Below are 57671 nucleotides of genomic sequence, written 5' to 3'. Positions count from 1 at the left end.
CCTCTCCCTCATCCTCGAACAGATCAGTCGCAGTAGCCACGCCGATCAGCGCTACCTTCGAATTGTTCTTAATATCCGGAGAAGCAATATATCTCCCGTCCTGCACAGGGAAATCCTTAACCTCCTCATATGCCGCAGTAATGCCCTCTACGGTCACGGACACTTGCGTTTTCCCATACTTTGCGTAGCCAGTCGCGCTGGTTACAGGAGCAACGCCCGCTATATTCGAAACGTCGCCCAGCTCATTTGCCTCATCGACAGACAGTGTCGTAACCGTACCGCGGCCAAGAATCGTAACGGAAAGCGAATTCGGGCTGCCCAGAGAAGATACTTGTTTGGCTACTTCATTGGAGGATGCCTTCCCCATTGCCACCAAAGCGATAACCGTCGCAACGCCAATTAGTATGCCCAGCATGGACAAGATCGTTCTAAGCTTGTTGGACAATACGCTCTTGACTGCCATCTTGAAGCCTTGCGTAAGTTTCATCGCTGCTCCTCCTCTCTTGCGCCTGCTCGCTCAACACCCCGTCTCTTATAATAACCGTACGGCTAGCCAGCTTTGCCACTTCCATATCATGCGTAATCAGCACAATGGTCTGTCCCGCCCGGTTCAGCTCCTCCATCATGCCAAGCACTTCCATGCCTGTCTTCGAATCCAGTGCACCTGTCGGCTCGTCTGCCAGCAGCATAGGCGGATTGGTAGCCAGCGCTCGTGCGATGGCAACCCTTTGCTGCTGACCTCCGGATAATTCGCTCTGGCGATGGTGCATGCGCTGACCAAGCCCTACACGCTCCAGTGCATCCATCGCCCGCAGCCTGCGCTCTTTGCCCGAAAGCCCTCTATAGATTAACGGAAGCTCGCAATTTTCAAGCGCCGTAAGCTTGGGAAGCAAATGATAGCCTTGAAAAATAAAGCCAATCTTCTTATTGCGCATTTCCGTCAGCTTATTATCGCTTTGCCCAGTTACTTCAAGCCCTTCCAGCTTGTAGCTGCCCTCTGTCGGCAGATCCAAACAGCCGATAATATTCATTAATGTCGACTTGCCCGACCCCGACGGCCCCACGATAGCCAAAAAATCACCATGGTCAACCTTGAGCGATACCTTATGCAGCACCGTCGTCTTCTCGCGTGCCATGACATAGGATTTCGTTATATTGGACATTTCAATTAATGGAATGTTTGCAGCTGCATTCATCGCGTACCACCGCCAGTTGTACTTCGAATGCCGCCTCCGCCGCTCATTCCTCCACCGCCCATGCCCATTCCGCCTCCGCTCGGGAAAGCCATGCCACCGCCCGGAAAGCCGCCTTGCTGCATCGTTTCCTCTGCATCAGAGCCCATACCCGCTGTGCCTTGCGCGATTGGAACGAGTACGTTATCGCCTTCCTCTAGTCCTTTGACAATTTCGACAAAGCTTTCATCACTTAACCCCGTGGTCACCTCAACCAGTTGGCCTTCAAGGCCACCTATCATTCTCCCTCCGCCTGTACGCCCTCCAGCTGCTCCGCCTGCTTGACCAGACGATGCAGTCCCTTGCTGCCCGCCTGCTGCTCCGCCTGATTGGCGAGTCGGTGCAGTTCCTTGCCGGCCGCCTGCTGCTCCGCCTGCTTGACCAGACGGTGCAGTCCCTTGCTGCCCGCCTGCTGCATCACCCGTTTCTTGGCCTGCTTGCGTACGCCCTCCCGGCGCACTGCCCGCTTGGCCAGATGGAGCTGTCCCCTGCTGCACGCCAGTAGTTGCAGATGCTTCGCCATTCTCGCTTGGTACGCGAACGAACGATTTGGTACCCATCTCCACAACAGCATTCACGGGAACGAGTACAACATTTTCCTTCGCCGCAATCGTAATCGCTGCTTCGCCCGACATCCCCGCCTTCACGCCTTCAATATCTTTAAGGAGAATACTCACATCAAAGGCGGAAGAACCATTGCTTGAGGTTCCCTCCATCGCAATTTTGGATACCGTTGCAGCAACGGTATGATCCGTAATCGCACTCAATGACAGATCGACGGCTTGACCCACCTCAACGAGCGAAATATCAAGCTCATCTACAGAGGTAACAAACTCCAGCTTCGTATAATCTACAATTGTCGCTACTGTCGTATTTGCGTTAACCTCGTCGCCTACTTCGATCGTCATTTCGGTAACCTCCCCATCGATCGAGGCCGATACAACCTTTTCTTCTTTCGCCTGCTCTTCGTAAATCTCTTGCAATTCATCCTCGTAATCTTCGATCTCCGTATTCGCAGCCTCCATGTTCTTTTGAAGGGATTGTTTTGTCGCCTCTTCGTTTTCCGTTCCTGTCGCTTCTTTATAGCTTTCCTGATAGCCCTCTATGGATTCCTTAAGCTTTGTTATGCTTTTTTCAATCGACGATATTTTATCTTCATTATCTTCAGCCGCTTCGAACGTTACGAGCGCTTGGCCGGCTTTGATCTTATCCCCTACCTTCACACTGACCGTTGCGATCGTCCCGCTTTTTCCTGCCGTGACCGTTTCACGCGAATTCGCTGCAACGGAGCCCGTTCCGCTGATCTGCTTTAGAATCGAACCTTTTGTTGCAGCCACCGTTTGCGAAGTTGGCGTAACGCTCGCAGTTGCTTTTTCTTGTGCAAAATAAAAATAATAGGCCCCTGCGCCTGCAGCCGCCAAAATTAATACGATGCTAATTCCTATCGTCCATTTCTTCATTCGCTTGCATCCACCCTCCATTGGTCTAAGTCAGTTAGAATATAGCATCCTAAAATGAACGGAAGATGAACAAGCCAACGCAAAAAACACAGCTCCCTCTTCTTAACAGAGAAGAAACCATGCTGAACCGTTCCTTATAATCGAACAGCTAATCTGATCATTCGCCATTCAAGCACGATATATTAAAGAAGCTGTTTCAGATAGGCCTGTTAAGGCTTATTTGAAACAGCTTCTTTAATTGCTTTGCACCGATGCGGGCTGTTACGCCCAGGTAGGCTGAATCTTGAGGACAGCTACCTCTTTCTCACGTTTAAATGGCACTGCCGCTTCAACCTCTGATACGACTGCCGAGACCGCGACTGCCGGTGCAGCCTCGCGAGCGAACGATGCTTCAGGAGCGTGTTCCTCTTCCATCTCGACACGATAAATATCCGCACCTAGAGAAGCCAGCTTGCCGGTAATGTCGACATACCCGCGGTCTACGTGGTGCAGGCCTGTTACTTCCGTTTCGCCATCTGCGCGCAATGCCGCACAAATCAGCGCCGCGCCTGCACGCAAGTCAGTCGCGCATACTTTCGCTCCTGTAAGCGGCAAACCACCGCTGACAATAGCTGTTCGTCCATCGACCTTTATTTGTGCGTTCATTTTCTGAAATTCATCCACATGCATGAAACGATTCTCAAATACCGTTTCTGTCACTACGCTTGTGCCTTCCGACACGAGCAGAAGCGCCATCATTTGCGATTGCATATCTGTTGGAAAACCAGGATGCGGCAGCGTTTTAACATCGACCGATTTCAATACTGGGCCTGCTTGCACACGGATGCCGTTATCGCTCTCCGTAATCTCTACGCCCATTTCTTGAAGCTTGGAGATCACTGGGGTCAAATGGTCCGCAATGGCACCTTCAACGAATACGTCACCGCCTGTAATAGCAGCAGCTATCATGTAGGTTCCCGCCTCAACGCGGTCAGGAATGACATTATGAACGGCTCCATACATATGATCCACGCCTTCAATACGAATAACACCCGTACCTGCGCCGCGTACCTTGCCGCCCATAGCATTAATATAATTGGCGAGATCAACGATTTCCGGCTCTTTAGCAGCATTCTCAAGAATGGTTGTGCCATCAGCCAGAGCAGCCGCCATCATAATATTTTCGGTTGCGCCTACACTGGCCACATCCAAATAAATTTTGGCGCCTTTTAGACGGTTTTTCGCACTGGCTTCAATAAATCCATGGCCAAGCGTAATCTCCGCGCCCATCGCCTCAAAGCCCTTCAAATGCTGGTCGATCGGACGAGTCCCGATTGCGCAGCCTCCAGGCAGAGAAATTCTAACCTTCCCGATACGGCCAAGAAGCGGGCCCATGACGAGAAAGGATGCGCGCATTTTGCGAATAAGCTCGTAAGGAGCTTCAAAAGACGTAATAGCCTGCGCGGTAATGCGCATTGTTTCATTATTATAGGATAATTGTGCGCCTAAAGAGGCCAGCACTTTCTGAATCGTCATAACGTCGTCGAGGAGGGGTACGTCATGGATGACGCTGTCTCCTTCTGTCGCCAATAATGAGGCCGCTAAAATGGGGAGTACTGCATTTTTTGCTCCGCTGACACGGACCGTTCCCTTCAAACGCTGGCCTCCGCGGACGATAATTTTGGTCATCTTATGGTTCCCTCCGCGAACTGCAATTTCTATTACATATTCGTGTATTTTCTAAAATAGCTCATTTTACCCAAACTTCATCTTATCACTCAACTACATAAAACGACAAGGTCTAAATTTTTAACATTTTTTGTACGCGCTTCCCTCGGCAATTAACGATCTTTTTCAACAGAAAAGGCTTAATTGGGAGCAGGAAATTACGTCTTTTGTTTCATATAGGCCCTAATTCATATTTATTCGTGCGCTCTTCGTTTTTTGAGTCCGTCATGTATTACCCATTGTTGACATATTTCGCATTTGTTATTCGACAAAGCTTTTGAGCAGCACAGTGTAGCCCCAATATTCCAAAATGAATTTCGCTAATAAATGACCCATTATAATCGCTACAAGCACTTGAAACATTCGGGCCTTCGGACTGCGCGGAAACCGAAAAAAGGTTTCCCACTTAATCTCCTGCACGACAAACCAAACAAATACGATGCTAAGAATGACGATGACGATGGAAAACAACCCCGTCATGCCCGTGTAGGTTTGTACGTTTCTATACAGCTCATTGTCTACGTTCATACTGCCTCCCCGGCTTCCCTTCTTAAAGGTTAAGGCAACCTCCGCTTACAACTGAAAATAAAAAGAAATGATTTTTCCGATGTTTGCCGCCTATCTTTCAAACGAATAGAGAAGCCCAATTGTTTTATGAAAATTTTAGGTCATCACACGATGCAGGAGGACAGTGAAGTCCGCACGGCTTGCTTGCTGCTTTGGCTTGAAGCCGCCTGAATTCACACCTTCGAGCTGGCCGTTCACCTTCATCGCAAACAGCATAGGAGCCGACCAATGCGTTCTAGATACGTCAATAAACGGATCCGCTATCGGCAGCCGAGGCTTCACGCCTTCGGCATAGCCGATAATTAGCGCCATCTCTGCCCGGGTAATGGGCTGGTCCGGCTTGAACGAGCCGCCTGGGAAGCCTTTTACCCAGCCTTGGCCGACAGCGCTCGTAATGGCGGCATATGCCCAATGATTAGCCGGTACATCTGTAAACCGATTTGTATTCACCGAACCTTTAGGGATGGGCTTGTAAGCTTTCACGACCATGGCGACAGCTTCGGCCCGCGTTATCGCCCGTTTTGGCTCAAAACGATTGTTGCCCGTTCCGTTAATGATGCCTTGTTTGTTCAACGCCACGATTTCATTTTGCGCCCAATGCCCTCTGATATCCTTAAAGCCAGCTATCAGCTCTTGAGCCTGAAGCTTCAGCTGGTAATACTGCTTGTCGAAAGGGGCATCCGCTTGAAGCTTTGCGTAGTAAACGCCGGGCTGCAGCAGCTGCTCTTTCGTCTGAAGCTTGCCAAGTTTGCCTGTGCTTGCCGTCGCTATTTGTTTCATACGTTTGTCAAACAGCTGCAGCTTCAAATGAATATCCATAGGAACCCCTGATACGGCTAAACCAATCATACTGGATGCCGCAACGCGGAACTGAAACCAATCCACATCAGAGCTGCTGCTTATAACACCCAAATATTCCGTGCCTGGATTAATCATAAACGCTTCATAGGACTTATCATTTGGTTCATTCGGATCGTCGTATTTGGGCGTATAATCCATTCGAAGCGTGTAAGTGCCGAGTGTCGGGCTCGCTTCAGAAGAGATCGCATTATGAACACGAATATAATATTTGCCAGGAGTCACCGTTATGACTGGAGACTTCTCCGTCTCGCCTTCAGATTCATCATCGTACACCATGAGCTGCTGACCGGCCTTCTGCAGGGCAAGACCCGGATCTATTCTTGCCGTATTCGTGCTGAGCGAGAGGCTCAGCTTGCCGCTCTGCGAGAAGGTTACGGCATACCAATCCCGATCCGCCAGCTGATGAAAGTTGCCCGTAATCGTCTGGGATCGAGGCTGCAGCGTCGAAGCTTCGTACGATTTATCGTTTTGCTCATAGTAGTCCTGCTTCATGGTAAAGGTCGACGTGAGCAGGTAAGGCAGCTTTTCGCTGCTGTTTTGGTTAATAAGCTCCAGATGAATAAGATGCTGGCCTTTTTTCACATCAATCTCAATGGAACGATTAGCCAGCTTCGTGTCATTCGTGCTCTGCCGCGCGCCGTTCGTATATTGACTGATCCGAACCGGCGGCACGATTTTGCCGCTGGCTACCAAACCCTCGTACTGAAGCGTAAGCTTCCCGTCAAAAGGCGTATCGATCCGGTACCAATCATGATCCGCCGTTCCGCTCAGCAAACCAGAAATCTGCGTGCCAAGCGGAAATCTCGCAGCCGTCTTTTGGCTTTCGTTCGGCTCGAACCGATCGGTCTCCAGCGCGGCGCTGACAGCTTGATCAATCTGCAATATACCATAGCCTGAGGAGCTGTCTGCTCCGGCCGTGCCGATATCCTTGGCCGTTTGCCGCAGCAGCTCGCGAACCTGATAAGGCTTTAACGTCTTGTAGCGCGCCCATATAAGCGCTGCAGCAGCGGCTGCTTGCGGAGCCGCCATCGACGTTCCTTCCTCTTTCTTATACGAGCCGCCTACTGCCGTGGTATATACATGCCAAGGAGCAACCAGATCGAGCTCAGTACCGCGATTGGATCTGGCATCAACAGCATTGTTCGTCTTTACGCCGCCTACCGCGAGCACGGTGGGATAAGCAGCCGGGTACTTCACCGCGGCTTTCTCGCCCATCGCAACGCCGTCATTGCCCGCCGCTGCCACAAGCAGCACACTTTTGCTCTCCGCATACTGCACAATATCGAGCATGTATGGCGAATAGCGATGCAATCCTACCGATAGCACGACAATTTTAGCGCCGGCGCGAACCGCATACAATATCGCCTCGCCCAGCTCCTGCTCCGTACCGTCTCCACGGTGATCTAATGCTTTAATCGGCATAATTTTGGCTCTCCATAAGATGCCCGATACACCGATTCCGTTATTTCCTTGAGCTGCAATAACGCCGGCGACGCTTGTGCCATGCCCATTATCGTCCTCCGGCGGCTTTCCCGGCTCAACTAGATTTGCGCCCGGAACGAGATTATCGACTAGATCAGGATGGTTAAGATCTACGCCGGTATCCACGATCGCTATCGTCAGCTCACGCTGCTCACGCACCGTTTCCCATGCCTTCTTCGCTCCGATCTGGCCCAAATACAGCTGTTTAGGCAGCTCAGGGTCATTCGCAGTCAACGATGCAGCAGTTGATGCAGCAGTTGATGCAGCTGCCGCTGCGACCCTCGCCGCTGAATCGGCTGCCGCATCCGCTGGCTGCTCCGCTTCAGGGGAGGGAGAGCCGGCGTCAGCCTCATCAGCCGGCAAGGAGAGCATGTGCACCAAGCCATTCGGGTGCACATATTCCACGCCCGGCAGGCTCTGCAGCCGGCGGAGCCATTCCTGTACGTCCGCGTCCTTGTCGGCCGGACGTATCAGCATGACCGCCGCCTCATTCTGGCGGCGGAGCACCTGTGTCCCGCGCAGCTCATGTTCGAGCGCGGGGCTGCGCCATTTGAGCAGCCAGCTTTGCGGCTGCTCGGTGTCCTTGCCAGCCGTGCTAGCAGCGGCGGCGAGCGCCGCAGGCGCCGCTCCGGGAGCGAGCCCTGCGGGGGCTATGCCCCCGAGGGTGACGCTCCCGAGCAGCAGCGCGAGCAGCGCCTGGCGGAGCAGGCTGCGCGCGGCGAGCGTGCCCTTTAGGGCGCCTGCAAGCTTGCGCAGGCGTTTGGCTTCGGCAGGGGCCGCTAGTGCCCGTGCCTGCAGTCCCGCAGACCCAGCTGCGCTCAGTCCCGCTTCTTCTACTTCCTTCAGCTCCACAGTCCCAGCTGTCCTCGGTCCCGCTTCTTCTGCTTCCTTCAAGCTTGAAGCATCATTATGTTCTATTCGTTTAATCATCACATTCTGCCTTTGCATATCGGATCCGTTATAGGTAGTGCCTACTTTCAATTAAAAACTGCCACTCTTTACAATTCTCTTTCAGGCTAACGAATCCCTTGTTGCCCATGGACAAAAGGACGAAAGACCTACAATCCCATTGCTGCCACATATCCTATAGGGCGATATCTGGCTCTTTCTATTATTTCCCGGTAAATATGTACTAGAATAATGATCAGTTATGAATGTTCCTCACGTCTCAAAGACTACTGAAATGAACCATTCCTCCCCTGCTGCTCATTACCCATATCAATTATGAATGAAACAATCACAATTTCTATTGGCTAAGCCTACAAATGATCTATCCTTACAGCCGGTTAGCCAAACAAACTGTACAGTTTATGCGATGGGCTATCAAATATACTTCCTGTTTACCATGCACACTTTGCTCATCCCGTGGTACAACTGCCAGAAGCTGACCTAGCCCCATCGATTTCTTCCAAAAAGGGATTGCCCGCGGCACCGAATGCATGACCGCTTGAGCAACCCCCTAAACATAACAGCGATGCAGCAGCAAGCTGCTTAGCTTGCCCTATCGCTAATTGTTGATCATCAGATCACTTTGCAGCGAGAAGATCGCGTTGATCCATTCCATAACGGGACCAGGAAACAAGCCGAGCGCCAGCGTCGCCGCCGCGCATGCCCAAATGACGATCCCCGTTTCGGCCTTGACCCGGATCTCCCCTTGCTCGCTGCCGCTCCGCATGAACATCTGCCGCACAAAGCCGAAGTAAAAATAATAAGAGATTACGCTGCTAAGGACGATAACCCCGACCAGCCAATATGCCTTTGCATTCGCAGCTCCCAGTAGAATAAACAGCTTGCCGAAAAACCCGCCCGAAACGGGTAAGCCCGAGAGCGACAAAACAAACACAACCATAGCCGCCGCAGTCCAAGGAGCACGGTAATACATCCCCGCGAAGCTTTTAAGCTCCTCGTTTCCGGAAGAACGACTTACTGTACTGACGACAGCAAATGCTCCTATCGTCATAAATAAGTAAGCGATTAAATAATAGATAAATTCGGAAAAATTACTGCTATGGACGACCGACAGTGAAATACCGATAGGAACGAGCATATATCCCGCATTGGCTACACCCGAGAGTGCAAGCAGACGTTTTGTATTTTTCTGTCTAAGCGCAGCCGTCGCGCCGACTAGCATAGCTGCAGCAGCCAGCACTAGAAGCGCAAGCCAGATGTCCTTGGACACAATGGCATTCTCGTCTTGCAGCATTAATAGCGTACTGTAAAAGATTCTAAACACAGCCGCGAGCGCTGCGCCTTTGGCAATAACAGCTAGAAAGGCAGATATCGGAGTCGGCGCACCTTGATATACATCAGGCGCCCAGGCATGAAACGGAGCAGCCGCAATTTTAATGCCGAAGCCAGCGATCATGAAGAAAAAACCGACATAGGCTAGTGCCTTGAAGTCAACAAGGGCGTCCGGCAATGCCGCTGCAATGCTTCCGAGATCGACAGAGCCTGTTATTCCGTATAAATACGACATGCCGAACAATATCATAGCGGAGGATATCCCTCCTGTTACTACGTACTTGAAGGCAGCTTCTGCCGATAAGCCGGATTTCCTCCTCATGCCCACCAGCACGTAGCTCGTCAAGCTAAGAAGCTCCAATCCGATATACAGCGTCACCAAATTTCCTGACGAAGTCATCATCATAGCCCCAATGAGCGCAGGCAGCAGCATATAGTAATATTCTGCACGATCCGTAATGGCTTCATCATCCCGGATAGAACCAAGCGCAAGCAGTACGATGAGCCCCGTTCCGGTTAAAAACACAATCTTCAGCAAGCTGGCGAAATCATCGATCCGATAGCTGTTCGCAAGCAGCCTGATCGCCTCGCTCGAAACGCCGCCCTCGTTCATGTCCAGCATTCGCAGCAGCACAAGCAGCAGCGAAGCAGCAATCCCGGCAAGCGTCAACCAACCTATTGTCTGCCGCGTTATCCGTTTTGGCAGCAGCAAATCCAGGAGAACAAGAACAATGAACACCGCCGCCAGCAAAAACTCCGGGGCAAGATAGAGCATATCCGTCCATGTCAGCGGCACGAATGAAACGCCTTCGTACATGATCTAACCCCCCGCCCTAGTTGCAAGTAATTGATCGAGCAGGCCATCCATGCCAAGCTGCACCGTATCTGTCAGCACCGATGGGAAGCAGCCGAGCAGCAGAATGAACGCCAGCAGTACAATCATCGGAACCGCTTCGATGAGCCTCGCGTCCTTAAGTGCGGCATAGTCGTCCCGCTGCGGTCCAAATGTGATTTTCAAAACCGCTCGAAGCATATAAACTGCGGTCAAAATAATACCGAGCACCGCTGCCGCAGTCAGCCAGCGCTGAGTCTCGAACAGACCCAGCAAGGAGAGAAACTCGCCTACAAAGCCGGACAAGCCCGGCAAGCCGAGAGACGCGAGTCCTGCCGTAAGCAAAACCCCGCTAATGAACGGCATTGAGCGGGCCAAGCCGCCCAGCTCGCCCAGCTCGGTCGTTCCAGTTCGCTCGTAGATGCTGCCTACGATCAAGAACAGCAGCGCGGACACAAGGCCGTGCGAGACGAGCTGAAAGACTGCTCCCTGCAAGCCAAGCTCGTTCATCGCAGCCAAGCCTATCAGGACAATTCCCATATGGCTGATCGAGGAATAAGCGAGGACAAGCTTTAACTCCTGCTGCCGCAAGGCAAGCAATGCCCCGTACAACAGGTTAATGACTCCGAACACCGCAAGCGGAATCGCAAATGCGCGCGCCTGCTCAGGGAAAAGCAGCAGGCCAAATCGCAGCAGGCCGTATGCCCCCATCTTAAGCAGCAAGCCGGAATGGATCATAACGATAGAGGTTGGTGCTTCTGTATGCACCTTAAGCATCCACGTATGGAAAGGAAAAATCGGCAGCTTGATGCCAAACGCTACGAGCAGCATAATGAACAGCGTCCATTGCATCGTATCTGACATCAGAAAAGGATTGATTGTGCCGATCTGCTCGGGAGCAAGGTTCACCCATGCCTCTGGATTCGACAAGTTGCTGAATATGTCCATATAGCTTCCGCTGTATATAAAGCTAACCTGGTCTCCGATCTGGTCGATACGGAAGCCGGCGGTATTCACGAGAATAACAAATGCCGTCAGCATAATAGCCGAGCCGATTCCATTGTAAATCAAAAATTGGTTGGCCGCCCGTTCGCGATTAAAGTAGCCCCAAATTCCGATTAGGAAATACATCGCAATAAGCGTAACCTCGAATAAAATAAAAAACAAAAAGAGGTCGCGGGCCAGGAACACGCCGAGTATGCCCATCTCCAGCAATAGAAACCATATAAAAAATGACTTCCATCTTTTTTTAACTTGAATCGCCGCAAGTGACGCCATGGCCGAGACAAGTGTTGTCAGCAGCAGCAGCGGAATGGACAACCCATCCACGCCCAGCTCGTATTGGAACGCAAACTTGAATTCAGAAAGCCCTGCCGCCTGGGTCTCCTTGTTCAGCGGAATCTCCGCCCAGCTCTGCCGCTCATCGAATGCCGCTCCGCCCTGCTGCTTGTCATACTCCGCGTAAAGCCAGAACGATAGAATAAGAGGGATCAGCGTAGCGATAACGACCGTCTTCTTCAACCAGTTGCTTCGATGCTGCGGAAGCGCCAGCAGCACAATTACGCCTAATAGCGGCGAGAATAAAATAAACGACAAGATTGGAATATCGTTCAGGATGCTCATGGCAGGAACCTCCTTCCAACGATGGCAACCACAATAATAACAAATCCGATAATGGCTGCTAAACCATAGGTTTGCGCTTGGCCGTTCTGCAGCCTCGCTGCCGTACGGCCAGCTGTGCTGACGGCAGCTCCCGCAAAGCGGACGACTCCGCCTACAACGTGAGTATCGAATGCCAGCAGCATAGAGCTAAGCAGCTTTAAAGGTTTTACAAATAGGGCAATATACAGCTCATCGATATACCAGCCTCTTTCCAGCATATTAACAAACCACGGTTTTTTTTCTTGCCGCGCTGCTAGGCTGAGCCTTTTTTTTCCATAAACTAGCCAGCCAATGTACAGGCCGAGCAGGCCTACAGCTACAGAGCCAACGATAGCAACGCCGCTGGCATGCACTTCTTCCGGTCCGTCCGTAAGCCACTTGCCGAACCAGCCGTTCCACGGCGTCTCAATAAACCCGGAAGCAGCTGCAAAAACGGCAAGCACGATCAAAGGAAGCGTCATCACAGCCGGTGATTCATTAGCGCCGGCTGAAGCCGCGCTTGGCCTCCCTCTAAATACAAGAATGAATAGACGGGACATATAAAGGGCTGTGATGAAAGCAGTCGCCAACCCGATAACGAATAGCAGCGGATTGGTATCCCAAGCAACCGCAAGAATTACATCCTTTGACCAGAAGCCGGAAAACGGCGGGATGCCGGACAGCGCTAAAGCGCCAATCGCAAAGGTCCATGTCGTCACACGCATTTTCGAGCTTAATCCGCCCATTTCGTTGATGTTCTGAGTATGTACGGCATGAATAACGCTTCCCGCTCCCAGAAACAACAAGGCTTTGAAGAAGGCGTGAGTGATTAAATGAAAGATGCCGCCAGTTAGAGAGCCGAGACCAAGCGCCATCATCATATAGCCAAGCTGACTCACGGTCGAATAGGCAAGGATGCGCTTCAGATCATTTTGAGCCAAGGCAACCGTCGCGGCAAATATAGCGGTGAATCCGCCTACATAAGCGATTGTTTCCATCGCCGCAGCTGAATCCTGGAAAATATCAAACGTCCGGGCAATAAGAAATACGCCTGCGGCGACCATTGTTGCCGCATGGATCAGCGCACTGATCGGCGTCGGTCCTTCCATCGCGTCAGGGAGCCAGACATGGAGCGGAAATTGACCTGATTTGCCGATGGCGCCTACAAATATAAGCAAAGCGATAAGCGTCGTAATCCCGTTCGTAATGGCGCCCGACTGCCCGTCGAAAACACTCTGAATCGTTGTGAAATCGAGTGCATGCTCCGGCATATACCAGAACAGCAGCAGAATAGCGAGCAGCAGGCCGACATCACCGATCCGCGTTACGATGAAAGCCTTTTTGGCCGCTGCGCGTGCCTTGGGCAGTGTAAACCAAAAGCCGATGAGCAGGAACGAGCATACACCGACCAGCTCCCAGAAAATATAAAGCGACAACAGGTTATCAGACAGCACAAGACCCAGCATCGAGAAGGTAAATAAAGAAACATAACCATAAAACACCGTAATTCGTTCATCATTCTTCATATAGCCTGCCGAATACAGCTGAACGAGGAAGCTGATAAACGCAACGACTGACAGCATCAATGAAGTAAGATTCGTGATCTCGAATCCAATCCGAAGAGAGTAACTCCCGATGGCAAGCCACTCAAAGGATTTATTGTAATCCAATGGACTATTCGCTAGTCTATCTACCAATATGAATAAGGAATACGCAAAGGCTCCAAGCGAGCCTAAAGAGCCGATTATTACGCCGGCACGCCGATAACTGCGGCCGAGCGCCGTCAAAATGAGGAAAGCTGTCAGCGGAAACAGCGGGATGAGCCATGCCGTTTGTGTCCATTTATCCATACGCTGCGCTACCTCCTCATTTTGTCAAATTCGTCGACATTAACCGTTCCCCGCATGCGGAACAATGCAATTAATATGGCTACGCCTATAGCCGCTTCGGCTGCTGCAACCGTGATCGTGAACAACGAGAATATTTGGCCCGTCAAGGAAGGAACAACGCCATACTTCGAGAAGGCAATTAAATTCAAGTTCACCGCGTTCAGCATAAGCTCGAGCGAGAGAAGGACCACCACAGCGTTTCGCTTCACTAAAGCCCCATAAAGCCCAATACAAAATAAAATTGCCGCCATTGTTAAATAGGAGGGTAGCATGCTTTCAATCCGCCTCCTTTTTGGCAAGTACGATCGCTCCAATGAATGCAACCGTCAAGAGCACTGATAGAAGCTCGAAAGGGATAACATAACCTGTATATAACAGCTCCCCAATTGCCATCGTATTGTCTTCGCTTTGCTGAAACACTGCCGGCTCAGGAAATGTAGTCGTACGTATCGCATAAAACAAAACGCCGAATAAGCTGAGCGCGGCAATCGCCGCTAGCGATTGATGAATCGGTTTTGCAGGCTCAGTCTCGCCTGCGTGGTGCTTCGTCATCATGATGCCGAATATCATGAGGATCGACACTGCCCCTGCATAAATCAGCACCTGCACGAAAGCAACGAATTCCGCTTCGAGCAGCACGAACATTCCCGCCAGCCCTAGAAACACCGCTGCCATAGAAATAACCATATGGACTACCTTATCCAAGCTGATCATCAGCACGGCTCCGCAAATCATGATCGCCGAGAAGACAAAAAAAGCAGTGAATTCGCCTGTAAAAGCTATGTTGAACAACTATTTCGCGCCCCCTTTGGCCGGCGCTCCAATATTGTTGTTATCCTGCCGGGTTAGCGTATTATTATCGGTGAGCCACTGCGCATCCTTAAACAAGTCATCGCGGCTGAATGTCGCCAGCTCAAAGTGGTTGGACATGACAATGGCTTCCGTCGGACATACCTCTGTGCAAAGATCGCATAAAATGCAAATCTCAAAATTGATATCGAACGTATCGATGACCTTGCCTTTTTTGTCCGGATCGGGATTCGGCTTGCCTGTCAGCGATATGCAATCCGTTGGGCAAATACGTGCACATTGATTGCACACGATGCATAGCTCCGGTATAAAATGCTGGATGCCGCGAAAGCGATCCGGCATGACAAACGGCACGTCAGGATAGGAAGTGGTCACTTTTGGAGCCGTCATCGATTTGAGCGTTACGCCCAGTCCTTGCAGCATTCCTTTCATTTCCTTCTCCCCTTTGCTAGTTCTTAATAAACAATTCCAAATAGATGGCTGTCAAGAATACATTGAGCAAAGATAAAGGCAGTAATACCTTCCAACCAAGCCCCATCAATTGATCTACGCGAATTCTCGGCAGCGTGGCACGAATCCAGAACAGAAAAAACACGATAAACGCAAACTTGAGCAGAAACCAAATGATGCCCGGCACAAACGCAAGGAAAGGAGCAGGCGCATGCCAGCCACCTAAGAAAAGTACAGTAGTCAACGCCGCAATCGCATACACGTATACATACTCGGAAAGCATGAAAAACGCGAAGCGAAAACCGCTGTATTCAACATGATAGCCTGCCACAAGCTCTGACTCCGCTTCAGGAAGATCGAAGGGTGTGCGATTCAGCTCCGATACCGCTGCAATGATAAAGATAATGAAGCCGATAATCTGGGGAATGAAATTCCAATCCCAGAACCAGCCTCCGCTTTGCGCCGCTACGATATCACGCAGATTCAAGCTGCCGCTCAGCAGAATAACGCCGACAACCGAAATGACGAGCGGTACTTCATAGCTTATCATTTGCGCAGCCGAACGCATACCCCCAAGCAGTGCGTACTTGTTATTGGACGCCCATCCGCCGAGCACGATTGCCAACGTCGAGATGCCTGACAACGCGACGTAGTAGAGCAGCCCCACATTCAAGTCCGCGAAGTATAGATTTTGCGTATAAGGCAATACGGCAAGCACGGAAAAGGCGGGAATGTACGCCAGTACAGGCGCAAGAATGAACAGCGCGCGGTCAGCTTTGCGCGGAATGGTATCTTCCTTAATAAGCAGCTTAAAGATATCCGCAACTGTCTGCAGCATTCCGAACGGCCCAACGCGATTGGGTCCGATTCGCAGCTGCATCCAGCCGATCACTTTTCGCTCGAAATAAATGGCATAGGTGACAAACCCCAGTACGATGAACAGGAACACGAGTGCCCATAGGAACAGTACAAGCGCGCTCCCCCACGTCAGCGGCTGGTTAAGCCAAGACTGCATCAGCAATCGACCTCCCCGACGACAATATCAATGCCGCCTAATATCGTGATGAGGTTCGTCATGGTCTCTCCTACAAGCAGCTTCGGCAATATTTGCAAATTCACGAAGGAAGGCCGCCTGAATTTGAGCCGGTAAGGCTCTGCTTTGCCTTTGGAAACGATATGGCACCCGATTTCGCCGCGCGGCGACTCGATTCTCACATACACCTCGCCGGCAGGCGGACGAAGCACGCGGGGAACCTTCCCCATCGTATCCCCGCCTTCTGGGAACTGCTCCATAGCCTGTTTTAGAATGCGCAAGCTCTGACGTATCTCCTCCAGCCGTATACGGTAACGGTCATGGCAGTCGCCTGTTTTGCCGAGCGGTACGTCAAAGTCGAATTTGGAGTAGAGGCTGTACGGCTCAGCTTTGCGAATATCGAAATCAACGCCGGTGCAACGCAGATTCGCACCTGTAAGTCCATAATCTATGGCGGTCTTGGCATCGTATGCCCCGACTCCTTTGATACGGGCAAGAAAAATTTCGTTTCCGCTTACAAGCTTGTCGTACTCCATAAGCTTATTCTCCATGTACGGAATAAAGGCGCGTACTTTATCCAGCCAGCCTGGAGGCGCATCCCACTTGACCCCGCCGACCCTCATATAGTTATACGTCAGCCTAGCACCGCATAGCTCGTTGAATAAATCAATAATCATTTCCCGATCGCGGAAGGCATATAGAAATGGGCTCATTGCTCCAATATCAAGCAAATAAGTCCCCCACCATACCAAATGACTCGCTACACGCTGTAGCTCCATGACGACTAGCCTAAGATATTCAGCGCGCTGAGGCACTTCGAGTCCCATCATCGTCTCAACCGCATGTACGAGTACATAGTTATTGGTCATGGCGGAGACGTAATCCATTCGGTCCGTATAAGGAATTATTTGCGTGAAATTCAGGCTTTCTGCAATCTTCTCTGTACCCCGGTGCAAATAGCCCATTACGGGTGTTGCCTCCGTAATGACTTCACCGTCAAGCTTGACGATAATACGGAATACCCCATGCGTGCTTGGATGCTGGGGTCCTACGTTTAGAAGCAGTTCTTCTGTTCGGATCAAGGCTGCCTACACCTCCGGGTCTATCGGTTCGTAATCTTTGCGCAGCGGATGCCCTACCCAATCGTCAGGCATCATGATCCGCCGCATATCCGGATGGCCTGGGAAATCGATCCCAAGCAGATCATAGATTTCACGCTCGTTCCAATTGGCCGTTGCCCATACCGGCGTCGCGGAGAACACGGCTGCCGCATCCCGTTCAGTCTTGACTTTGAACGCTGCCTCTCGCTTGGTGCTCAGAGAATACAGATGATAGACAACCTCCATATGCGTCTCATAGTCGACCCCGGATACATTGCGCAGGTAATTGAACTGCAGCTCGCCATGCTCCTTCAACAGCCTCGATACTTCACGCCAATAGCTATTATTTATAATTATGACAGGCATATCGCCGTTCAATTCATTCAAATATGCGTCCTCAACCGCGGATTCCGAAACCTCGCTCTTTATCAAGGCAGCCAGCCTATCCAGCTCAGGCTGCCTTGGAGAAGGCGGCTTCGCAACCTCTGGCGCCGCTTCCCCAGCCTCAGACTCTGTCTTTTCCTTCGCGGCTGCTCTTGCAGCGCGCGCTTCGGCTGCGGCCTTCAGCTTCGCTTCCCGCTCTGCATCGGCAGGAGCCTCCCGGACGACGGGCTTTTCCCCGTCCTTGCCTTGCTCCTCGCTCATCGTCCGGTCACCCGCTTCCCGGTTTTCGCCTCGTATCGGATTTTTTCTTGAAGCTTATTGATCCCGTAAATAAGCGCTGCAGGGTTCGGCGGGCAGCCCGGTATATACACGTCCACCGGAACGATTTGATCAACGCCTTTTATGACCGAATAGGATTTAATATAGGGTCCGCCGGCCGTCGCACATGAGCCCATCGCAATCACCCATTTGGGTTCAGGCATTTGATCGTATAATCTTCTAAGCAGAGGACCCATCTTTTTGGTCACCGTGCCTGCCACGATCATGACGTCCGACTGCCTAGGCGAAGTGCGGAACATGACGCCGAAGCGATCCAAATCGTAATGCGACGCGCCCGTACCCATCATTTCAATTGCGCAGCAAGCCAGCCCGAAGGTAAGGGGCCATAGCGAATTGCTTCTTGCCCATGCTTTCAACTGCTCCAAGGTTCCCATGAACACATTGCGTTCCAGTTCTTTGCGTTCTTCTATTGAAATTGACTCTAAACTGAATTCCATTTCAGCACCTTCTTTTTCCAGGCATATAGAAGACCAATCAGAAGCATTCCAGCAAAAATCAGCATTTCGACTAGCACAAATAAGCCGAGCTTATTATATGCAACGGCCCACGGGTATAAGAAAACGGTTTCCACATCAAAAATGACAAACATTAAAGCGAATAAGTAATAGCGGATGTTGAAACGGACCTGTCCCTCACCTACAGGCTCATTGCCGCTTTCATAGGTGGTTTGCTTAAGCGCATTCGGCTTATTCGGTCGAAGCAGCCTTCCCACAGTCAATGCAACAACTGGCAGCAAGATGCCAAGCACGATAAAAACAGCCACGACGACATAGTTATTGGCGTAGTTTTCCACACAATCGCCTCCGTCAATTCGTTAGGTACGGACCGTTGCCGCTTGGTCAATTTTCCTCACAATTATAACAAATGCTTCCACTGACGTCTATGACGGAGTTAAGCTTTCGCCGGCTCCTGGTCAGGCGTCCCAATCTTCTCATTCGTCATGTCGGTCTGCTGAGCATCCTGGGATTTCTGCGGTTTTATTTCCGGAAAGCCTCCGTCGCTGCTGTCCCTTTGTTTCCTTATCATCGCTATCATCAGAAGCAAGAAAGGCAAGAGGAAGCCGTGAAAGAGACTGTATACCGTCCACACTCCCATGGCAAAAACTCTGGAATGCGCGACGTTGCGGTACGCGATTAGGGAAAGCGGAACGATAATAAACGCGTACGGAACGATCAGCGTGCGGTAGGTAGATAAATTCAGCATTTGAGCCGTTAGCACCGCCAATACGTATACGCATAAGGCGAGCTTCATAAAAACGGTTCCGATCCATACCATAGCAACCAATATTTCGACACGAACCAATATTTCTTCAATATTGATGTTTTTGGCCATATCGTAGACAGCGAACGGACTGCGGCTCGTCTCGTCCACTCCCATTACCCCAACCAGAAACACCGTAATCAAAACGCTCAAAAACGTGATGAGCAAAACTGATGTTTTCAACGATTTTCTTAGCTTTTTACGGTCCTGCTTCCGTACTAACGGAAGAATAGCCGTTATGAACACAAACTCGCCGATCGGAAAGCCTAAAATCGGATATACCCCTTTAAGCGGCCTAAGGACTCCCTCATATAATACCGGTTCGAAGTTTTGGAAACTGAACTGATTGAACAGCGAAAAGATGATAATGACGATAACCAGCATTCCCCAGCCAAACAAAATCTCCCCCGTTCGCGCGATCGTCTCAATGCCGAGGAATACGCCATAAATGACGACCAGCATGAACGTACTGTCGATGAACCATTCCGGCGTCAACGGCAAGACGGACAGACTCATAAAGTCTGAAATATTGCGAAGCACTAGCGCGCTTAATAGGAGAAAAAATAGTATGTAAATAAACGTGAGCGCTTTACCGGCCCATTTCCCTACAATTTTTTCGGCATACTGCGCGAGAGACATGTTCGGAAAACGGTCGGCCAATGCCAGATATACAAGTAAGATGAAATAATTAAACGGGCCTGCTATCAGCATAGACAACCACCCGTCTTGCTTCGCGATTGCCGTAACAGCCGACGGCAATATTAACGCAGCGCTGCCCTGGGCAAACATTATCAATATTTTCGCAGCCTGCCCTGAAGAAATTTCTGCATTGTTTATCCCTGCAAATTTACTCATATATGCATTACATTCCTTCCTCAATCCATGCTAAGATCGGTTTATAGATAGGCGCAAGTACAGCTGAGATCCAATCTGTCGGGTTGGGAATGGGCATATTCAACAGTATAGCCAAGCTATATAATGCGCCAATGACCAATATAAACAAGGACCAGCCTCTTTCTCGAAAACGCCCAACTCCACCATTATGCCTCCAGATAACAATGCCCGTAGCAATGGCGAACAACACTAGAATGATTGGCCCCAGCATGCTGATCACTCACTTCACAATAGATTCTCCACGAATTCCTGAGCCAACTATGTTCGTTTTGCACTCGATTTCACTTTTGACAGAAGGAAATTCGGCCTCCCAATTTTTTCCCATTTTTCTCCAGACGTATGGCTCCTGCAAATAGATTTCTTTCCCCCAGCCAAGCGCATCGATACGAAGCTTCTTCTGCAGCTTATTAATTGTTTCTTCAATTTCGTCCTTTACTGCCAGACTCGTCATCGTGCCAATCTGATTCAAAACTTTCTCATCGCTCACATCGACATTCGGACACATGATTTCTTGGATGCTTCCCGTTATCCGGACGTTCACCTTTATGATTGGTTTCCCTTCTTCATCGCGTTTGACCTTATATTTAATCGCTGAATCCTGAACCTCAACGATCAGCTTACCCTCGGAGTCAGGACAGGACAGCTTAACCACCGTGCTTTTAATTTTGTGATGAAGCCATGACAATCCTCTTGACTCTTTAGGCTTTAAAAAATCAACCAGTTTGCCTTCGCGAAACACAGCCATCGTTGACAGCACAGGAATCGCAGCAGGCGGGATGCTATTCACATTCTCATTCGAATGGCCCAATGCTTTATCTCCCTCAATCCGAATGGATGGGAGAACAGATTGTTGTTTCCCTTCGCCTCTCATTCTTGTCAGCTCCTTGACCTTAACACTGAAATTGGTCCCGTAGGCAGCCTGATTAACCTGTATGATTTCATGGATTTGATTGATAGGAATGGGTTCCAGCTGGGTCGTCAACTGCAGGAGCTGCTCAGCTTTCATTCCCCGGGTAATGATAACGGAGATATCGGTTCGTATATCTGGATTTCGTTCGATCAAGTCTACTAACGGAAATATGCCTGTTCTAGCCATTGATTCTCCGATAACAAGCATTTGCGTATGCGAGAAAAAGAGCCTCCTCGATGTTTTTGACGTCATTTTTCGAATCGCTTCAAATAGTGTATCACCCGTTTCCGTAAAGCTGGTTACTGCCGTACCGCCGATGCCGCTCTTGCTTTCAGCGGCGACGTTTTGGGGGAGCACCACCTGCACAGTCAGCTGGAGCTTCTGTTTGCCGCTTGGATCTTCATCTACTCCAAGCGCGAGCACCACGCCCAGCTTGTCCAAGTACCGAAGGTCCCAGCAGCCGCTTATTACAATGAGCATACAGGCAGACCACACAAGAAAACCTTTGCGCCATAATAAACGCAGCTTGTTTTGACGCTTGCGCTCTAGGTTGCGGCTCATTGTTCTGGCTCCTTCCTAACCTCCGGCTCAATATCCTGCCTTACCATATTCTGATTGCCCAGCTTTTGCGGCCTTTTCCGCATCAGCCACAATGGCGCACGGACTAGCGTATCCTTCATATCATTGAGATAGAATGGAGCAAAAGGTTTAATATACGGCATTCCGAACGATCTTATATTGCTTAGATGCAACAGGAGCAGCAGCACAACAAGGCCTATACCATAAAAGCCTAATGTGGAAGCTGCAAGCAGGAGAATAAAACGCAATAGCCTCGCTGCAATGCCCAAGCTATAAGTAGGCGAGACGAAGCTGGCGATCGCGGTGAACGAAACGACGATGACGACTGCAGGCGAGACGATGCCAGCCTCTACTACGGATTGCCCGATAACCAAACCGCCTACGATTGAGATCGTATTCCCGGCGGCGCTAGGCATTCGAACAACCGCTTCCCGCAGAATTTCAAATACAAATTCCATGATGAAAGCTTCCAGATACGCCGGAAATGGTACGCCCTCCCTTTGTGCGGCCAGCTTCAACAGCAGCTGTGTCGGGATCATTTCCTGATGATAGCTTACGATAGCGACATAAACCGACGGCATTAGCAGCGCAATCAAAAACGATACAAAGCGCAGCATCCTTAAGAAAGTCGCAATATCGAACCGCTGATAGTAATCCTCGGATGCTTGAAAAAACATATTTAGGATAGCCGGTACAACAAGAACAAACGGTGTGCCATCGACCAGAATCGCAACTCTGCCCTCAAGCAAATTTCCGGCAACTGCATCTGGACGTTCATTGCTCAATATAGTCGGGAAAGGTGACCATTTCTGATCCGCAATCAATTCTTCAATATATCCGGATTCCAAAATACCGTCGATGCGAATCGACTCCAGCCGCTCACGCAAATCTTTGAGCACATTCTCGTCAGCTAGTCCTTTCACATACATAATGCTAACCGGCGTTTGCGAAATCTCCCCGATCGTCCACTGCTCCATCCACAGCTTTGGGCTCCGTATTTTCCGCCGAAGCAAGGACGTATTCGTACGAATAGATTCCGTGAACCCCTCCCTTGGACCGCGAATTGCCATCTCGGTTTTTGGTTCCTCTATGCCTCTTCTAGCTCCGCCTATGACATTGGCGCCAACGGCTTGATCCGAGCCCTCGACGAATAAAATGCCATAGCCCATGAACAGCTTCTGGAATAAAAGCTTCCAATCGCAAATATCCGTTACGATGCCAGTGGATAAAATATTAGCCTTGATCACTGCCAGCAGCTCTTTAGGCTCTACCGGCTCATCGAGCGGAAACCGTTCTCTATGCAACGGCTGAATAATGAATTCATCCAATCGCTCATCGTCAACCATGCCTTGCACATACACGATGAGTGCTTTCGTTTGGTTTCGATCCACAAGGGTCAGCTCTCGGAAAATAATATCCTGGCTTTCTCCCAGCTCCTTTTTTATGCTTTCCATATTTTCTGATATCGTTAGCGAGAGAGGCTTGTTCTCATAAGGATCAAGCTGCTCCTTCTCATGCTTCTCTGCACGAGGCGAGCTTTTCATTGCCTTTTTCCCTGCTTTGCTATTACCTTGTGAGCCTGGTCCGAACATATGCCCCTCTCCTTCCGTCATTCATAGCATGCCGTCTTAGGATAACTATTCCATGGCATAATTATGTATGGGGCATTTAAATCCTTTGAGCGTATCCCTTTATCTGACTGCACGCCAAAAAGCTGCATACACCCGTATCTAAACGGTTGCATGCAGCTCTCCTTGAAATATAGGAAAGTATATCTTTTCGCCAACTTTCTCTATATTTCTACGCGAAACGTAAGCTTAGCCGCCAGAGGACGGCTTCAGCCGTTTACGCTTGATTCCAAACTATCGAATTCTTGATTCCGTCAGTTTAAATTGACCGACCAATTGCTGTAGGAGCGTCGTAATCGACTCTACGCTTTGTGAGGTTTGCCGAACGTTTGTCATTTCGCAAATAAGCTCCTGCACCTTGCTCTCCACATCGGAGGAAACCTTGCGATTTTCTCTGCTGACGAGTGCGATCTTCTCCATCAGCTGGACTACCTCGTCAACGACTTGCGTTTTCCGCAAATCCTCAGCGTGCGCATTCGACAATGTATTCGCTGCTGCGGCAACGAGCTGATTGCCTTCCTCGACCACTCTTGTTCCCTCATCCATAGAAGCATAGGCCTGCTTGGCCTCATCATAAATATGGCGGGTAATGACATGTACTTCTTCCGTCGATTTCTTGGTCATATCGGCAAGCTTGCGGATTTCTGAAGCCACCACAGCAAAGCCGCGTCCTTGTTCGCCAACTCTTGCTGCTTCAATAGAAGCGTTGAGTGCCAACAGATTCGTCTGCGCCGATATTTCTTCGATAACGTGCAGCACGCCTTGAATCTCCTGAACGGTGTCCATAAATTTATGAATCGTTTGGTTCGATTCCCCCACCTTGAGGGAGATATGATGCATCTTCTCCCCAATACGATCAACCTCGGATTTAGCAACGGCTATCTGCTCCGCAGCTTGTTCTTCGAGCTGGTTCAACGTTGTACGCATATCGCCTGCTGCATCCTTAGCCATGTCGATATCCTTAAGCTGCAGCCTGATACTGCCGATCATGTCCGTTACCTTCCCGCTCACACGTTCGGTTGACGCCGAGGTTACTGCTGCCGATTCATTCAGCACATGCTGACTGGATAAAACGTCGGAGGAAGCAAGTCTAACTTGCAGCATGATGCCCTCTAACGAGTCGATCATATTATTGATCCATTTCGCTAATTCCTTCGACTCGTCATTATCGAATTCATTCAGCGTCAACCGCTGAGTCAAGTCGCCTTTTCCTTCTGCATTGATGCGGATAAAACGATTGATTCGGCGCAAATGCGATACGACCCGCTCAGATTCTTTCTTCTGGAACACTCCGCTGTAGATTAAACCGAAAAGAAGATTAAAGATGCCTGCTGCTGTTGCCGTCACCCACACAGGGGCGCTTGCTGCAATGAATACAATTAACAGCGCAGTCATTATGCTTAAGCTCGCAATCGAGATGAGCTGAAGCTTTCTTTGTCTCCAACCGACGCTTCGGATCCGGTAGACCTCTTCCAAATCACCTTCGCACATCATTCCCCATTGATCCGGACAATATGGAAGCTGGAAAGTAACGCCTTTGCCAATAACAGATATATGTCTATAGTCCGAATATCCCGGAAACTCCACGAATAAATTATTGCCGTTGCGAATCGTATTCGCTACGCCCGGATGCAGCTGACCGGTTGCCGGATCAGTAAATACAATTTCGAGCTCGGTGTGCTCTTTAATGGAGACCACGCCCCAGTCAGTCGTTACTCCGTCCTTCAGATTCTCTCCGTGGGTAAAGGTACGATCCTCGAAGCGGCTCCGCGAAAGGGCGGTACCCGGTGCAATCTGCGTATTCAAACCAGCCTTCGCCATAAATAAGTAGTTGTCTCCGGAATCGGGATACACATGCCCAGATTCCCTTTGAATCAAGTCGCCCAGCACATCATTGGGAACGCGTCCGCATAAGGTACCTATAACTTTTTCGTTCAATACAATCGGCACCATAAACATTAATGTCATCTGGTCATGAAACGATGACGAGCGCGCTCCCAACTTCAACGTAATCGGATCACTAAAGGGTCCGAACAAGCATTTCCGCGGAGTGCTGGTTTCTTTGGTGTAGGCAAGCCCTTGCTGCAAATGGCTTTCTAATGGATAGGCAACACCGACATGTGCGTTGTAGGTCGAACTGACTACCGTTTGTTTTTCATCTAGGAAGAATAGCTCAGTGAAGTCGATTGCTCTAGCATATGTTCGTTCAAATAATCTTTCTATTTGTGACTGTACTGTAGAAGTAGTAGAATCCTCAGATTGACTGAGCACCGCTGTCATTTGCCCGCTTAATCGGTCTAAATGCGTCCAATAATCCGCCGCCCATGTAGTGAGCAGCTCTTTTCGCGTCTCGGCAATGCCTTCGAAGCTTTGTTCGACGTCCATTTTCAGCTGTTTGTTCAATTGCCAAGATACCCAGAGCGGAAATCCTACCTTCATACCTAACCAGTCAAACATATGACTCTCCCCCTGCTAGCTCTATATCATTTCTAATGTTAACTATATTAACATATAATATAGGGAATTTCATACAAAATATTAGAGTTTTTGTCGAAATAACTAATTTTCTTGTATATATTATATCATTTCAACTCGAAAACACGAATATTAGAGAGAATCTACTTTCAAGTTTGGACTATGTAAGATTTCCTACCCCAATAACAAAAGCATCATCCACACCCGTGAGGGAGTGAATGATGCTTTTGTCTTGCACGACTATTTATGCTTAATGTTCAGACGGTTCATTGCACGCTGCAAAGCAAGCTCCGCACGACGGAAATCAACCTGATCCTGTTTAGCAGATAGACGCTGCTGGGCACGCTGCTTTGCGGCTTCAGCACGTTCGATGTTAATATCGGTCGCAAGCTCAGCGCTTTCGGCAAGAATAACGATCTTATCCCTGCGTACCTCGATAAAGCCTCCATTAACCGCTATAACATCAACCTTATTGTTGTCACGTTTGATGGTAACAGGAGCGATACGAAGTGGCGTTACTAGTGGAATGTGGTTTGGCAGTATGCCAAGCTCGCCTTCAACACCTGTTACGCTAACCATATTCGCTGTCTCTGCATACACCTTACGCTCTGGTGTTACGATCTCTACCAAAAAAGAACTCATGTGGATTCCTCCCGCCTTTCGCTATACTAGCGTTTTGGCTTTCTCCACGGCTTCTTCAATCACACCAACATATCGGAAAGCTTCTTCCGGAAGGTCGTCATGTTTGCCCTCGAGAATTTCTTTAAAGCTGCGAACGGACTCTTTAACAGGAACGTATTTACCTTTCGTACCTGTGAACGGCTCCGCAACGTGGAACGGCTGAGATAGGAAAAGCTGAATTTTACGTGCGCGTGACACGGTCAATTTATCTTCCTCGCTAAGCTCATCCATACCAAGGATTGCGATGATATCTTGAAGCTCTTTGTAGCGTTGAAGAATTTTCTTAACGCCTTGAGCAACGTTGTAATGCTCTTCGCCCAGAACAGAAGGGCTAAGGATACGTGAAGACGATGCAAGTGGATCAACCGCAGGGAAGATACCCATCTCGGAGATTTTACGCTCCAAGTTTGTCGTTGCGTCCAAGTGGGCAAACGTAGTAGCAGGAGCCGGATCCGTATAGTCATCGGCAGGAACATAGATCGCTTGGATCGAAGTAACCGAACCTTTTTTCGTAGACGTGATACGCTCTTGCAGTTGACCCATTTCAGTTGCCAGCGTTGGCTGGTAACCTACCGCGGAAGGCATACGGCCTAGAAGGGCCGATACCTCGGAGCCTGCTTGCGTGAAACGGAAGATGTTATCGACGAACAATAGTACGTCTTTTCCTTCTTCGTCACGGAAGTACTCAGCCATTGTCAAACCAGTCAAAGCAACGCGTTGACGCGCGCCTGGCGGCTCATTCATTTGACCGAATACCATTGCTGTTTTGCTTAGTACGCCGGAATCCTTCATCTCGTGGTAAAGGTCATTACCTTCACGAGTACGCTCACCTACACCTGCGAATACGGAGATACCGCCGTGCTCTTGCGCGATGTTGTTGATAAGCTCTTGAATCGTAACCGTTTTACCAACGCCCGCGCCGCCGAATAGGCCGATTTTTCCGCCTTTTGCGTATGGTGCAAGCAGATCGATTACTTTAATTCCTGTTTCAAGAATTTCCGCTTGCGTGGACAATTCGTCGAAAGCAGGTGCCGGACGGTGAATCGGAAGATTGATGCTTGAAGTCACATCGCCAGCTTCATCGATTGGTTGGCCAAGTACGTTAAATACGCGGCCAAGCGTTGGCGCGCCAACGGGAATCGTAATAGCTGCGCCAGTATCCACAGCGATCATACCGCGTACAAGACCGTCTGTCGTACTCATAGCTACGGCACGTACCTTATTGTCACCGAGGTGAACGGCAACTTCAAGCGTCAAGTTAATATCAATGCCGCCTGCTTCGCCCTTTTGCTCGATTTTGACAGCGTTCAAAATTTCCGGCAAATTGCCGCGTTCGAACTCTAAGTCTACGACCGGACCCATGACGGATACAACATGTCCTTTTTTCATGGTTTTCCCTCCTGGTTCCTTCTTGTTACTGCATGCCGGTCAGCTTATCGCAAGCGACTGGCCCATGCAGAGCATATATTAAGATTGGGCGTTTGCCCCTGCAACGATTTCAGAAATTTCCTGCGTAATCGCAGCTTGACGCGCTCTATTGTAAGTGAGCGTCAGTTGGTTAATGATTTTCGATGCATTTTTCGTTGCGCTTCCCATGGCTGTCATACGCGCGCCGAACTCACTCGCTTTGCCGTCAAGAACTGCGCTGTAAATGAGCGTTTCCGCATATTTAGGCAGCAGCACTTCAAGCACGCCTTCCGGTGATGGCTCGTACTCATACGATGTTACAGCTGTGTTCCCGCCTACTTCTTCAAGCGGCAGCAAACGAACGGCTGTTGGGATTTGCGTTATCGCATTGACGAATTCGTTGTAATAGAGATATAGCTCATCGTAAGAGCCCTCTGAAAAGTTTTTCACTGCGGAATAAGCAACCGACTTAATATCAGCGAAAGTCGGAGCGTCTGGCAAGCCGATAACTTCCTCAACGATCGGCATGTTGCGGCGACGGAAATAATCACGGCCTTTCCGTCCAATCACGAACAGCACGTATTCATCGCTTGATTTATGGTTCTCACGAATGGTTTGCGTTACTTTACGAAGAATATTCGCATTGTAACCGCCTGCTAGACCACGATCGGACGTAATAACGAGATAACCCGTTTTCTTAACCGGTCGGTTCTCCAGCATCGGATGTTTTACATCCTTGGTGCCGGCAGCGATGCTTGCTACAACTTCCTTAAGCTTCTCAGCATAAGGACGAGCTGCCTGCGCAGCCTCCTGAGCTCTTCTCAGCCTGGAAGCGGCAACCATCTCCATCGCTTTGGTGATCTGCTTCGTGTTTTGTTTACTCTTGATTTCGCGTTTAATATCGCGCATACCTTTTGCCATTTGGTTTCACCCGCCTTTGTTGCTTTGGACCTGCTCCAAAGCCTGGTGTTGGTGGAGTAAGAGCAGCCTTAGCCCGGACTAAAGCGAACGGGCATCGGCTATATATTTGTTATGCCGTTACGGCAAAGCTTTTCTTAAATTTATTGAGTGCGTCAACAAGAGCTTTCTCGTTGTCAGCAACGATGTCCTTCGTGTCACGGATCGATTGGCCGATTTCTGGGCTGTTCGAATCCAGGTACGCGTGGAACTCTTTCTCGAAGCGTAGGATATCGCCTACTGGAATTTCATCCAAGTGGCCTTTAACCGCGGAGAAGATAGAGATAACTTGCTTCTCGACCGGCATCGGCTTGTTAACGTCTTGTTTGAGGATTTCCATTGTGCGAGCACCGCGGTTAAGGCGGGCAAGCGTTGATTTATCAAGGTCGGAACCGAATTGTGAGAACGCTTGAAGCTCACGGTAAGCCGCAAGGTCAAGACGGAGCGTACCGGCAACCTTTTTCATCGCTTTAATTTGAGCGGATCCGCCTACACGGGATACGGAAATACCAACGTTAACCGCTGGACGTTGACCGGAGTAGAATAGATCTGCTTCTAGGAATATTTGACCGTCCGTAATCGAGATTACGTTCGTAGGAATGTAAGCCGATACGTCGGATGCTTGCGTCTCAATGAATGGCAATGCCGTCATAGAACCTCCGCCTCTAGCGTCGCTAAGCTTAGCTGCACGCTCTAGCAAACGGGAGTGCAAGTAGAATACGTCACCAGGGTATGCTTCACGACCTGGTGGACGGCGAAGCAAGAGTGAAAGCTCACGGTAAGCTGCTGCTTGTTTCGATAGATCATCATAAATAACGAGAACGTGCTCGCCTTTGTACATGAAGTACTCACCCATTGTGCATCCCGCGTAAGGAGCTAGGAAAAGCAATGGAGCTGGCTCGGAAGCACCCGCTGTTACAACGATTGTGTACTCAAGCGCGCCGTGGCGGCGAAGCGTTTCAACAACGTTAGCAACAGTCGATTGTTTTTGGCCTACAGCAACGTAAATACATTTCACGCCGTTGCCTTTTTGGTTGATGATTGCATCGATCGCAATCGCCGTTTTACCAGTTTGACGGTCACCGATGATAAGCTCACGTTGTCCGCGGCCTACGGGTACCATCGCGTCGATTGCTTTAATTCCCGTTTGCATAGGCTCATGAACCGATTTACGGTCGATAACGCCTGGCGCCGGAGATTCAATCGCGCGGAATTGAGTCGTGTTGATTGGTCCTTTGCCGTCAAGCGGCTGACCAAGTGGATTGACGACGCGGCCAAGCAGCTCATCGCCGACAGGTACTTCCATAATGCGTCCCGTACGTTTTACTTGATCGCCTTCACGGATATCCGTGTATGGTCCAAGGATAACGACACCGACGTTGCTTTCTTCCAAGTTCAAAGCCATACCGACAACACCGTTGGAGAATTCGAGCAATTCGCCCTGCATCGCATTTTCCAAACCGTGTACGCGGGCGATACCGTCACCGACATTGATTACGGTGCCGACGTCTACGACTTGAATTTCGGATTTATATTGTTCGATCTGTTGTTTAATCAGCGTGCTGATTTCATCAGGTCTGATACTCAATTCGTTCACCCCTATCTACAGTGCATTAGATTTTAAACGATTTTTGTAAACGTTCCAGCTTGCCGGACAAGCTTCCGTCATAAAGACGGTCACCGATGCGTACTTGTACGCCTCCGAGCAAGGATGGCTCAACGACTTGCTGTGCAATAATCGTTTTGCCGGTTATTTGTCCGAACTGTGCCGCTACGCCTGCAAGCTCTGCATCAGACAGCGCTTGAGCGGAATATACGGTCGCATGGGCTTGGCCAAGTGCATCGCCTGCAACTTTGGTATATGCTGCATATACCTCAGCGATAGCATCCTGACGGCGGCGAGAAATCAAGATTTGCACCGTGTTAAGCACGAGTGCGGATATACGGTCACCGAATGCCGCTTTCAGCACGGCAATCTTTTTATCTGGATCGATGCTAGGAAGAGAAAGGAATTTTTGAATGTCTGCGTCTTGCTCAAGTGCCTGAACGATCAGCTTAAGCTGCTCTTCTACCTCAGAAACAACCTTCTGGTTCTCGGCAACCTCGAACAATGCTTTAGCGTAGCGCTTCGCTACGACCGCATCGCGGCTCATTTATTTCCAACTTCTTTCAAGTATTGACCTACCAATTGCTCTTGCGATTTCTCATCCACTTGCTTCTCAATAATTTTCGACGCGATTTTCACGGAAATGCCGCCAACTTCTGTGCGAAGCGCTGCAATTGCCTTGTTTTTCTCGCTTTCGATATCTTTGAGAGCATCGTCCTTCAGACGGGATGCTTCCGATTTCGCTGTTTGAACGATCTCTTCCGCTTGCTTCGAGCTCGTCGTTCTGGATTGCTCAATAATTTCGTATGCTTCCTTGCGAGCTTGCTGGAGTGCGGCTTTCTGCTCTTCCATCTGCTGTTCAGCTGCCTTACGGCTGCTTTCAGCTGTGTTCATTTGTTCAAGCACAAGCTGTCTGCGCTTCTCCATTACTTCGAACAATGGACCAAAAGCATACTTGCTTAGCAACCAGTACAAAAGACCAAACGCGACCATCGCGATTACTGTCGATTCCCAATGCCATCCCATAGATGCCACTCCTTTCTCACCACAATATTGTCTTAATCATAACGAAGGCGAAGAGGGCTAAGGCCTTCCCCGCCAATTTCAGTTATTATGCTTGGAAGAAAGCCAAGAAACCGATAACTACGCCGATAATAGGCACAACTTCGACGATACCTACACCGATAAACATAGTTGTTTGCAATTTACCTTGAAGTTCAGGCTGACGAGCGATACCTTCAACTGTTTTACTAACGATCATACCGTTACCTACGCCTGCGCCAACTGCGCCCAAACCTACTGCTAAAGCTGCTGCTAATAATTCCATTTTTAAAATCCTCCTCGAAAATTGTTGTTTTTTGTTTGTATAGCCAACCTCAGTACTTAGAAACAAGCCGAGGCATAAAGCGATGATTAATGCTCTTCATCGTGGATAGCCGCCTGCGAGATATACACCATCGTGAGAATCGTGAACAAGAAGGCTTGAATACCGCCGACGAAAAGACTGAATGCTTGCCATGCCGCAAGGAATGGCGTACCATACCAGCCAAGCATCAGGATGGTTGCGATTAGCACCTCACCCGCAAAGATGTTGGCGAACAACCGAAGCGCGAGTGTAACCGGCTTCGAAATCGTCTCAATGATGTTGACCGGGAAGAAAACCGGAAAAGGATGGAAATAATGCTTCAAGTAGTGCTTACGATTCAGCTTCAGACCAAGGAAATGGACGATTACGAAAACGATAAGCGCTAAACCAGCAGTTACAGAAATGTCGGCAGTTGGCGATTTCCACCATGCAAGCTCAACATGTCCACCTTTTTCATCCAGCAGTTCCTGAGTAATTCCCAGGTTCTCATGAGCATGGTGGGTTTCAGTAACGATACCGAAAGGCAAGCCTAACAGGTTGGAGATGAAGATGAACATAATGAGCGTCATCCCTAAAGATATAAAGGGCTTGACTCGGTTTGCCGGCATCGTGCTTGAAATAAAGTTTTGTACGAAATCGACAACCCATTCCAAAAAGTTCTGCATCTTCGACGGGTTGTCCACCGAAAGATTGCGAACAGCCAGCTTCGCGATCAAGAACGTCACAATGACGGAAACCAAAATTGCTACAGTGGTCGAAATATCAATATTAAACGGCCCCAGTGGCATCACCGGAAATTCATGCATCTAAAATTTTCACCCCTTTCCGCTAAGATTGTCGTTTATTGTGGATATAAGCTGCTACCAATAGAACAAACGGCATGACCATACAGCCAGCTAAAGCGGCCGGCATGTTCAGATCCTCCGGAAAACGATAAGCGATCATGGCAACCAGCAGCACTGTTGCGATACGGTTTCCAAGACCAAGACCTCTCTTGCGCGGGCCAGCCCCTGCTGCTCCTAGGGTGACCATTTCGACTCTGCGTCTCAGTAAAAACGCATTCATGGAACTTGCTGCCAATCCCACAAGAAGGCCGAGAGACACCGTACGCCATTCCGGAAGGAAAGCCCATACAATTAGGCATACCGCCATTGCATAAACAAGCGTACGTAATGCTGTCTTCATTATTTTATCCATCGGCGTCCTCCATAACCTTCTTAACGAGCAGAATGGCTGAGAGTAGTCCGACAGCCAGACCGACCAGTATGCCACCTAGCGTCCATCCCTTCGGATCGCCAAAGCGGCTCCCGAGCGATGAGCCGATCCAATAGCCTAAAAAGATACATACAGCGACTTGCACTCCGAGTGCGCCGACAAGTCCAGCCGCGTACAGCGGATTGTCCCTTCTGCTCTTTTTATTCATGGTTCATACCCCTGTCAATCCTCATTTATTTTATCCAAGCGGCAACATGTTTGTCAATTGAATTAACTACAAACTTTTGGTGAACAGATCGACCAAAACCCTTGATACATATGGTATTGTGACCACCGAAAACCGTACAGTACTACTGTATGCTGTACATTCGGCGTTCAGCCTGCTGCCCAAGTCGAATCTATGAACGTTGTGTGAACGAAACCGGACGTTCCTTCAGCCTTCCAAAATGATGCAAAATCGCATCTACAATCCGCTCTGAAGCGTGTCCATCGCCATATGGATTCGCTGACTGGCTCATGCGCGCATATAGCTGAGAATCGGTTAAAAGCGCCTTGGCGCGTCCATACACGAGCTCTTCATCCGTACCGACGAGCTCTAGCGTTCCTGCCTCGATGCCCTCTGGACGCTCTGTCGTATCGCGGAGCACAAGGGTAGGTACGCCAAAGGACGGAGCCTCCTCCTGCAAACCGCCCGAATCCGTCATAATCATATGCGCATGCGGATAAAAGTTATGGAATTCAAAAACATCAAGCGGATCAATCAAGCGAATGCGCGGATGGTCGCCAAGAATTTCATTGGCCGGCTCGCGAACTGCTGGGTTCGGATGCACGGCATACACAACTACGACGTCCTCATGCTCGTCCGCAATCCGTTTGACCGCACGGAATATGTTCCGGTGTGGCTCGCCCAGCGCTTCCCGGCGATGGGCCGTCATGAGAATCATCCGTTTTCCCTTCGCCCAGTCAATGACCGGATGGGAGAAAGATTCATCCACCGTATACTGGAACACATCTGTAGCGGTATTGCCAGTCACATAAATGGCAGCATCCGACTTGTTCTCCTTGCGCAGATTGTTCGCCGACCATTCCGTCGGGGCAAAATGCACATCAGAAAGCACGCCGGCAAGCTGCCGATTCATTTCCTCCGGGTATGGAGACAATTTGTTCCAAGTACGAAGCCCCGCCTCAACGTGACCGACTTGAATTTGCTTTAGGAACGCTGCATAGCTCGCAAGAAACGTCGTCTGCGTATCGCCATGCACGAGTACGATATCCGGTTTTGCCTGCGTAAGCACAGGATCAAGGCCTTCCAGTACGCGTACGGTGGTCTCTGTCAGCGTCTGGCGATCCTTCATGACATTCAAATCATAGTTCGGATGAATTTCAAAAAAATCGAGAACTTGATCCAGCATTTGACGATGCTGGGCCGTCACGCAGACGATCGATTCGATTTCATCCTCGCGCTTCTGCAGCTCGAGTACAAGCGGAGCCATCTTAACGGCCTCCGGACGTGTTCCGAATATGGTCATTACCTTCAGTTTGGACAAAATCTTTCACTCCTATTATCAATTCATGGCATCTGGAACTAATTTGTTCCAAACATGCGATCCCCGGCATCTCCAAGACCAGGAACAATATAGCCTTTTTCATTGAGATGATCATCCAGCGCAGCGATGTAGATATCAACATCCGGATGTGCTTCCTGCACAGCCTTCACGCCTTCTGGCGCAGCAATGAGACACATAAGTTTGATTTGATCGCATTTATGGTTTTTTAGCGAATTAATCGCCGCAATCGCGGAGCCGCCCGTTGCGAGCATCGGATCGATCACAATGAGCAAACGGTTAGGTGCGTCGGTCGGCAGATTAATGTAGTATTCCTTCGGCTGCAGCGTCTCGTGGTCGCGGGCAAGTCCGATATGGCCTACCTTCGCGGACGGAATAAGCTTCAATATGCCGTCTACCATGCCGAGTCCGGCACGCAGAATAGGAACGAGTCCCAGCATTCTTCCCGAAACGACCTTGGCATCCGTCTCAGCAACCGGCGTCTGTACCTTGATCGTATCAAGCGGAATTTCTCTCGTAATTTCGTATGACATTAATGTGGCTACTTCATCAACCAATTCCCGAAAATCTTTTGTATTCGTCTCTTTATTCCGAATAAAAGTCAGCTTGTGCTGAATTAACGGATGGTCGCAAATGATTAATTTGCTCATGGAGCGGTATTCCTCCCGTACATTGTTGTTATTGTTCTAGTCGATGCAAGCCCTGACACAATCCCGTATATTATAGCATTGTAAACAAGTCGTTGCATCTTGTGTTTTGCAGACGCACAAATAGAGGCCGGCGCCTCTGCATGAGCTAGGCCCGGCCTCTTAAGTTCAGATGCTGCTTCGCAATTAGCTGCTGCACCCGCCGCCACCGCAGGACGAGCCACCGCCGTCTCCGCCGCTGCCGCAGGAGGAATCCCCTCCGGAGCCGCCGTCATCTCCGCCGGAATGGTCCCTGCCGTCGTCCGAGGAGCCGCTGCAGGCGTAAGTCGAATCGCCGCTACCGTTTGCCTTGCGCTGCTCCTCGTTCTGGGCCTGATCCATCTGCTGCGCAAAGTCATTCGGATTCGCCATCGAATGATAGATGAGCATGCCCGAAAGCAAGCCAGTCGCGCCGAGGACAGGGTCGTAGCCATAACTGCTTTCGTTTTTCGGCTCCTTACGGCCGTTGCCGGCGTCATTCAAACCCGATTTGGCCCGATCGATTAAATAATCCATAGTGCTGCTCAAGTCCGCAAATCGCGAACCCGTCTTCGCATTAAACCACTGCGAGCGGAGCGTGTCCTTGCTAAATTCCTTTATCTCATCGAGCTTTTCTTCCGGCATCCGGGTCCGATAGAAAGCCCCCCAAAGCCTGCCGCTAGCAGGCGCCTGCGCAAACAGCTCGCCATACAGCCAATCGAACATCGCCCGCTCTCCCGGCTGCGGCAATGCTCCCGGCGCATGCGGAGCGTGATGAATCATCTCGCCGCAGAAGCCTGTGCAGAACTCCTCGTACTCTCTCGTGAACATAAGCATTTCATGCCACACCGCGTCTACTTGCCGGCTGTACATCGGCACATTTCGCATGATCCCGCACATCAAGAAGTAGCGCTTAAGCTCGAACCAAGTCCACGCCCACTCTTTATCTGACATTCTCGGAAATTCCTTTAACACACGATCCTTTACGCGACTCTCGAAAAACAAGGTCAGCGATGCTTCCAGACGCTCTGCAGCCGTTCTCGCAGGATGGCCGTAAGGCACGCCTAGAGCGTCAGGCGGCTCGGCGCTTGGCCAAGGTGCGAAGACGTTCGTTCTACCGATGGAGGCTCTGCCTCCGCGGGGCGATTGGCCTTGCCTCATCGAAATATTCGCTCTCACGATTACTCGTATAAGAAGGAATAGGGCTATTGCAATAAATACGATCACGGCAAATTGAGCCATTTCAGCCTCCTAAGCATTTTGTCGTACCCATATATTAACACATTCGATCCCTCTTGAGCTTATAACGCTCACGTGTAAGCCAAAAAACGTTACAGCCTGCAGCAAGTCCGTCAATAAACCCATCAACGCGAAGCGAGTAATAGCCATAAATAACCATTTTATCCCCGAAATTAGCCGCAAAATTCCGATAGAATATGTAATATCTTAATTCGCTTCTTGTTGAAAAACTATGCACAAATATATCCCCAACTTGTCCACATTTATCCACAGACTGTTGACACAACTGTGCATAACTCAAAAAAGAGGCCAAAACAGCACAATCGCGCTGCTTTAACCTCTATATTTTGCAATCCAATATTCAAAAAGCCACTATTAACATGTGCACATCTTATACCGATGCATAATGGCAAGCGGCAAAATGTCCTTTTCTTATTTCAAGCAAAGCCGGCTCGTCCACCTTGCACTTGCTTGTCGCAATCGGACAGCGCGTGTGAAATTGGCAGCCGCTAGGCGGATTGATTGGACTTGGCAGGTCGCCGGTCAAAACGATACGCTCGCGATTTGCTTCCACTTCCGGGTCCGGAATAGGAATAGCAGACAAAAGCGCCCTAGTATAAGGATGCGCAGGCTTATCGTAAAGCTCGCTGCTCTCGGCGAGTTCTACGATTTTACCGAGGTACATCACCGCAACGCGGTCGCTGATATGCTTAACCATCGACAGGTCATGCGCGATGAACAAATAGGTGAGACCCATTTTGCGCTGCAAATCCTGCATAAGGTTAACCACCTGCGCTTGAATCGATACGTCCAAGGCAGAGATGGGCTCATCGGCAATGATGAACTTCGGATCTACAGCCAGTGCACGCGCTATGCCGATACGCTGACGTTGGCCGCCAGAGAACTCATGCGGATAACGCGTTGCATGCTCAGGATTCAAGTTGACCAAGTCAAGCAGGCCTTCTACCTTGCGCTTCCGCTCAGCTCGGCTGCCCGCCAAATTATGAATGTCAAGCGCTTCCCCGATAATATCAGTAACCGTCATACGAGGATTAAGAGACGCATACGGATCCTGGAAGATCATTTGCATGTTGCGGCGAAGCGCCTTCAGCTCCGAGCCGCGGAGTTTATAAATATCTTTTCCGTCAAACGTCACGCCACCGCTTGTCGGTTCATACAAACGCATGATCGTGCGTCCTGCAGTAGACTTGCCGCAGCCAGATTCGCCTACAACTCCAACAGTCTCACCGCGTCCAATGCTAAAGCTGATCCCATTAACCGCTTTTAAAATATTGCCCTTGCCCAAGTTAAAAAACTTGCGCAGATCATTCACTTGAACTAGTGGAGAGCTCATACCGGCACCTCCCTTTTCGCGTACGGATGCAGCATCCAGCAGGCAGACGCATGAGAATCGCTACCTTTAATGGCATGCAGTTCAGGATCGTTGTCTACGCATACCTTCATAGCTTCGTCGCACCGTGCACAGAAACTGCAGCCGACAGGCGGTTTTATCAAATCTGGCGGCGTACCCGGAATCGGTATAAGAGGTTCATCCTTCCTCTGGTCCAAACGCGGCAAGGAACGTAGAAGTCCTCTCGTATAAGGATGTTGAGGGTTATGGAATATCTCCCATTTCGTGCCTGTTTCTACAACTCGTCCAGCGTACATAACAATGACGCGGTCGCAGACGTCGGCCACAACGCCCAGATCATGCGTTATCAAAACGATGGATGTGCCCATCTTCTCCTGCAGGTCCTTCATAACACGCATGATTTGTGCTTGAATCGTCACGTCCAGCGCTGTCGTAGGCTCATCCGCTATCAGCAAGGATGGATTACATGCCAGCGCAATCGCGATCATTACCCGTTGTCTCATACCGCCTGAGAATTGATGGGGGTACTGTTTAATTCGCGATTCCGGATTTGGAATACCAACTAGTTGAAGCATTTCAATCGCGCGCATTCTTGCTTTTTCCTTATTTAGATTCTGGTGCTTGATTAGACCCTCCATGATTTGATCCCCGACCATCATCGTAGGATTCAAGGATGTCATAGGATCTTGAAAAATCATTCCGATTTTATTTCCGCGCACTTTTTGCATTTCGTTCTCCGAGAGAGACAGCAGCTCCTCCCCTTCGAACAGGACAGAGCCGCTCTTAATTCTGCTTGGAGGAGAAGGGATTAGTCTCATGATCGATTGAGCGGTTACACTCTTCCCGGAGCCGGACTCGCCGACAATCGCGACCGCTTCGCCTTTCTTCACATTGAAACTTACGTTGCGGACGGCTTGAACTTCACCACCATATACGTCGAAGGATACACTTAAATCTTTCACTTCCAGCAAGGACTTCATCTGGCCGTGACCTCCTCTCCGTTAAACGGGATTTATTTTTTCAACTTCGGATCGAACGCATCCCGCAGGCCGTCGCCGAATACATTAAAGGCAAATATCGTTAAGCTAAGCAAGAATGCTGGGAACAGCAATCTCCAAGGATAAATCGTCATAGCGCTGATTCCATCATCTATCATCGTTCCCCATGATGCAACCGGCGATTGCACGCCTAGACCAAGGAAGCTGAGGAACGCTTCTGTGAAAATCGCGCTTGGCACAGTTAACGTCAATGTGACAAGAATTGGACCCATCGCATTCGGGATCAAATGACGGAAAATAATACGCATTGCATTAGCGCCAAGCGATTTGGAAGCTAACGCATACTCTTGATTCTTGAGCTGCATTATTTGACCGCGTACGATCCAAGCCATATTAATCCAGCCCGTAATCGACATCGCGACGATAATGGTCGTTAAGCTTGGCTCCATAATAACCAGTAGCAGGATAACAACTAGAAGATAAGGAATCGAATATAATATTTCGGCAAATCGGTTCATAACTTCATCTACTTTGCCTCCGTAGTAACCCATGATGCCGCCGTAGATGATCCCGATTATCAAGTCAATAAGCGCCGCCATCAATCCTACGAACAAGGAAATTTGAGCGCCCTTCCATGTTCTCTCCAACAGATCGCGTCCTAGATCATCGGTACCGAACCAATGTGCCGCAGATGGCGGCTGGTTCGTATTCGCCAGGTCATTTGTAAAATGATCGTTAGGCGAAATAATGGGCACAAAAATAGCGCACAGCATTATGCCAATAATGATCCAAAAGCCCGTCATAGCCAACTTACTACCTAACATTCTTATCTTAATGTCCTGCCACGCAGTCAAGCTCTTGCGTCCAACCTCATCCGCCATGCCCTTGTTCTGCTTAATCTTCTCGAACTGTTCCGGAGCCAGATTAGCAACGGAATCGATGTCTACTCGTTTCGACATGAACTATTTCGCCACCTTTCCTCCGGACACCCGCATGCGCGGATCAACAAACACATATGCGATATCAGCTAAGAATCGCGTAACCATTAAAAGTACTGCATAAAAAATCGTAATCCCCATAATGAGAGGATAATCTCTATCCGTTACACTTTGAACAAAGTACTTTCCGATTCCCGGAATTCCGAAAATTTTCTCAATTACCACAGATCCGGTAATAATCCCGGCTGTGAGGTAACCCAAATACGTAACGACTGGCAGCATGGAGTTACGCAGCGCATGCCTCATCACGATCACGTATCCGGAAAGTCCTTTGGATTTGGCAGTTTTAATAAAATCCGCACTCAACACTTCAATCATCGTAGATCTTAGCAATCTTGCGATAAATGCAATAGGACCAGCTGCCAAAGCAATGGTCGGTAAAACATAATCCATCGGGCCATTCAGCCCGGCTACTTCAAATATCCTTATCTTCACTGCAAACAAATATTGCAGCAGCGGCGCCATAATCAAACTTGGGATCGCGAGACCGATTACAGCAAGGATCATTGCAAAATTGTCCATAAACTTGCGATGATACATAGCAGCTAAAATACCCAGCAAGCTGCCAACAACTAATGACGTAACAATCGCAGCAATACCCAACCTTAGCGAGTATCCGAATGATTGTGCAATCATCTTGTCGACGGATTGAAACTTCTTCTTCATGGAAATACCCAAATCGCCTTTAACAAGGTTTTTCAAATAAGTTCCATACTGGACGATTAGCGGTTTATCCAATCCATAATACGCTTCCAAGTTTTTCTGAACTTGTTCGCTTGTCGCCTTCTCAGACTGTAATGGACTACCAGGAACGGCGTTCATTAAGACAAAAGTGGCGGTAATAAGCAAAAAAAGCGACAATAACATAAATATAAATTTGCTTAAAATGTAGCGGACCAAGCGATCACCCACTCTCTCGATCATTAATTAATTTCAAAAGGGCATATATAGAGTGACTATATATACCCTTTTAAAATAGGTTGCTCTAGTTAGTTGCGTATGAAATTGACAATCAGGAGTGATCTACTCTTTGCCGCCAAATACCCAGCTAATATTTCCTGAGTAGTCAGGTACTACGTTTTTAAATCCGTCTTTCAACATAGTTACAGTTGTGTAGTAATACAATGGCAATACGGCCATATCTTCTGCCATTGCAATTTTTTCAGCTTCAGCCATCATCTCTACACTTTTCTCAGGTGTTTCAGCAACCAGAGAGTTGTCCAGTAGTTCTCCAACCTTAGGGTTGTTGTATTTGCCATCGTTGTTACCGGAATTCGGATGAATCAGATCGTAAGTGTAATTAACCGGATGGTTGATGTCCGCGCCCCATCCAGCACGAGCGATATCGAACTGTCCTGCATCTCTCGTCTCCAGGAATGTAGCCCATTCTTGGTTGGCCAGTTTAACTTCTACGCCAAGACTATTACGCCACATGTCAACGATAGCCTCAGCGATAGCTTTGTGACCCTCACTTGTATTGTAGAGGAGCGTAATTTCAGGCATTGCCTTCAGACCGCTTTCAGCAAGGCCTTCTTCAAGGAGCTTCTTCGCTTCTGTTGCGTCTTCTTTAAAGAAATCCGTATCTGGATACATTTCACGGAAAGACTTACCGTCCACCGTAATACTTGGCGGTACCAAGCCGTATGCCGGTTGTTGGTTCGCTTTAGCAACATTGTCAATCAACGATTGACGATCTACAGTCATAGCGAATGCTTTACGGACTTTTACGTTGTTAAAAGGTGCTTTCGTCGTATTGAACAAGTAATAGTAAGACGAGGCAATCGATGTGATTTCCGCTTTGCCATCTTTAACCAGCTGCTGCGTCCTGTCAAGAGGAACGGAACCCGCTTGTGCGCCGATCCAGTCGATTTTTCCTGTATCAAACAGGTTGTATACTGTGTTCTCATCATTAATCAAAGTAACCGTTACTTTATCAAAGTTAATAGCGGACGCGTTGTAGTAATCCGGGTTCTTCGTCAATACGAGCTTGTCCTCATGCTTCCATTCCTTCAAAAGGAAAGGACCGTTCGATACAATTGTTTCTTGTTCTGAAGCCCACTCAGGTTTGCCGTCAACTGCACTTTTGTTAACTGGCAGGTAAGTATAGTGAGCAAGCAGACTTGGGAAATATGGTGCAGGCGTGTACAATTTCACTTCCAACGTGTAATCATCAGTAGCTTTAACGCCTACTTCGTCAACTGTACCTTTACCTGTGTTGTATTTTTCACCGTTCTCAAGGTAATAAAGCATGTATGCATATTCAGAAGCTGTTTCTGGAGCCAAAGCGCGTTTCCAAGAATATTCGAAGTCATGCGCAGTAACAGCTTCGCCATTGCTCCACTTCACATCGTCGCGTAGTTTGATGGTGTAAGTTTTACCGTCTTCGGAAGCCGTAATTTCTTTAGCGATTGCGTTCTCGGGCTCACCACTTGTGTTTAAACGAGTAAGACCTTCATACAATCCTGCCGCAACGATACTTGATTGGGCATCCGTCATTAAAGCGGGATCCAAGCTTGGCGGTTCACTTCCAAGAGTAAAACGAAACTCTTGCGGAGTTTTTGTTTCTCCTCCGTTGTTGGTACCGCCATTGTTTGACGATTCCGGTTTGTTGTTACTTGTACAAGCAGACAACAGCATACTGAATGCTACCACTAGCACCAGCATGAGCTGTGCCGGCTTTTTGAAATTCCCTTTCACTTACATCAACTCCCATTTATACAATTTTTGTTAAAACCATCCTTAAAAGGTTGAAGATGACTAAAATTGATTCGTGTCATATTAACTAACATTAAAATAATATTAATCAACGATATAAAATATACAACTTAAATTTAATAATTGTCAATACGAATATTGAACTCAAAACTTTCCAACGGCCGTTTCTATTATACCCTAACTGAATTATTTTATCACTAAAGCAAGCCTTTTTTTAAATTTACTTCATTACATTAATGTGTTCTTGCATTAATGCTCCTTCGTGCTAATACACGTATGCATTAATACGATTAAGCATTAACACGCGTTTACATTACAGCAAAGTAGCTTTAACGCAGCAATATTTCGCTTCTTTCTCCGCTCCGTAATGATTGCCCTATTTCTGGAAATAGCGTCTTGGAAACAAGGTGCTAATTGTACTTGAATACTCAAAAAGCCATTTCACACAATCCATAATTGGTATATTTAGTTAATAACTATTATCATAATATTTCATATTTCAGTCACAAATCAGTATGTCAGCAAGACTATAATGCTAATAAACGCAGTGCTGTTATACTCGATCACAATAAGAAACGGCTACGCAGTCCTTATAAGAGGAGGGTAGCCGTTTCTTATTGATATAGAAGAATACTTTATCGCGTGAATATATCGCGTCTAATTTTTTCAAAAAACAAGCGCCGTTTACGGTTTCCCGAAACGGCGCTTGTTTTTGATCATATAATACGATTTGTTTTAGTAAGTCATACCAGGATAGAGCGGATATTGAGCAGTCAGGTCACGGACCAAGCCGCGGGCTTTGGCTAGAACCTCTTGATCTTCCGGGCTGTTAAGCACAAGAGCAATAACTTCTGCGATCACTTTCATGGCATTCTCTTCCATACCGCGAGCCGTAGCTGCCGGCGTACCGATGCGAATGCCTGAAGTAACGAATGGGCTTGTAGGATCAAATGGGATCGCGTTTTTGTTTACCGTAATGCCCACCTCGTCAAGTACATGCTCAGCAACTTTACCTGTAATATTCAGGCTGCGAGTGTCAAGCAGCATCAAGTGGTTGTCTGTTCCGCCAGAAACAATGTTGAAGCCTTTTGCAACAAGCTCCTCAGAAAGCACTTTTGCGTTTTTAACAACTTGTGTTGCATATTGCTTGAATTCAGGCTTAAGCGCCTCGCCGAACGCAACCGCTTTGGCAGCGATGATATGCATCAATGGACCACCTTGCGAACCAGGGAAAACAGCTTTGTCGATAGCCGCTGCCCAAGGCTGACGGCAAAGAATCATACCGCCGCGCGGTCCGCGAAGCGTTTTGTGTGTAGTCGTTGTTACGAAATGCGCATGAGGTACTGGGCTCGGGTGAAGACCCGCAGCAACCAAACCGGCAATATGTGCCATATCGACCATGAACAATGCGCCAACATCGTTAGCGATTTTACCTAGTTTTTCGAAATCAATCGTACGCGGGTAAGCACTTGCGCCTGCTACGATCAAGCGGGGACGATGTTTGAAAGCAAGCTTGCGCACTTCTTCATAATCAATTGTGAAGGAATCTTCCTGCACGCCATATGCCACGAAGTTGTAAAGCAAGCCGGATGCGTTAACCGGGCTGCCATGCGTCAAATGTCCGCCGTGAGCCAGGTTCATCCCGAGAACCGTATCGCCAGGCTGCAAGGCCGCAAGGTAAACCGCCATGTTTGCTTGAGCGCCGGAGTGAGGCTGAACGTTCGCATGCTCAGCACCGAACAATTCTTTGGCGCGGTTGCGCGCAATATCTTCCACGATATCCACATGCTCGCAGCCGCCATAGAAACGCTTGCTTGGGTAGCCTTCCGCATATTTATTCGTTAGTACGCTTCCCATTGCTTCCAATACAGCTTCACTGACAATGTTCTCAGAAGCGATAAGTTCGATGTTATCACGTTGACGAGTAAGCTCAAGGCCTAGTGCTTTCAATACTTCCGGGTCTTGTTTGCGCAAATTTTCCATTTCGATAATCCTCCTCATATTAGACAGCTCTATTTAAAATGGTTTATTCAATAAGTTCACGCTCGGCACATGCCCGTTAATCACATGTGCCGGCAGATTGCTCAGCCGTTATGGCATCAGCATGCTCATACACAGCTCGCGCGCCCCCGATCAGCTTTGGCCGCGTCACCGCCATCGTCACATGGGCTTCCCCGATGCTCCGAATGGACGGACGGACCGGAACGGCTACCCGCTTCAAATGCATCCCGATGAATGTATCTCCAATATCGATGCCCGCATGTGCTTGTACGGTTTCGACAAGGCACGGATCCTGTAAGCGGCGGTAGGCGTATGCCGCCATAGATCCGCCGGCTTTGGGCACCGGCACCGCCCCGACAATCTCCAAGCCAAAACGCTCAGCAGCAGCACGGTCGATCACGAGCGCACGGTTCAAGTGCTCGCAGCACTGATATACCGGAATAAAACCAAGCTCGGCTCTTGCAGCTTCCACGCCCGCAAATATTTGCGCAGCTGTCCGGGCCGTGCCTGCCGTGCCAATCTTCTCGCCAAGCACTTCACTAGTACTTACACCGATAACCAGCAGCTGACTCATTGCTAGATTTCCTGCAGCCGCCAGCTCGCGCACAATCGTTTCTACCTGCTTAGCAATGACTTCAAGCCGTGCATTCCCTTGTATGCTCATCGCGATGGCCCCCAATTAGGACTGGCTGATAATCTGTTTTTCGATTTCCATCACTTTGTTCACTCTTCCGACATGGCGCTCACCGTTCGAGAACGGTGTATCCAGCCATATCCGGATAATCTCGAGCGCAACGCCAGGGCCGATAACGCGTTCGCCAAGCGCCAATACGTTCGTATCGTTATGCTCCCGGGTTGCTTTGGCCGAGAACATGTCATTGACAAGCGCGCAGCGGATGCCCCGTACTTTGTTGGCCGCAATGGACATGCCAATTCCTGTTCCGCAAATCAGTATACCGCGCTCCGCTTTGCCGCTCGTAACTAGGTCACATACGGGCAATGCATAGTCCGGATAATCAACCGATTGGTCGCAGCTGCAACCGACATCTTCAATTTCATGGCCAAGCGACTGAAGAAAAGGGACAACCTCATCCTTCAAGCGATAGCCCGCATGATCGGCACCAATAGCAATTTTCAACGTAAAAGACCTCCTTCGGAATGAAACATTACAGTGCTAGTATACCTATTTTTGCAGAAAAAGACGAAAAAAGAGCAAGACATGCTGATTAGCATGCTGCTCTTTGCCCAGGCGACCGGCCGTATATTCCGATGCTCCACCGTGGTTAGCCCACTTCCGTCGCCAGTTACATCGGAAACCGTATATTGTCTTTTCATAATAGCCGATACGGCTGCAAAAATCAATCTATAATACGGGTTGCATCCGCGGAATTATCTTTTGGAAAGCTTGTCCAGAAGCTTCACGAGCGCATCTTCGATTTCGCTTGCACTGCTGTTATAGATGGATAACGAGCCGCCAAACGGATCGACGATATCGAAGCTTGGAATTTTGCGCTCAAGCTCAAGCAGCCGGTTTCTCTCCTGCGAGGTAAGCTGCTGGCCTAAGGCCTGCTTCATCTGCATTTCCGAATACAGCCGCTCCAGCTCTTCGATATCGGCAAGCACCTGCGCATCGCGATTCGCATACTCCTTAAGCGTATAGGTCTTATCAACCGCTTCGGGATACCATTGAAGCAAGCCCCGCTTGTGGTTGGACGTCATGGTCAAAATAATGTCGGCCCAGCCGACTGCCTCGCCGGTTAGTGCGAGCGATGTACTTTTATGGTCGATATCCCGCTGTCTTAACGTTTCTACCGCATGCGCCGACACGGGCAAGCCGTCTATCGTCGATATGCCTGCTGAGCGAACCGCCACCGTAATGCCTCTCAGAGCAGCCATTCGGCGCAGCATAGCCTCCGCCATCGGAGAGCGGCACGTATTGCCGGTACAAACAAATAATATACGTTTCACACTGCCAACTCCTTTTCACCCTCAATTCAAGCTGCCTTGCCATTAGAATATAAATAAAATGCCGAAAACAAACAAGATGCCGCCGCCTATCGCCTCGCCATATTCCCCAAGGTTCCCGCTGACCTTGCGGCCGAGCAATAGTCCACATACGGACATTAGCCCGCCAAGCACGCCGATCATCAGTACGGTCGTCCACATATTGGCCGCGAACATGCCCAGCGTAATGCCGACAGAGAACGAATCGATGCTGACGCTCAGCGAAAGCACCAGCAATCCCCACAGCGATTTGTGATCGAAGGATTGCACCGCATCTCCCCGCAGTGAGCTGTATATCATATGCCCGCCGAGCAGCACCAGCAATATGCCAGCTGCGGTAGTGGCTACAGATCCAAGCAGAACACCTACATATTGTCCCGTATATATGCCGGCAAGCGGCATTATAACATGGAACAGCGCAATAACGACGCCCAGCTTCACGATATCACGCAGCCGAATCCCCTTCAGACCAATTCCCAGTCCGAGCGAAAAAGCGTCCAGCCCAAGCGCTAATGCAATAATGAGCAATGTCAGCAGCTGACCAGCTTGCAATTGTGCCTCAACCAAAGTCGATCTCCCCCATGTCCGCCTGTTTTCTATACCAAACATATGCGGACATGAGGACAAACATACTACTTTGAGCATTTCCTATTCCAAACCTAGACTATACACGAACGACGCGATTGCCTGCAGCCTTTGCAAGGCGATTCATCAAGGCGGCTCCAATCCCTTGCTCGCTGCTGCTCTCCGACCATATGCGCTGCACACTGCCTTCGTCGAACGCGCGGAGCGCCGCATAAAGGCGATGGGCCGCTGTTTCCAGCTCGGCTTCGCTGCCTAACGACAATACGCGGTCAGCCTTATAACCTTGCAACCGCTCCTCGAATGCCAGAACGCCGGTCCTCTCCCCGCTGCTGGCAGCCCGCTCGACCTGCCGATGAATATACGCAGTCACTGCATCCGGGGCGCCTTGGACAAGGACCAGCTCACCCTTCGGCGCATAATGCGTATATTTCATTCCGGGCGAGCGAGGCGCCACTTCCGGTTCCTCTAGCGAAGCGCTGTCAATGGTGGCATGCGGCGCCGCTATCCGCAGCGCTTCCAGCGTAATGCCGCCTGGACGCAATATGCGGATCATTTGGTCACCAACCAGCTCGACGACGGTTGATTCCAGGCCGACGCCTGTAGCCCCATCATCCACAACCCCATCAATGCGGCCATCCAAGTCCTCAAGCACATGCCGTGCCAGCGTCGGGCTTGGCCTTCCGGAGCGATTCGCGCTTGGCGCGGCAACCGGGCAGCCTGCCAGCTCGAGCAGCGCCAGAGCCGTCCTATGGTCCGGGATTCGTATACCTACCGAGGCCAGTCCTGCAGTAACGAGCGGCGACAGCACATCGGGTCGTGCCGGAAGCACAATCGTCAGCGGCCCCGGCCAGAAGCTGTCCATCAAAGCCGATGCAAGCTGCGGGTACGGAAGCACAAGCTCGTCCAGCTGCTGCCGGTTTGCGATATGCACAATTAACGGGTTATCCGATGGACGTCCCTTTGCGCTGAATATGCGCCCCACAGCAAAGGAGCTTCTTGCATCCGCTCCTAGTCCATATACCGTCTCTGTCGGGAAAGCGATAAGACCGCCGTCCCTCAGCTGCGCAGCGGCTGCCGCAAGCTCAGGTCCAAGCTTTTCATCAGGGAGCTGCTCCACGCTCCACACATTCGTTGTTATCATCTCTATCCTTCAATCCTTGCTCTTAAATTAAATGAATCATGCTTCCGTTATTATAGCACATGCATCCGAAAACAAGCAGAAACGGCAGCGGCGTCTTAGCTGACCAGACGCGGCTGCCGCTTCTTATGCGAACAATGATTTGATCCAATTAATAAGCGACTGTATCATCTCAAGCAAAAAGAATTTCGCTTCAGGCGCTTGGCCGCCGGATGATCCATCCTCTTCCATATCAACCGCCGCCGATACTGGCACGCTGTCTGCTTCGAGCGCTGTGGTTTGGGCTGGAGTTTCTACTGACGCCGACGCAGCAGCTTCTCCGCTCGCCGCATCAATGAAGCATAGCGGCGGGAACAGCACGCACCACCAGTTCTGTCCTCCGCCCTCGCCGAGCGTAATTCGGAGCGCTTCATAGTCGCCAGCGGGATAAACTTCATTGCCGTACATTTTGGTTGGGAACGGTACGATGCCTAGCTCGGCTGAAGCGCCGTATCCAAAGCCGCGGCTCTGCAAAACAGTAGCTGTGATGCGTTCGATTTCTGGCATATGATCCATAATAGACTGGCGAGCTTCCTCAATGGTTTGAGGGCCTGTTGCCCAGCTGCTCATCGCTTTAACGATTTCATCCCGTACCAGACGCTTGACGAGCTGGTCAGCGGGACGATCGGAATTGGCTAATATGCGAAGACGGATAGCTTCCTGCGGAATTTGGCCGCCCGCAACTGCTGCGTCCATTTGCTGGGCTTCCCAGCTCATAATTAATAGAATAATAGCAAATACGATAAAACCATAGGATTTACGATATGAATATTTGTTAGCCGCCACCGATTTGGAAGCTGCGGATTCCTCAACATTGGAATAAGAATGAATAGAAAAATGGCTGGACATACAACACAAGCTCCTCTCGTCGCACCCGTCAGTGCGTCTGCTTGCGTTCCGGAACGTATCTATCCGTCAGTATGTCCCCGTTTGGAATATATAAACCTAGCAACTAGCATTTTCTTCAAAAGCTAGAGTTCATCGCCGCTTGCACGCTGCATTCAGCCCCGGCTCGCCATCTTCTCCCGCATGCATGCGTATTGAAAAAAATCAATCATGCGGTACTATAGAAGTGGAGTAATTGAAACCGATATGGGAATAAGAAAGGATACCAAAATGGATTTCAATAAAGCTTATACCGATTACCGACCGCTGCTCCATTCCATCGCCTACCGCATGCTCGGCTCGTTCAGCGAGGCGGAAGATCTCGTACAGGATGTTTTTGCGGATTACAGTCAACTAACCGATGCAACTATACACAATGAAAAAGCTTATCTCGTAAAGATGGTTACGAACCGCTCCATCAATCTCAGCCAATCCGCGCGCAAGCGACGTGAGGTATACGTCGGAGAATGGCTTCCCGAACCGGATATGAGCCATGCCATGCTGGACCCCGCCGAGCTGTTCGCTCAGCATGAATCCATTTCCTATGCGCTGCTTGTCATGCTGGAGAAGCTGTCCGCAGTAGAGCGGGCTGTATTCATCCTGCGGGAATCGTTAGCCTTTGATTACGATGAGATCGCCGCATGCTTGCAGAAGTCGGAGGCGAACTGCCGAAAAATATTTAGCCGCGCCAAAGAAAGGCTTCACAAAGAACGCCAGCTTCTCCCCGATAACATGGATCAAGCCCAGCCGCTCGTCGAAACCTTCATAGAAGCTGCGGTTTCCGGCGATTTCAACAAGCTGATTGCCATGCTGACCGAGGAAGCCATGCTTGTCTCCGATGGCGGAGGCAAGGTACGTGCTGCAATTAATGCGATCATCAGCAGAGCCCGCGTAATCGCTTTTCTGCAAGGCGTCATTCCTAAAACCTTCTTAGGAGACGGCCATCTATTCGCTGTTGTGAATGGCCAGGCAGGCATTATCATTACGCTGGACGGCAAGCCCAGAAGCGTAATCAGCTTCCAGATCAATGCGGAAGGCAACCAGATCGAGCGGATTTTCGTAATGCTCAATCCCGATAAGCTGAAGCATATACAGATCGATTAGAATTATTTTTGATTATTTTTTCTCCTCCTGTCACAAACTTGTGCAAGGCTTTGTCTTAGATGACGAAGACATGCAAAGCGGCCGATGGGCCAACAATTCGGATGATAGAGGAGAATGAATACTATGACTGAAAGAACCGTTATCGCCAAAGAACTGCCCGCCGCATACCAAGCCATGTTCGGGCTTGAGAAATTTTTGGGCACGACCAGCATGAGCAAAACGTTAAAGGAGCTCATCAAAATCCGTGCTTCGCAAATAAACGGGTGCGCTTATTGCATCAATATGCATACCAAAGAAGCTAGGGAGCATGGAGAAACCGAGCAGCGGATCTATGCACTCAGTGCTTGGCGCGATACGCGTTTTTTTACCGAGGCAGAACGAGCAGTCCTTGCTTTAACGGAGTCCGTAACCGTGATCACGAAAGAGCATGTGCCTGACGCTGTTTATGAGGAAGTCGCCCGCCACTTCGACAGCAAGCAGGTTGGAGAAATCATTATGGCCATCACGACGATTAACGCCTGGAACCGGATCGCAATCAGCACGAATATGATGCCGGAATAAAGCTTGCGGCAGCATCCCCTGCCCGCTGGCAAACCGAAAAAAAAGGATGCCCAGATCGCCTAACGGCGCTCGGGACATCCTTTTTTTCTGCGGCTAGCGCGGCTGCGACTGCGTCGCTATGACATGGCGCTCAATGCCGCCGTAGTCGCTGATGATGCGGATCTCGTCCCAATGGCCGAGCGCGCGCAGCATCTCGGCCACGATGCGAGGCTGGCCCATGCCGAGCTCAAACGCGACGATCCGCGGCATTTGCGCAAGCCGCGGGAGCTGCTCGATCATGCGGCGGTAGGGCGTCAGCCCGTCTGCGCCGCCTTCCAGCGCAAGGTGCGGCTCATAGTCGCGCACCTCGCGCTGCAGCCCTTCCATATCCGCCGCAGGTATGTACGGCGGATTGGAGACGAGCACGTCGATGCGCAGCTCGGCGCTGCGGGGTTCGCTCTGCTCATGCCCGGGTATGAAGGGCATGAGCAGGTCGCCCTGCACGAGCGTCAGCCGGTCCGCCGCTTCATGGCGGACCGCGTTCGTGCGGGCGACTGCCAGCGCGTCCGGCGATAGGTCGGACGCGCATACGCGCCAAGCGTGACGCTGCGAAGCCAGCGTTACGGCGATGGCGCCGCTGCCTGTGCCGACGTCTACGACCGTCGGCATGAAGCCATTCTCGCTGCCTGCGTCAGGCGGCCAGAGCAGCTCGGCGGCATCCAGTACCGCCTCGACCAGCAGCTCCGTCTCCGGGCGCGGGATAAGCACGGACGGGCTGACTGCAAACGGCCGTCCGTAGAACCACTGCTCGCCAATGATATACTGAACAGGCTCGCCTGCCGCTTTCCGGCGGATCAGCGCTTCCCACTCGGGCAGCCTCTCCTGCGGAAACAAATCACCGCCGTCGCGCAGCAGCGCCGCGCGATCGGTCCCCAGCAGATTCATGAGCAGCAGCTCAGCATTATTGCGCGGCTCCTCGACTCCCTCGGCTAGCAGAATGGAGGTTGCTTGCACGCTCGCTTGTCTCAGCGTCAATGGTCCTTTAAACCAGGGTCCGTTCGATGGCATGCCCATCATTCGCATCATTTCCTTTCGCATTCAATCCCATCGCCGCGCATTCGAGCGAGCAACAGGCCATTTTATTTGTCCTAAACCAAACAAAACGCCGAACCTCCGATTGCTTGGACAAGCAACCATCGGTCCAGCGCCATATAAGTTAAGCCATTTCACGTTCCATAATATCCGCTTGCTCTGCGATCGTAAGGGAAGAGATAACCTCTGCCAAATCACCATTCATAACCGAATCAAGCTTATGCAGCGTCAATCCGATACGGTGGTCCGTTACGCGGCTTTGCGGGAAATTGTACGTACGAATGCGTTCGCTGCGATCGCCCGTTCCGACCTTGCTCTTGCGCTCGCCTGCATATTTCGCTTCTTCCTCTTGGCGGCGTACGTCAGAGATACGAGCACGAAGCACGGCAAGTGCTTTCGCCTTGTTCTCGTTTTGTGATTTGCCATCCTGACAAGTCGCCATAATGCCTGTAGGAACATGCAATACGCGTACCGCAGATTTGGTCGTATTAACGGATTGTCCGCCTGCTCCGCTGGAGCAGAACGTATCGACACGGATATCTTTGTCGAATATCTCAATCTCTACGTCTTCAACCTCAGGCATAACCGCTACCGTTGAAGTCGAAGTGTGAATACGGCCGCCTGATTCCGTTACCGGAATACGCTGAACGCGATGCGCGCCGCTCTCGAACTTCATCTTGCTGTATGCGCCTTTGCCTGTGATCATGAAGATCACTTCTTTGAATCCGCCAACGTCATTCTCACTGAAATCCATCAGCTCCACGCGCCAGCCCTGCGTATCTGCAAATTTCGTGTACATGCGGTACAGCTCATAAGCAAACAATGCAGCTTCGTCACCACCAGCAGCGCCGCGAATCTCGACGATTACGTTCTTGTCGTCATTCGGGTCCTTCGGCAGCAAAACGATTCGGATCTTCTCATCAAGCGCAGCTTGGCGCTTGCTTAATTCGTCGATCTCCATCTTCACCATTTCACGCATTTCGTCATCGAGCTTCTCTGCCTGCATAAGCTTGGCATCATCGAGCTGCTCGGTAACTTGTTTATATTCCGTAAAGGCATCATACGCCTCTTGTAAATCCGACTGCTCCTTGGAAAGCTCTCTAAGCCGTTTGGGATCACTGGATACATCCGGATCACACAATAGCTCACTAAGCTTCTCATACCGGTCTGCGAGTGCTTGTAAACGGTCAAACACGATCATTCACCTCTGTTTATTCCATTAGGATAATGTTCATTATACCATATCAGCGCAGGAGTATCGACTGCTGGTTTCGATTTACAGCCGTTCATTGTGCCCAAATTTGCAATAAAGCCCCACAAGTGCCGATCAGCACCTGCAGGGCTATATTATTGCCAATTTAATTAAACGTTAAAACGGAAATGAATAACGTCGCCGTCGCGCACAACGTATTCTTTGCCCTCAAGGCGAACCTGCCCCTTCTCTCGGGCTGCTACCATGGAGCCTGCAGCTGCTAAATCTGTGAAGGAAACAACCTCAGCACGAATGAATCCGCGTTCGAAGTCCGTATGAATAACGCCAGCCGCTTGCGGCGCTTTCGTCCCGCTGCGAATCGTCCAAGCGCGAACCTCTTGCACGCCTGCTGTGAAATAGGTGTACAAGCCAAGCAGCTTGTATGCAGAGCTGATCAAGCGGTTGAGACCGGATTCCGACATGCCCAGCTCTTCAAGGAACATATCCTTGTCTTCGCCTTCAAGCTCGGCGATCTCAGCTTCAACCTTCGCGCTGATCGGCACAACATCCGCGCCTTCAGCAGCAGCGAATTCGCGTACCTTCTGTACGTATTCGTTGCCGTCCGAATTGGCAACCTCTTCTTCGCTCACATTAGCGGCATACAATACCGTCTTCATCGTCAACAGGTGAAGATCGCGGATAAGCAGCTTCTCATCGTCGCTAAGCTCGACACTGCGCGCCGGCATATCGTTGTACAACGCTTCTTTTACGCGCTCAAGCACCTCAATTTCTTGAGCGACCTTCTTGTCTCCGCCCTTGAGGTTTTTGCGGGAGCGCTCGATCTTCTTGTCCACGGAATCAATATCCGCCAGAATCAGCTCCAAATTAATCGTTTGGATATCGCTGATCGGATCTACTTTGCCTGATACATGCGTAATATTGTCATCCTGGAAGCAGCGCACCACGTGCACGATCGCGTCTACTTCGCGGATATGGGCTAGAAACTTGTTGCCGAGACCTTCGCCCTTGCTTGCTCCAGCCACTAGACCAGCGATATCAACGAATTCAAACGCTGTTGGCACGATGCTCTTAGGCACAACCAGCTCAACCAGCTTATCGAGACGCTCGTCCGGTACTTCAACAACGCCAACATTAGGATCTATGGTACAAAAAGGATAATTGGCAGATTCTGCCCCTGCTTGTGTAATTGCGTTAAATAATGTCGATTTCCCAACGTTCGGCAAACCTACGATTCCAGCTTTCAATGCCATGCGATAAGACACCCCTATTTTCCCGAAAGTAAACAACTCCAGCTATTATACCCCAGCAGCACCTACATTGAAAGTGCAACTCGCTGGAATGATTAGCGCCGCGGCGGCAATACTACGTAAGCGGCAGCGCACGCAAGCCTATCCGAACGACCGAAAGATCTGGGAGGTGATCACATGGAAAACAAGAAGCATAAAGGGAATTATACCGGTACGACGAATATGAAAGCCAAGAATCAGGATATGGCCTTCGTCAACGATACAATAGAAGATACCAAATCCACATCCAATTTCACGTCCAATAAAAAGAAAACCGACTAATCATTTCCCCTCCGTCACAAGGGTAACGGCTGTCGCCGACCTCTGTGGCAAAAGCAGTCGTTATGCGGAGATATATAAGCACATTTATAGGTGAAAACCTATAAATTCTTATATACAAGGTGAAACGGCTGTCGCCGTCCTTTGGCGGCGCGGCGCGTTTCATTCCGAGAAATATAGAGAATGTATCGCCTTAGAATATACTTTCCTATATTTCAAATAAGCCCGAAGCCCGGCGATAGTGCTATCGCCGGGCTTCGGGCCTTTCGCTATTCTGCATGGTTACATTTACATTCTGATCGGCGCTTCCTTCAATTCCGCGCGCGACTGCAAATACCGGAAGAAGGCGACTGAGGCTTCCCCTCGCGCAACCTGCTTCTTCGGCAGAAACTTGCCGTCAGACAGGCTCATGATTTGAAGCCCTACAACAATTGCCGCCTGTCCTTTATTCTCGATTTGAGCGGAATCCTTAAACGAGGCTTTGAAAATATGATCGTAATTTGCAAGTGCGTTGTAGCCAAGCGCACGGACGATCAGCTCGGCCATTTCATCGCGTGTAACCTTGCCGCTTGGATTAAATGAGCCATCGCCGACGTCAATTAAATTTTGCTCGAGTGCCGATTCTACATAAACAAAATAGCTGGAATCCGTCGCGACATCATTAAAGGAAGCTTTGGCTGCCATGCGATCGGCGGAAGCCATTACCGGAGAATGGCCGCTGCTTCTGGCAAGCACCAGCATTTTGATCAATTCGCCGCGGGTCACCGCTTCGTTAGGGCGAACCTCTCCGTTTTTAACATCGAGTGCCTTGTAGGCAACCATTAGCTCCAGCTGCCGCTGCGCCCAGTGACCCTCAATATCCTTCGCCTTCGGCTTCTCAAGCTGCGTAGCCTCGCCGGTTTCACGGTTGCGCCAGCCGCCAGTCTCCGCATCAAGGAACAACGCTTCGTCAATTAGACGGGGGACAAGCTGATACACGAGCTCGGCTTCGGTAATCGCTTTGACTTCATCGCCTTTAATCTCTCCTGCAGCAAGCATCAGCTTGTATTTCTCAATCGGGAGCGGCTGGCCGTTCCAAGAAAATTGCTGCACGAGGCGATACGTCAGCTGTGTCCGATAATAGTCGAGCCACGATGCAACAGCCTTATCCTTTTCAATGACAGCAGGTGCCTTCGCCGGATATTCGTAACCGGTTAAATAAGCATCGTAGTTCACCACTTCGCCGCTACTGGAATCAATCGTTACGTTGATGCTGTCATACTCGATGACTGCGCCATGGATTTTGTGCACAAAGCTAAAATAGAAACGCCCATTTCCACTTCGCTTCATGTCTTCATACTGCTTGGGATCCGGCTTGATGAAGTACAGCTCATCGGTCAGCCAAGGCAATTGCTTCTTAACCGTTTCGATTGCGAGCGCAGAAGCTTGTTCCAGCGAAACTTTGGGAATATCAGCCTGCCCCTGATCGCTATAAGCATACGTATTGAAGTTGCGGATTTCCCCCGTATGTCCATTCACAGATGCTGAGGTGGAGCCCGTCTCTTTGCCGTCCTTCTTGAACGTCCAGTTTAAGTTCCAGAAGGCTTCCGCTCTGCCCGTGCTTTCATCCGTTTGCTCACTGTAGTTAGAGCCGTTCAGTTCCGCTTCGGCAGGCAGCTTGAACGCCGCTCTCACAGCTTCCACTGCTTCCTTTTCGGTTATGGTTCTTGACCTTGGCTCTTCGCCCACAGGTTTCTCCGTTAGCGGGGTAACCGAGACCACGCCTGCTCTATACGTATTCATATTTCCATTGCCTTTAAGCTCGCCAGTAACTGCATCAATGGCAATAGGCAATAGCTCATAGCTGAGCTTCGGCATTTTTTTGCCCTGCACATTATAAGGAATGATATAGGCGAGCTGCGGAGCAGCAGCAGCGCGAAGCTTTGCATCTGCTTGTTTTGCCGTCAGCATCGCATCGATTTTTGGGAACTCAATGGTATGATCCCACTGCAGCGAGTACCGCCTAACATGTCCCTCGCTGTCCACCTCAAGCTCTATGTAGTTGTCTACATAGGGAATCCCATTGACCATTCGGTCATACCGGAGCGTATGCAGCACCTCTCCGGTTAGCGGAGGCAGAAGCTGCAAGCCGTATTCCGGGTTATATTGAATGCTGTCTTTATAGTCAGCAGCTATCGTCTGAATAAAGCGGAGTGCAATCTGCTGCGCATCATCCCGCTCAACCTTAAGCGGATAGGATGGCTTGGAAGAGGCATTGTCGCTATATGAGCTGAACTCAAGCAATTGACCGCTATCCGCATGGATCCTTACGTAAACGCTTCCCAAATGCTTGCCGTTTACTTTTTTCACGAAATCCAATCCCCAAGCATTGCGCTTGCCGCTGGCCAGCAGCTCCATCGAAAGGTTAGCCCCTTGAAGCACATATTCCTTCGGAATGCTTACATACTGCCTCGCAAGCGCCTCGGCCTTGCTCTTGGTTATAGCCACATCAACCGGAACCGTACTGCCTTCATCCATTGCAATTCCTCCCGACGCAGGGGTTGTTTCTGCAAGCTTGCTCCATTCCGCAGGCGTACGATTGCTGTCGGCGAACGCCGAAGCAGGCAATACGCTCATGAGCATAGCTGCGGACAGCAACACCGCGAGCTTCTTCCGTTTATCGTTCCTCACTGCTTCACCCTCCAATGGTTTTCCAATTTATTCATAAATTAGACGCATCATACAAGCTGGAAGTTGCAGGAAATGTAAAAAAGAAACGTCTTCGCCATTCTCTGTAAGTGGAGTGAGTGTATCCGCTTCTCGTAGAAATAGAAGCTTACTTTATTCAGTGAAGCATATAAAGTCATTTATTTGACGAATTGTCAAGCTAAGTGCGACACCTCTTCCATGAATGCTTCGTGAGCCGACCTCCAACCGAGACATTTACGAGGACGGTTGTTAATCAAAC

Annotated in this window: 54 protein-coding genes and 1 riboswitch (1 of these 55 running past the window's edge); of the genes, 3 read left to right on the top strand and 51 right to left on the bottom strand. The window is 49.8% G+C overall.

All coding sequences use genetic code 11. The features are described 5' to 3' along the window. The 47 genes from FHS16_RS22870 to spoIIR all read right to left on the bottom strand — a co-directional run. Positions 1 to 487: the beginning of an ABC transporter permease gene (locus tag FHS16_RS22870; RefSeq protein WP_183568301.1), read on the bottom strand. Its footprint begins 704 nt before the window's first position; only the first 487 of its 1191 coding nucleotides appear in the window; its start codon is at positions 485 to 487; its stop codon lies beyond the left edge, outside the window. Beyond that, positions 429 to 1196, bottom strand: coding sequence for an ABC transporter ATP-binding protein (locus FHS16_RS22865; RefSeq protein ID WP_183568298.1), 768 nt, complete (start codon positions 1194 to 1196; stop codon positions 429 to 431). The genes FHS16_RS22870 and FHS16_RS22865 overlap by 59 nt, the downstream gene beginning before the upstream one ends. Next, positions 1193 to 2692, bottom strand: coding sequence for an efflux RND transporter periplasmic adaptor subunit (locus tag FHS16_RS22860; protein ID WP_183568295.1), 1500 nt, complete (start codon positions 2690 to 2692; stop codon positions 1193 to 1195). The genes FHS16_RS22865 and FHS16_RS22860 overlap by 4 nt, the downstream gene beginning before the upstream one ends. A 261-nt stretch (positions 2693 to 2953) precedes the next feature. After that, positions 2954 to 4360, bottom strand: coding sequence for a UDP-N-acetylglucosamine 1-carboxyvinyltransferase (gene murA, locus FHS16_RS22855; RefSeq protein WP_183568292.1), 1407 nt, complete (start codon positions 4358 to 4360; stop codon positions 2954 to 2956). Positions 4361 to 4660: 300 nt separating this feature from the next. Then, the gene (locus tag FHS16_RS22850) at positions 4661 to 4927 is read right to left on the bottom strand and encodes a DUF1146 domain-containing protein (RefSeq protein WP_183568289.1); all 267 of its coding nucleotides are present in this window, start codon (positions 4925 to 4927) and stop codon (positions 4661 to 4663) included. 135 nt (positions 4928 to 5062) lie between these two features. After that, the gene (locus FHS16_RS22845; protein WP_246431907.1) at positions 5063 to 8239 is read right to left on the bottom strand and encodes a S8 family serine peptidase; all 3177 of its coding nucleotides are present in this window, start codon (positions 8237 to 8239) and stop codon (positions 5063 to 5065) included. 577 nt (positions 8240 to 8816) lie between these two features. After that, positions 8817 to 10367: an NADH-quinone oxidoreductase subunit N gene (locus FHS16_RS22840; protein WP_183568286.1), complete on the bottom strand. Its 1551-nt coding sequence runs from the start codon at positions 10365 to 10367 to the stop codon at positions 8817 to 8819. 3 nt (positions 10368 to 10370) lie between these two features. Beyond that, a complete protein-coding gene (locus FHS16_RS22835; protein ID WP_221226452.1) occupies positions 10371 to 12005 on the bottom strand; it encodes a complex I subunit 4 family protein in 1635 nt (544 codons plus the stop codon). Next, positions 12002 to 13873 (bottom strand): NADH-quinone oxidoreductase subunit L, encoded by a 1872-nt coding sequence (gene nuoL, locus FHS16_RS22830; protein ID WP_183568283.1) that lies wholly within the window; start codon positions 13871 to 13873, stop codon positions 12002 to 12004. The genes FHS16_RS22835 and nuoL overlap by 4 nt, the downstream gene beginning before the upstream one ends. Positions 13874 to 13881: 8 nt before the next feature. Next, entirely contained in the window at positions 13882 to 14184 is a 303-nt protein-coding gene (gene nuoK / locus FHS16_RS22825) for an NADH-quinone oxidoreductase subunit NuoK (RefSeq protein WP_076266239.1), read from the bottom strand. A 4-nt stretch (positions 14185 to 14188) separates the two neighbouring features. Then, positions 14189 to 14704, bottom strand: coding sequence for an NADH-quinone oxidoreductase subunit J (locus FHS16_RS22820; RefSeq protein WP_183568280.1), 516 nt, complete (start codon positions 14702 to 14704; stop codon positions 14189 to 14191). After that, positions 14705 to 15154 carry an NADH-quinone oxidoreductase subunit NuoI gene (nuoI, locus tag FHS16_RS22815; RefSeq protein WP_183568277.1) on the bottom strand — a complete coding sequence of 150 codons (450 nt, stop codon included), beginning with the start codon at positions 15152 to 15154 and terminating at the stop codon, positions 14705 to 14707. It lies immediately after the preceding gene. Positions 15155 to 15170: 16 nt separating this feature from the next. Then, on the bottom strand, positions 15171 to 16187 hold the full coding sequence (nuoH, locus tag FHS16_RS22810) for an NADH-quinone oxidoreductase subunit NuoH (RefSeq protein ID WP_281379166.1): 1017 nt from the start codon (positions 16185 to 16187) through the stop codon (positions 15171 to 15173). Next, positions 16187 to 17287, bottom strand: a complete 1101-nt coding sequence (locus FHS16_RS22805; RefSeq protein ID WP_183568274.1) for an NADH-quinone oxidoreductase subunit D — start codon at positions 17285 to 17287, stop codon at positions 16187 to 16189. The genes nuoH and FHS16_RS22805 overlap by 1 nt, the downstream gene beginning before the upstream one ends. Positions 17288 to 17293: 6 nt before the next feature. Continuing rightward, positions 17294 to 17950 (bottom strand): NADH-quinone oxidoreductase subunit C, encoded by a 657-nt coding sequence (locus FHS16_RS22800; RefSeq protein ID WP_183568272.1) that lies wholly within the window; start codon positions 17948 to 17950, stop codon positions 17294 to 17296. Beyond that, positions 17947 to 18465, bottom strand: a complete 519-nt coding sequence (locus tag FHS16_RS22795; RefSeq protein ID WP_169084508.1) for a NuoB/complex I 20 kDa subunit family protein — start codon at positions 18463 to 18465, stop codon at positions 17947 to 17949. The genes FHS16_RS22800 and FHS16_RS22795 overlap by 4 nt, the downstream gene beginning before the upstream one ends. Beyond that, on the bottom strand, positions 18450 to 18821 hold the full coding sequence (locus FHS16_RS22790) for an NADH-quinone oxidoreductase subunit A (RefSeq protein WP_183568270.1): 372 nt from the start codon (positions 18819 to 18821) through the stop codon (positions 18450 to 18452). Before FHS16_RS22790 ends, FHS16_RS22795 begins: the two co-directional genes overlap by 16 nt. A gap of 98 nt (positions 18822 to 18919) precedes the next feature. Continuing rightward, positions 18920 to 20143 (bottom strand): GerAB/ArcD/ProY family transporter, encoded by a 1224-nt coding sequence (locus tag FHS16_RS22785; protein ID WP_183568269.1) that lies wholly within the window; start codon positions 20141 to 20143, stop codon positions 18920 to 18922. Between the two features lie 7 nt (positions 20144 to 20150). Further along, positions 20151 to 20393, bottom strand: a complete 243-nt coding sequence (locus tag FHS16_RS22780; RefSeq protein WP_183568267.1) for a hypothetical protein — start codon at positions 20391 to 20393, stop codon at positions 20151 to 20153. Between the two features lie 9 nt (positions 20394 to 20402). Beyond that, positions 20403 to 21653 carry a Ger(x)C family spore germination protein gene (locus tag FHS16_RS22775; protein ID WP_183568265.1) on the bottom strand — a complete coding sequence of 417 codons (1251 nt, stop codon included), beginning with the start codon at positions 21651 to 21653 and terminating at the stop codon, positions 20403 to 20405. Continuing rightward, positions 21650 to 23263: a spore germination protein gene (locus FHS16_RS22770; RefSeq protein ID WP_246431906.1), complete on the bottom strand. Its 1614-nt coding sequence runs from the start codon at positions 23261 to 23263 to the stop codon at positions 21650 to 21652. Before FHS16_RS22770 ends, FHS16_RS22775 begins: the two co-directional genes overlap by 4 nt. 270 nt (positions 23264 to 23533) lie before the next feature. Further along, positions 23534 to 25756, bottom strand: coding sequence for a methyl-accepting chemotaxis protein (locus FHS16_RS22765; RefSeq protein ID WP_183568261.1), 2223 nt, complete (start codon positions 25754 to 25756; stop codon positions 23534 to 23536). Between the two features lie 258 nt (positions 25757 to 26014). After that, a complete protein-coding gene (locus FHS16_RS22760) occupies positions 26015 to 26416 on the bottom strand; it encodes a F0F1 ATP synthase subunit epsilon (protein WP_183568258.1) in 402 nt (133 codons plus the stop codon). Between the two features lie 21 nt (positions 26417 to 26437). Further along, the gene (gene atpD / locus FHS16_RS22755; RefSeq protein WP_183568255.1) at positions 26438 to 27844 is read right to left on the bottom strand and encodes a F0F1 ATP synthase subunit beta; all 1407 of its coding nucleotides are present in this window, start codon (positions 27842 to 27844) and stop codon (positions 26438 to 26440) included. Between the two features lie 78 nt (positions 27845 to 27922). Continuing rightward, a complete protein-coding gene (gene atpG, locus FHS16_RS22750; protein ID WP_183568252.1) occupies positions 27923 to 28783 on the bottom strand; it encodes an ATP synthase F1 subunit gamma in 861 nt (286 codons plus the stop codon). 109 nt (positions 28784 to 28892) lie between these two features. Continuing rightward, positions 28893 to 30407 (bottom strand): F0F1 ATP synthase subunit alpha, encoded by a 1515-nt coding sequence (gene atpA, locus FHS16_RS22745; protein ID WP_183568249.1) that lies wholly within the window; start codon positions 30405 to 30407, stop codon positions 28893 to 28895. Between the two features lie 25 nt (positions 30408 to 30432). Next, on the bottom strand, positions 30433 to 30972 hold the full coding sequence (locus FHS16_RS22740) for a F0F1 ATP synthase subunit delta (RefSeq protein WP_183568246.1): 540 nt from the start codon (positions 30970 to 30972) through the stop codon (positions 30433 to 30435). Beyond that, entirely contained in the window at positions 30969 to 31451 is a 483-nt protein-coding gene (atpF, locus tag FHS16_RS22735) for a F0F1 ATP synthase subunit B (RefSeq protein ID WP_183568243.1), read from the bottom strand. The genes FHS16_RS22740 and atpF overlap by 4 nt, the downstream gene beginning before the upstream one ends. An 85-nt stretch (positions 31452 to 31536) precedes the next feature. Further along, a complete protein-coding gene (atpE, locus tag FHS16_RS22730; RefSeq protein ID WP_053373757.1) occupies positions 31537 to 31752 on the bottom strand; it encodes a F0F1 ATP synthase subunit C in 216 nt (71 codons plus the stop codon). Positions 31753 to 31838: 86 nt separating this feature from the next. Next, the gene (gene atpB, locus FHS16_RS22725; RefSeq protein ID WP_183568240.1) at positions 31839 to 32597 is read right to left on the bottom strand and encodes a F0F1 ATP synthase subunit A; all 759 of its coding nucleotides are present in this window, start codon (positions 32595 to 32597) and stop codon (positions 31839 to 31841) included. Between the two features lie 22 nt (positions 32598 to 32619). Beyond that, the gene (locus tag FHS16_RS22720) at positions 32620 to 32988 is read right to left on the bottom strand and encodes an ATP synthase subunit I (protein WP_183568237.1); all 369 of its coding nucleotides are present in this window, start codon (positions 32986 to 32988) and stop codon (positions 32620 to 32622) included. After that, positions 32981 to 33214, bottom strand: a complete 234-nt coding sequence (locus FHS16_RS22715; protein ID WP_183568234.1) for an AtpZ/AtpI family protein — start codon at positions 33212 to 33214, stop codon at positions 32981 to 32983. Before FHS16_RS22715 ends, FHS16_RS22720 begins: the two co-directional genes overlap by 8 nt. Before the next feature lie 190 nt (positions 33215 to 33404). Continuing rightward, positions 33405 to 34553: a non-hydrolyzing UDP-N-acetylglucosamine 2-epimerase gene (gene wecB, locus FHS16_RS22710; protein WP_281379165.1), complete on the bottom strand. Its 1149-nt coding sequence runs from the start codon at positions 34551 to 34553 to the stop codon at positions 33405 to 33407. Positions 34554 to 34591: 38 nt separating this feature from the next. Then, positions 34592 to 35221: a uracil phosphoribosyltransferase gene (upp, locus tag FHS16_RS22705; RefSeq protein WP_183568231.1), complete on the bottom strand. Its 630-nt coding sequence runs from the start codon at positions 35219 to 35221 to the stop codon at positions 34592 to 34594. A 183-nt stretch (positions 35222 to 35404) separates the two neighbouring features. Next, positions 35405 to 36478 (bottom strand): UCP032817 domain-containing protein, encoded by a 1074-nt coding sequence (locus FHS16_RS22700; protein ID WP_183568228.1) that lies wholly within the window; start codon positions 36476 to 36478, stop codon positions 35405 to 35407. Between the two features lie 388 nt (positions 36479 to 36866). Continuing rightward, positions 36867 to 37829, bottom strand: a complete 963-nt coding sequence (locus FHS16_RS22695) for an ABC transporter ATP-binding protein (protein ID WP_183568225.1) — start codon at positions 37827 to 37829, stop codon at positions 36867 to 36869. Next, on the bottom strand, positions 37826 to 38827 hold the full coding sequence (locus tag FHS16_RS22690) for an ABC transporter ATP-binding protein (RefSeq protein WP_183568222.1): 1002 nt from the start codon (positions 38825 to 38827) through the stop codon (positions 37826 to 37828). Before FHS16_RS22690 ends, FHS16_RS22695 begins: the two co-directional genes overlap by 4 nt. A gap of 32 nt (positions 38828 to 38859) precedes the next feature. After that, positions 38860 to 39804: an ABC transporter permease gene (locus FHS16_RS22685; protein WP_183568219.1), complete on the bottom strand. Its 945-nt coding sequence runs from the start codon at positions 39802 to 39804 to the stop codon at positions 38860 to 38862. Between the two features lie 3 nt (positions 39805 to 39807). Beyond that, positions 39808 to 40743, bottom strand: coding sequence for an ABC transporter permease (locus tag FHS16_RS22680; RefSeq protein WP_183568509.1), 936 nt, complete (start codon positions 40741 to 40743; stop codon positions 39808 to 39810). Positions 40744 to 40866: 123 nt separating this feature from the next. Beyond that, a complete protein-coding gene (locus FHS16_RS22675; protein ID WP_183568216.1) occupies positions 40867 to 42540 on the bottom strand; it encodes a peptide ABC transporter substrate-binding protein in 1674 nt (557 codons plus the stop codon). A gap of 753 nt (positions 42541 to 43293) precedes the next feature. Continuing rightward, positions 43294 to 44541, bottom strand: a complete 1248-nt coding sequence (gene glyA, locus FHS16_RS22670; RefSeq protein ID WP_183568214.1) for a serine hydroxymethyltransferase — start codon at positions 44539 to 44541, stop codon at positions 43294 to 43296. A gap of 76 nt (positions 44542 to 44617) precedes the next feature. Continuing rightward, positions 44618 to 45223: a TIGR01440 family protein gene (locus FHS16_RS22665; RefSeq protein ID WP_183568211.1), complete on the bottom strand. Its 606-nt coding sequence runs from the start codon at positions 45221 to 45223 to the stop codon at positions 44618 to 44620. 15 nt (positions 45224 to 45238) lie between these two features. After that, positions 45239 to 45697 (bottom strand): ribose 5-phosphate isomerase B, encoded by a 459-nt coding sequence (gene rpiB / locus FHS16_RS22660; RefSeq protein ID WP_183568207.1) that lies wholly within the window; start codon positions 45695 to 45697, stop codon positions 45239 to 45241. A 98-nt stretch (positions 45698 to 45795) separates the two neighbouring features. Further along, a riboswitch (ZMP/ZTP riboswitch) is annotated at positions 45796 to 45877 on the bottom strand. Positions 45878 to 45948: 71 nt separating this feature from the next. Next, on the bottom strand, positions 45949 to 46527 hold the full coding sequence (locus FHS16_RS22655) for an arsenate reductase/protein-tyrosine-phosphatase family protein (RefSeq protein WP_183568204.1): 579 nt from the start codon (positions 46525 to 46527) through the stop codon (positions 45949 to 45951). 42 nt (positions 46528 to 46569) lie between these two features. Further along, a complete protein-coding gene (locus FHS16_RS22650) occupies positions 46570 to 47172 on the bottom strand; it encodes a manganese efflux pump MntP (protein ID WP_183568506.1) in 603 nt (200 codons plus the stop codon). 55 nt (positions 47173 to 47227) lie between these two features. Next, positions 47228 to 48289: an L-threonylcarbamoyladenylate synthase gene (locus FHS16_RS22645; RefSeq protein ID WP_183568201.1), complete on the bottom strand. Its 1062-nt coding sequence runs from the start codon at positions 48287 to 48289 to the stop codon at positions 47228 to 47230. 123 nt (positions 48290 to 48412) lie between these two features. Beyond that, positions 48413 to 49174 carry a stage II sporulation protein R gene (spoIIR, locus tag FHS16_RS22640; RefSeq protein WP_183568198.1) on the bottom strand — a complete coding sequence of 254 codons (762 nt, stop codon included), beginning with the start codon at positions 49172 to 49174 and terminating at the stop codon, positions 48413 to 48415. Between the two features lie 243 nt (positions 49175 to 49417). Here spoIIR and FHS16_RS22635 point away from each other — a divergent pair, with 243 nt between their 5' ends. After that, positions 49418 to 50314: an RNA polymerase sigma-70 factor gene (locus tag FHS16_RS22635; RefSeq protein ID WP_246431904.1), complete on the top strand. Its 897-nt coding sequence runs from the start codon at positions 49418 to 49420 to the stop codon at positions 50312 to 50314. Between the two features lie 123 nt (positions 50315 to 50437). Further along, positions 50438 to 50875, top strand: a complete 438-nt coding sequence (locus FHS16_RS22630) for a carboxymuconolactone decarboxylase family protein (protein WP_183568195.1) — start codon at positions 50438 to 50440, stop codon at positions 50873 to 50875. Positions 50876 to 50968: 93 nt separating this feature from the next. Here FHS16_RS22630 and prmC read toward each other — a convergent pair whose 3' ends face one another. From prmC to ychF, 3 genes are all read right to left on the bottom strand, one after another. Next, positions 50969 to 51931: a peptide chain release factor N(5)-glutamine methyltransferase gene (gene prmC, locus FHS16_RS22625; protein WP_246431903.1), complete on the bottom strand. Its 963-nt coding sequence runs from the start codon at positions 51929 to 51931 to the stop codon at positions 50969 to 50971. 139 nt (positions 51932 to 52070) lie between these two features. Beyond that, positions 52071 to 53141 carry a peptide chain release factor 1 gene (gene prfA / locus FHS16_RS22620; RefSeq protein WP_183568192.1) on the bottom strand — a complete coding sequence of 357 codons (1071 nt, stop codon included), beginning with the start codon at positions 53139 to 53141 and terminating at the stop codon, positions 52071 to 52073. 167 nt (positions 53142 to 53308) lie between these two features. Continuing rightward, positions 53309 to 54409 (bottom strand): redox-regulated ATPase YchF, encoded by a 1101-nt coding sequence (ychF, locus tag FHS16_RS22615; protein WP_183568189.1) that lies wholly within the window; start codon positions 54407 to 54409, stop codon positions 53309 to 53311. Between the two features lie 174 nt (positions 54410 to 54583). Between ychF and FHS16_RS22610 the strand changes: the two genes are divergently transcribed. After that, entirely contained in the window at positions 54584 to 54727 is a 144-nt protein-coding gene (locus FHS16_RS22610; RefSeq protein ID WP_183568186.1) for a hypothetical protein, read from the top strand. A 285-nt stretch (positions 54728 to 55012) separates the two neighbouring features. Here the strand turns inward: FHS16_RS22610 and FHS16_RS32490 are convergent, their stop codons facing one another. Continuing rightward, a complete protein-coding gene (locus tag FHS16_RS32490; protein WP_183568184.1) occupies positions 55013 to 57394 on the bottom strand; it encodes a YcdB/YcdC domain-containing protein in 2382 nt (793 codons plus the stop codon). Positions 57395 to 57671 lie beyond the last annotated feature (277 nt).

Source organism: Paenibacillus endophyticus (assembly GCF_014192395.1).
Classification (GTDB): Bacteria; Bacillota; Bacilli; order Paenibacillales; family Paenibacillaceae; genus Pristimantibacillus; species Pristimantibacillus endophyticus.
The sequence above is the reverse complement of the archived record's forward strand: the minus strand, read 5'-3'. Positions and strand labels throughout refer to the sequence as shown.

Coding starts and splice junctions, on each gene's coding strand:
- atpG (WP_183568252.1), bottom strand. CDS start 28,783: ATGGCAAAAGGTATGCGCGATATTAAACGCGAAATCAAGAGTAAACAA.
- FHS16_RS22630 (WP_183568195.1), top strand. CDS start 50,438: ATGACTGAAAGAACCGTTATCGCCAAAGAACTGCCCGCCGCATACCAA.
- FHS16_RS22690 (WP_183568222.1), bottom strand. CDS start 38,827: ATGAAGTCCTTGCTGGAAGTGAAAGATTTAAGTGTATCCTTCGACGTA.
- FHS16_RS22635 (WP_246431904.1), top strand. CDS start 49,418: ATGGGAATAAGAAAGGATACCAAAATGGATTTCAATAAAGCTTATACC.
- ychF (WP_183568189.1), bottom strand. CDS start 54,409: ATGGCATTGAAAGCTGGAATCGTAGGTTTGCCGAACGTTGGGAAATCG.
- FHS16_RS22610 (WP_183568186.1), top strand. CDS start 54,584: ATGGAAAACAAGAAGCATAAAGGGAATTATACCGGTACGACGAATATG.
- prmC (WP_246431903.1), bottom strand. CDS start 51,931: ATGATGGGCATGCCATCGAACGGACCCTGGTTTAAAGGACCATTGACG.
- FHS16_RS22760 (WP_183568258.1), bottom strand. CDS start 26,416: ATGAGTTCTTTTTTGGTAGAGATCGTAACACCAGAGCGTAAGGTGTAT.
- FHS16_RS22765 (WP_183568261.1), bottom strand. CDS start 25,756: ATGTTTGACTGGTTAGGTATGAAGGTAGGATTTCCGCTCTGGGTATCT.
- FHS16_RS22785 (WP_183568269.1), bottom strand. CDS start 20,143: ATGAGTAAATTTGCAGGGATAAACAATGCAGAAATTTCTTCAGGGCAG.
- murA (WP_183568292.1), bottom strand. CDS start 4,360: ATGACCAAAATTATCGTCCGCGGAGGCCAGCGTTTGAAGGGAACGGTC.
- FHS16_RS22650 (WP_183568506.1), bottom strand. CDS start 47,172: ATGTTTGGTATAGAAAACAGGCGGACATGGGGGAGATCGACTTTGGTT.
- nuoI (WP_183568277.1), bottom strand. CDS start 15,154: ATGAAAGGAATGCTGCAAGGACTGGGCGTAACGCTCAAATCGATGACG.
- FHS16_RS22840 (WP_183568286.1), bottom strand. CDS start 10,367: ATGTACGAAGGCGTTTCATTCGTGCCGCTGACATGGACGGATATGCTC.
- atpE (WP_053373757.1), bottom strand. CDS start 31,752: ATGGAATTATTAGCAGCAGCTTTAGCAGTAGGTTTGGGCGCAGTTGGC.
- spoIIR (WP_183568198.1), bottom strand. CDS start 49,174: ATGTCCAGCCATTTTTCTATTCATTCTTATTCCAATGTTGAGGAATCC.
- nuoL (WP_183568283.1), bottom strand. CDS start 13,873: ATGGATAAATGGACACAAACGGCATGGCTCATCCCGCTGTTTCCGCTG.
- atpB (WP_183568240.1), bottom strand. CDS start 32,597: ATGCATGAATTTCCGGTGATGCCACTGGGGCCGTTTAATATTGATATT.
- FHS16_RS22835 (WP_221226452.1), bottom strand. CDS start 12,005: ATGAGCATCCTGAACGATATTCCAATCTTGTCGTTTATTTTATTCTCG.
- nuoH (WP_281379166.1), bottom strand. CDS start 16,187: ATGCAGTCTTGGCTTAACCAGCCGCTGACGTGGGGGAGCGCGCTTGTA.
- FHS16_RS22700 (WP_183568228.1), bottom strand. CDS start 36,478: ATGGCTCAATTTGCCGTGATCGTATTTATTGCAATAGCCCTATTCCTT.
- FHS16_RS22720 (WP_183568237.1), bottom strand. CDS start 32,988: ATGGATAAAATAATGAAGACAGCATTACGTACGCTTGTTTATGCAATG.
- FHS16_RS22780 (WP_183568267.1), bottom strand. CDS start 20,393: ATGCTGGGGCCAATCATTCTAGTGTTGTTCGCCATTGCTACGGGCATT.
- FHS16_RS22715 (WP_183568234.1), bottom strand. CDS start 33,214: ATGAATAAAAAGAGCAGAAGGGACAATCCGCTGTACGCGGCTGGACTT.
- glyA (WP_183568214.1), bottom strand. CDS start 44,541: ATGGAAAATTTGCGCAAACAAGACCCGGAAGTATTGAAAGCACTAGGC.
- FHS16_RS22795 (WP_169084508.1), bottom strand. CDS start 18,465: ATGGAATTCAGTTTAGAGTCAATTTCAATAGAAGAACGCAAAGAACTG.
- FHS16_RS22775 (WP_183568265.1), bottom strand. CDS start 21,653: ATGAGCCGCAACCTAGAGCGCAAGCGTCAAAACAAGCTGCGTTTATTA.
- atpD (WP_183568255.1), bottom strand. CDS start 27,844: ATGAAAAAAGGACATGTTGTATCCGTCATGGGTCCGGTCGTAGACTTA.
- FHS16_RS22865 (WP_183568298.1), bottom strand. CDS start 1,196: ATGAATGCAGCTGCAAACATTCCATTAATTGAAATGTCCAATATAACG.
- FHS16_RS22695 (WP_183568225.1), bottom strand. CDS start 37,829: ATGAGCTCTCCACTAGTTCAAGTGAATGATCTGCGCAAGTTTTTTAAC.
- nuoK (WP_076266239.1), bottom strand. CDS start 14,184: ATGCTACCCTCCTATTTAACAATGGCGGCAATTTTATTTTGTATTGGG.
- FHS16_RS22770 (WP_246431906.1), bottom strand. CDS start 23,263: ATGTTCGGACCAGGCTCACAAGGTAATAGCAAAGCAGGGAAAAAGGCA.
- FHS16_RS22845 (WP_246431907.1), bottom strand. CDS start 8,239: ATGATTAAACGAATAGAACATAATGATGCTTCAAGCTTGAAGGAAGCA.
- FHS16_RS22685 (WP_183568219.1), bottom strand. CDS start 39,804: ATGTCGAAACGAGTAGACATCGATTCCGTTGCTAATCTGGCTCCGGAA.
- upp (WP_183568231.1), bottom strand. CDS start 35,221: ATGAGCAAATTAATCATTTGCGACCATCCGTTAATTCAGCACAAGCTG.
- FHS16_RS22645 (WP_183568201.1), bottom strand. CDS start 48,289: ATGATAACAACGAATGTGTGGAGCGTGGAGCAGCTCCCTGATGAAAAG.
- atpF (WP_183568243.1), bottom strand. CDS start 31,451: ATGGGATGGCATTGGGAATCGACAGTAATCGCGATGGTCGCGTTTGGT.
- FHS16_RS22860 (WP_183568295.1), bottom strand. CDS start 2,692: ATGAAGAAATGGACGATAGGAATTAGCATCGTATTAATTTTGGCGGCT.
- FHS16_RS22740 (WP_183568246.1), bottom strand. CDS start 30,972: ATGAGCCGCGATGCGGTCGTAGCGAAGCGCTACGCTAAAGCATTGTTC.
- FHS16_RS22800 (WP_183568272.1), bottom strand. CDS start 17,950: ATGAGCGAGGAGCAAGGCAAGGACGGGGAAAAGCCCGTCGTCCGGGAG.
- FHS16_RS22665 (WP_183568211.1), bottom strand. CDS start 45,223: ATGAGCATACAAGGGAATGCACGGCTTGAAGTCATTGCTAAGCAGGTA.
- FHS16_RS22850 (WP_183568289.1), bottom strand. CDS start 4,927: ATGAACGTAGACAATGAGCTGTATAGAAACGTACAAACCTACACGGGC.